The sequence below is a fragment of the Botrimarina mediterranea genome, from assembly GCF_007753265.1.
GTDB classification, from domain to species: Bacteria; Planctomycetota; Planctomycetia; order Pirellulales; family Lacipirellulaceae; genus Botrimarina; species Botrimarina mediterranea.
The window spans coordinates 4,537,203-4,594,873 of sequence record NZ_CP036349.1 but is presented as its reverse complement, the minus strand read 5'-3'; the positions used below and the strand labels follow the sequence as shown (position 1 = coordinate 4,594,873).

Annotated in this window: 43 protein-coding genes (2 of these 43 cut by a window edge); 9 read left to right on the top strand and 34 right to left on the bottom strand. The window is 64.2% G+C overall.

Annotated elements, in window-relative coordinates:
* The 6 genes from Spa11_RS17690 to Spa11_RS17665 form a co-directional block, all read right to left on the bottom strand.
* On the bottom strand, positions 1 to 513 hold the 5' portion of the coding sequence (locus Spa11_RS17690) for a hypothetical protein (protein ID WP_145114672.1). Its footprint begins 390 nt before the window's first position; 513 of the gene's 903 nt are visible here — the first part of the coding sequence; its start codon is at positions 511 to 513; the stop codon falls past the left edge of the window.
* On the bottom strand, positions 513 to 3,767 hold the full coding sequence (locus Spa11_RS17685; RefSeq protein ID WP_145114670.1) for a hypothetical protein: 3,255 nt from the start codon (positions 3,765 to 3,767) through the stop codon (positions 513 to 515). The genes Spa11_RS17690 and Spa11_RS17685 overlap by 1 nt, the downstream gene beginning before the upstream one ends.
* A 106-nt stretch (positions 3,768 to 3,873) precedes the next feature.
* Positions 3,874 to 6,069, bottom strand: coding sequence for a hypothetical protein (locus Spa11_RS17680; protein ID WP_145114668.1), 2,196 nt, complete (start codon positions 6,067 to 6,069; stop codon positions 3,874 to 3,876).
* Complete coding sequence (locus tag Spa11_RS17675; protein ID WP_145114666.1) at positions 6,066 to 8,132, bottom strand: BatA domain-containing protein; 2,067 nt, start codon at positions 8,130 to 8,132, stop codon at positions 6,066 to 6,068. Before Spa11_RS17675 ends, Spa11_RS17680 begins: the two co-directional genes overlap by 4 nt.
* Complete coding sequence (locus Spa11_RS17670) at positions 8,129 to 9,007, bottom strand: DUF58 domain-containing protein (RefSeq protein WP_231933020.1); 879 nt, start codon at positions 9,005 to 9,007, stop codon at positions 8,129 to 8,131. The genes Spa11_RS17675 and Spa11_RS17670 overlap by 4 nt, the downstream gene beginning before the upstream one ends.
* Before the next feature lie 71 nt (positions 9,008 to 9,078).
* Positions 9,079 to 10,125, bottom strand: a complete 1,047-nt coding sequence (locus Spa11_RS17665; RefSeq protein WP_145114662.1) for an AAA family ATPase — start codon at positions 10,123 to 10,125, stop codon at positions 9,079 to 9,081.
* 425 nt (positions 10,126 to 10,550) lie between these two features.
* On the opposite strand from Spa11_RS17665, the gene Spa11_RS23060 reads away from it, so the two are divergent.
* Positions 10,551 to 10,736 (top strand): hypothetical protein, encoded by a 186-nt coding sequence (locus Spa11_RS23060; protein WP_145383254.1) that lies wholly within the window; start codon positions 10,551 to 10,553, stop codon positions 10,734 to 10,736.
* Between the two features lie 611 nt (positions 10,737 to 11,347).
* Here Spa11_RS23060 and Spa11_RS17660 read toward each other — a convergent pair.
* The 5 genes from Spa11_RS17660 to Spa11_RS17640 form a co-directional block, all read right to left on the bottom strand.
* Positions 11,348 to 11,635, bottom strand: coding sequence for a hypothetical protein (locus tag Spa11_RS17660; protein ID WP_145114660.1), 288 nt, complete (start codon positions 11,633 to 11,635; stop codon positions 11,348 to 11,350).
* A gap of 817 nt (positions 11,636 to 12,452) precedes the next feature.
* Complete coding sequence (locus Spa11_RS17655; protein ID WP_145114658.1) at positions 12,453 to 12,713, bottom strand: hypothetical protein; 261 nt, start codon at positions 12,711 to 12,713, stop codon at positions 12,453 to 12,455.
* Positions 12,713 to 13,228 (bottom strand): hypothetical protein, encoded by a 516-nt coding sequence (locus tag Spa11_RS17650; RefSeq protein ID WP_145114655.1) that lies wholly within the window; start codon positions 13,226 to 13,228, stop codon positions 12,713 to 12,715. The genes Spa11_RS17655 and Spa11_RS17650 overlap by 1 nt, the downstream gene beginning before the upstream one ends.
* 142 nt (positions 13,229 to 13,370) lie before the next feature.
* Positions 13,371 to 14,012, bottom strand: coding sequence for a class I SAM-dependent methyltransferase (locus tag Spa11_RS17645; protein WP_145114652.1), 642 nt, complete (start codon positions 14,010 to 14,012; stop codon positions 13,371 to 13,373).
* A 1-nt stretch (position 14,013) separates the two neighbouring features.
* Complete coding sequence (locus Spa11_RS17640) at positions 14,014 to 15,636, bottom strand: DUF3560 domain-containing protein (RefSeq protein WP_145114650.1); 1,623 nt, start codon at positions 15,634 to 15,636, stop codon at positions 14,014 to 14,016.
* 189 nt (positions 15,637 to 15,825) lie between these two features.
* Here Spa11_RS17640 and Spa11_RS17635 point away from each other — a divergent pair, with 189 nt between their 5' ends.
* Complete coding sequence (locus tag Spa11_RS17635) at positions 15,826 to 16,041, top strand: hypothetical protein (protein WP_145114648.1); 216 nt, start codon at positions 15,826 to 15,828, stop codon at positions 16,039 to 16,041.
* Here the strand turns inward: Spa11_RS17635 and Spa11_RS17630 are convergent.
* The 5 genes from Spa11_RS17630 to Spa11_RS17610 form a co-directional block, all read right to left on the bottom strand.
* Positions 16,038 to 16,223, bottom strand: a complete 186-nt coding sequence (locus tag Spa11_RS17630) for a hypothetical protein (protein WP_145114647.1) — start codon at positions 16,221 to 16,223, stop codon at positions 16,038 to 16,040. The genes Spa11_RS17635 and Spa11_RS17630 overlap by 4 nt on opposite strands.
* 345 nt (positions 16,224 to 16,568) lie before the next feature.
* Positions 16,569 to 17,033: an ArdC-like ssDNA-binding domain-containing protein gene (locus Spa11_RS17625; RefSeq protein WP_145114645.1), complete on the bottom strand. Its 465-nt coding sequence runs from the start codon at positions 17,031 to 17,033 to the stop codon at positions 16,569 to 16,571.
* Between the two features lie 118 nt (positions 17,034 to 17,151).
* Positions 17,152 to 17,400, bottom strand: coding sequence for a hypothetical protein (locus Spa11_RS17620; protein ID WP_145114643.1), 249 nt, complete (start codon positions 17,398 to 17,400; stop codon positions 17,152 to 17,154).
* A gap of 48 nt (positions 17,401 to 17,448) precedes the next feature.
* Positions 17,449 to 17,664 carry a hypothetical protein gene (locus Spa11_RS17615; protein ID WP_145114641.1) on the bottom strand — a complete coding sequence of 72 codons (216 nt, stop codon included), beginning with the start codon at positions 17,662 to 17,664 and terminating at the stop codon, positions 17,449 to 17,451.
* Positions 17,665 to 17,693: 29 nt separating this feature from the next.
* Positions 17,694 to 18,482 carry a hypothetical protein gene (locus Spa11_RS17610; RefSeq protein ID WP_145114639.1) on the bottom strand — a complete coding sequence of 263 codons (789 nt, stop codon included), beginning with the start codon at positions 18,480 to 18,482 and terminating at the stop codon, positions 17,694 to 17,696.
* A 713-nt stretch (positions 18,483 to 19,195) separates the two neighbouring features.
* On the opposite strand from Spa11_RS17610, the gene Spa11_RS17605 reads away from it, so the two are divergent.
* Positions 19,196 to 21,151: an acyl-CoA dehydrogenase family protein gene (locus Spa11_RS17605; protein WP_197529487.1), complete on the top strand. Its 1,956-nt coding sequence runs from the start codon at positions 19,196 to 19,198 to the stop codon at positions 21,149 to 21,151.
* 559 nt (positions 21,152 to 21,710) lie between these two features.
* Here the strand turns inward: Spa11_RS17605 and Spa11_RS17600 are convergent.
* The 8 genes from Spa11_RS17600 to Spa11_RS17565 form a co-directional block, all read right to left on the bottom strand.
* Complete coding sequence (locus tag Spa11_RS17600) at positions 21,711 to 23,612, bottom strand: DUF7453 family protein (protein ID WP_145114635.1); 1,902 nt, start codon at positions 23,610 to 23,612, stop codon at positions 21,711 to 21,713.
* Positions 23,613 to 24,146: 534 nt separating this feature from the next.
* Positions 24,147 to 25,667 (bottom strand): multicopper oxidase family protein, encoded by a 1,521-nt coding sequence (locus Spa11_RS17595; RefSeq protein ID WP_231933018.1) that lies wholly within the window; start codon positions 25,665 to 25,667, stop codon positions 24,147 to 24,149.
* A gap of 37 nt (positions 25,668 to 25,704) precedes the next feature.
* Positions 25,705 to 27,132 (bottom strand): TolC family protein, encoded by a 1,428-nt coding sequence (locus tag Spa11_RS17590; protein ID WP_145114633.1) that lies wholly within the window; start codon positions 27,130 to 27,132, stop codon positions 25,705 to 25,707.
* Between the two features lie 169 nt (positions 27,133 to 27,301).
* On the bottom strand, positions 27,302 to 28,060 hold the full coding sequence (locus Spa11_RS17585) for a MauE/DoxX family redox-associated membrane protein (RefSeq protein ID WP_145114631.1): 759 nt from the start codon (positions 28,058 to 28,060) through the stop codon (positions 27,302 to 27,304).
* A gap of 4 nt (positions 28,061 to 28,064) precedes the next feature.
* Positions 28,065 to 28,481, bottom strand: a complete 417-nt coding sequence (locus tag Spa11_RS17580; RefSeq protein ID WP_145114629.1) for a MerR family transcriptional regulator — start codon at positions 28,479 to 28,481, stop codon at positions 28,065 to 28,067.
* Positions 28,482 to 28,701: 220 nt separating this feature from the next.
* Positions 28,702 to 29,868 carry a hypothetical protein gene (locus Spa11_RS23325; protein ID WP_231933016.1) on the bottom strand — a complete coding sequence of 389 codons (1,167 nt, stop codon included), beginning with the start codon at positions 29,866 to 29,868 and terminating at the stop codon, positions 28,702 to 28,704.
* Between the two features lie 44 nt (positions 29,869 to 29,912).
* Positions 29,913 to 33,392 (bottom strand): efflux RND transporter permease subunit, encoded by a 3,480-nt coding sequence (locus Spa11_RS17570; RefSeq protein WP_145114627.1) that lies wholly within the window; start codon positions 33,390 to 33,392, stop codon positions 29,913 to 29,915.
* Entirely contained in the window at positions 33,382 to 35,031 is a 1,650-nt protein-coding gene (locus Spa11_RS17565; RefSeq protein WP_145114625.1) for an efflux RND transporter periplasmic adaptor subunit, read from the bottom strand. Before Spa11_RS17565 ends, Spa11_RS17570 begins: the two co-directional genes overlap by 11 nt.
* A gap of 1,047 nt (positions 35,032 to 36,078) precedes the next feature.
* On the opposite strand from Spa11_RS17565, the gene Spa11_RS17560 reads away from it, so the two are divergent.
* A complete protein-coding gene (locus tag Spa11_RS17560; protein ID WP_145114623.1) occupies positions 36,079 to 37,368 on the top strand; it encodes a TolC family protein in 1,290 nt (429 codons plus the stop codon).
* Between the two features lie 355 nt (positions 37,369 to 37,723).
* On the opposite strand, the gene Spa11_RS17555 is transcribed toward Spa11_RS17560, so the two are convergent.
* On the bottom strand, positions 37,724 to 37,966 hold the full coding sequence (locus Spa11_RS17555; protein WP_145114621.1) for a hypothetical protein: 243 nt from the start codon (positions 37,964 to 37,966) through the stop codon (positions 37,724 to 37,726).
* A 389-nt stretch (positions 37,967 to 38,355) separates the two neighbouring features.
* Between Spa11_RS17555 and Spa11_RS17550 the strand changes: the two genes are divergently transcribed.
* The 5 genes from Spa11_RS17550 to Spa11_RS17530 all read left to right on the top strand — a co-directional run bounded on the left by Spa11_RS17550 (position 38,356) and on the right by Spa11_RS17530 (position 45,697).
* Positions 38,356 to 39,753: an efflux RND transporter periplasmic adaptor subunit gene (locus tag Spa11_RS17550; protein ID WP_145114619.1), complete on the top strand. Its 1,398-nt coding sequence runs from the start codon at positions 38,356 to 38,358 to the stop codon at positions 39,751 to 39,753.
* Between the two features lie 9 nt (positions 39,754 to 39,762).
* Positions 39,763 to 43,179 carry an efflux RND transporter permease subunit gene (locus tag Spa11_RS17545; protein ID WP_145114617.1) on the top strand — a complete coding sequence of 1,139 codons (3,417 nt, stop codon included), beginning with the start codon at positions 39,763 to 39,765 and terminating at the stop codon, positions 43,177 to 43,179.
* Positions 43,180 to 43,247: 68 nt separating this feature from the next.
* Positions 43,248 to 43,730 carry a hypothetical protein gene (locus tag Spa11_RS17540; protein ID WP_145114615.1) on the top strand — a complete coding sequence of 161 codons (483 nt, stop codon included), beginning with the start codon at positions 43,248 to 43,250 and terminating at the stop codon, positions 43,728 to 43,730.
* An 89-nt stretch (positions 43,731 to 43,819) separates the two neighbouring features.
* Positions 43,820 to 44,164, top strand: a complete 345-nt coding sequence (locus Spa11_RS17535; protein WP_145114613.1) for a DUF3147 family protein — start codon at positions 43,820 to 43,822, stop codon at positions 44,162 to 44,164.
* A 90-nt stretch (positions 44,165 to 44,254) separates the two neighbouring features.
* Positions 44,255 to 45,697, top strand: coding sequence for a TolC family protein (locus Spa11_RS17530; RefSeq protein ID WP_197529486.1), 1,443 nt, complete (start codon positions 44,255 to 44,257; stop codon positions 45,695 to 45,697).
* 589 nt (positions 45,698 to 46,286) lie between these two features.
* Here the strand turns inward: Spa11_RS17530 and Spa11_RS17525 are convergent.
* The 9 genes from Spa11_RS17525 to Spa11_RS17485 form a co-directional block, all read right to left on the bottom strand.
* Positions 46,287 to 49,352, bottom strand: a complete 3,066-nt coding sequence (locus Spa11_RS17525; protein WP_145114609.1) for a type I restriction endonuclease subunit R — start codon at positions 49,350 to 49,352, stop codon at positions 46,287 to 46,289.
* Positions 49,353 to 49,381: 29 nt separating this feature from the next.
* A complete protein-coding gene (locus Spa11_RS17520; RefSeq protein WP_145114608.1) occupies positions 49,382 to 50,521 on the bottom strand; it encodes a hypothetical protein in 1,140 nt (379 codons plus the stop codon).
* Complete coding sequence (locus Spa11_RS17515; RefSeq protein WP_145114605.1) at positions 50,521 to 51,021, bottom strand: DUF4365 domain-containing protein; 501 nt, start codon at positions 51,019 to 51,021, stop codon at positions 50,521 to 50,523. The genes Spa11_RS17520 and Spa11_RS17515 overlap by 1 nt, the downstream gene beginning before the upstream one ends.
* Complete coding sequence (locus Spa11_RS17510) at positions 51,021 to 52,247, bottom strand: restriction endonuclease subunit S (protein WP_197529485.1); 1,227 nt, start codon at positions 52,245 to 52,247, stop codon at positions 51,021 to 51,023. Before Spa11_RS17510 ends, Spa11_RS17515 begins: the two co-directional genes overlap by 1 nt.
* A 106-nt stretch (positions 52,248 to 52,353) precedes the next feature.
* Positions 52,354 to 54,039 (bottom strand): type I restriction-modification system subunit M, encoded by a 1,686-nt coding sequence (locus Spa11_RS17505; protein ID WP_231933014.1) that lies wholly within the window; start codon positions 54,037 to 54,039, stop codon positions 52,354 to 52,356.
* A gap of 89 nt (positions 54,040 to 54,128) precedes the next feature.
* Positions 54,129 to 55,244, bottom strand: coding sequence for a hypothetical protein (locus Spa11_RS17500; RefSeq protein ID WP_145114603.1), 1,116 nt, complete (start codon positions 55,242 to 55,244; stop codon positions 54,129 to 54,131).
* Positions 55,245 to 55,304: 60 nt separating this feature from the next.
* A complete protein-coding gene (locus Spa11_RS17495; protein WP_145114602.1) occupies positions 55,305 to 55,592 on the bottom strand; it encodes a DUF1580 domain-containing protein in 288 nt (95 codons plus the stop codon).
* A gap of 111 nt (positions 55,593 to 55,703) precedes the next feature.
* The gene (locus tag Spa11_RS17490) at positions 55,704 to 56,828 is read right to left on the bottom strand and encodes a hypothetical protein (protein ID WP_145114600.1); all 1,125 of its coding nucleotides are present in this window, start codon (positions 56,826 to 56,828) and stop codon (positions 55,704 to 55,706) included.
* A gap of 98 nt (positions 56,829 to 56,926) precedes the next feature.
* On the bottom strand, positions 56,927 to 57,671 hold the 3' portion of the coding sequence (locus tag Spa11_RS17485; RefSeq protein ID WP_145114598.1) for a tyrosine-type recombinase/integrase. Its footprint extends 437 nt past the window's final position; only the last 745 of its 1,182 coding nucleotides appear in the window; its start codon lies off the right edge, out of view — the gene reads right to left on this strand; its stop codon occupies positions 56,927 to 56,929.

The following is a 57,671-nucleotide window of genomic DNA, read 5'->3' as shown; positions in this document are numbered from 1 at the left end:
TTCGCGTAGGTCCTCCAAATAGAGCTTCGACTGTTCGGGAGAAAGATGATCTCTCACCGCCGCGTTCAAGGCGATTTGCACCGCGGTCCACGGGTTGCTACCGCGTGAACGTCCGACGTTGACGACGATATTGCCATTCTGTTGGTTCAATTTCAGCATCCGTTTGGCGTGGACTCGTAACGCCGCGTCGAGGGCGGCGTCGCCTGCTTCCAGAAGCTTCTCTTGTTGCTCGCGGCTGGGATGGCAGAGTTCCCGCAGCGTGTGGAGGCTGGCGTCGAGTTTGCCCTTGTAGGCCGGGCGATACTGCTGGATGAGGGCGTTGATTTGCGGGTTCTCGTCCTCTTCCTGGTCCTCGTTTGCGGGCTCAGCCTTCTTGGCGAGCAGCCTGTCGACGTCGATCCCGAGCACTTCCCGAATGATGGACTGCGCATCGGCAGCCGTCGCTCCGACAAACGTCGGAACGGACGCCATTGCGACGAAGAGACCCACTGCGGCGATTCGACGGTCATACATCACCGACTCCCTCCGGCGCCGTCTAGTCGGCTGAAGTACTCGTCGAGGCCGACGCGGAACTCTTCGGGCAGCACCCGGCCGGTCTCGCCGGTGACCTGGGTGACCTGGTGATCTTCTCGCACCTCGTTCTCGTTGACGCCCCTCCCAGCCAGCGCGATGGCGGGCGTTTCGGTGTCGCCGCCGCCACCGCCGCCGGGAGACGATCCGCCCCCGCCGCCCCCCTTCGGGTTGAGCTTCTTTGACTGCAGTAGAAGCTCGATCGCCTCGGTCTCGGCGGCGATCGCTCGGTCGCCCGTTTCCGGCTCGGCGAGGATGCCAGTCGCCTCGCCCATGACTTGAGAGACGGCCGCGAGCAGACTCAGCTCTTTGCCGAAGTGCTTCTCGGCGTCTTCGAGTTCGAGGATACGGTCGCTCAACTCGGCGACGCGCTCGTCCAGCGTGTTCTGTGACTTGCTCAGCCGATTGGCTTCCTCGACGTGCTGCTCGTATTCGACAGCCGATTCGGATTGCTCGGCGACCCGGGTCTCTTCGCGGAGCCCGACCTCCGCCTCGAGAATCCGCATCGCCTCCAACACGATTGACGGCGGCAAGCTCTCGGGCGACGCGCCGCCGGGGCATGAGCCCGAACAGGCAGGGTCGAACAGGTCGTCGGCCCAGCGGTCGAACGAGTCGGACCAGAACTCGCTCTGCGCGATCGCCAGGCCCTGCTTATCGGTGATGTCTACGCCGACGCGCCGAAGGCCTTGCAGGACCTGCATTTCGCGCATCTCGTCGAGCACCTGTTTGAAACGGACCATCCGGCGCCGTTCGTAGTACGAGTGGAGGTCGTCCATGATGTACGAGACGGCGACCCCGTTCTCGCCCTGCTGCTTGGCGGTCCCCCCGAGCGACTCCTGCGTCTCCTTGGAGAGGCTATTCTCGGATTTACCAAACGAGTCGGGGAGGTGAGTCCCCAGGCCCTCGGCGATCTGGTACTGCACACGCGACGCCGCCTTCAGCCGCTTGATCAGGGTGCTCCCCTCAAGGTTGGCGAGGACCTCGTTCAACTCGTCGGCGATCTTGCCGAACTCTTCCAGCAGGTCGCGTTGCTCGGTGACGGCCTGCTCCAATATCTGGCCTGCGGGGTTGTCGCCTCCACCCTTCTTCGCGGCGCCGACGACGGTCGTCACCGGCAGCGTCAGCTTGCCCGCGGAAGGCTTCTTCTTGGGCTGCTCGCCATCGTCGCCGCCCTCGTCGGGGCGGCGCTGGCTCGATTCGCCGTCGGCGATTGTTGGCACAGCCGGTTTGGGCTTGCCGCTAGGGTCCATGGCCGCCGGCTTGCCGGGCCGCGGGTCGCGGTTCTGGCCCGCCTGCGGCGCCGAGGGCTGTTGGCTTTGGGCGACATTGGGGGCGTCGGAGAACTCTGTAAGGAGGTCGGCTACCGAGGGCATGCGGTTGGCGGAAATCTCATCGAGCACCTTGAGCATACTGGCCCAGCGGTCGATGTGCCCCACGCCGATTTCCGAGTTTCGCGCGGCCTCACGCAGCAGATCGCCTCCCGCCGCGGTCAGTCGGCGGAGCTGACGCCCGTTCGACCGTTCGGCGGCGGCTTGTTTCTCGATACGCTGCCGAGTTTCCGCCAGGTCGAGTTGCTCGTTGGAAAGCTCGCGGATTGTGTGGTTCTCCTCGTACAGCTGCATCTCCCGGTCACGGACTTCGAGCGCCTGACGATGCCACTTGCTGAGCTCTTCGGTGATCCAGATTGCGTGCTGGTCGGGTGTCAGCACATAGAGCACATGCGGCGCTGAGTAGACGCGGCCCCTTTCGGGGAAGTAATCCTCAACGAAGACACGCACCTCAAGCGGCTGCGCTGAGACGCCCAGGGAGTTAGCGGAGAACACGCCCTTGGCGTCTAGCGTCTCGGAGTACGGGTCACCGGCCGCCAACATCTGCTCGTCGTTGACAGGGGGGCCGTACGCGAACGGCAGGCTACGCCACTCGAACCCGATTCGCTGGACGCCGTAGTCGTCGCGCGCCCGCACAGAGAACTGGATCACCTCCGAGTCGAGGACCACCTTTTGCGAAGGGAGGTTTTCTACGACCAGCGTGGGTGGCTCGTCGTCCATGGCGAGAATCGAAAGCTTCAGAGGGTCGGCGCCCGACAGCCCCAGCGTGTCTTGCCAAGCGAGTTCTTTCTGCGTTGAGTCGTCGACGAGCGTCTCGGGGATCTGGAACGATTCACCCCGCGGTGTCGCGTCGGCGCCATCGACTGTCGCCGATTTAAGAGGTCGGCTAGCGGTCGCCTCGATCACGGCGCGGCTCCCCTTTACGACCGCGACGGCTCCCCCGCGGACCTCTTTCTCAACGGTCTCGACGCGGCCTAAATACTCTGGCAGGCGCACCCGCGCAGAGAGACTCACGAGTTCGGACCGAACCGTCGGCAAGACCTGCACCTGGCGCGTTGCGTCACCTACCTTTATCTGCAGGCGGTCCTCGCCGATCTGGGCGGGGAGGGCGAACTTATACTGGTCGCCTTCCAGTGTTGCCTGGACGGGCCGCTGGCGGCCGATTCGGGCTTCGGCGTCGTCCGGGCGCCACTCGGACATCGCAGCGAGTCGGACGTCGAAGTCGAAAGGCTCGCCGTGAGCGACAACCAACTTCTTGGGGATCGGCTCAACAGCCGTGAAGGTGTATCGCTCGGTCGAACCCCAAGGGCGCAGAAACCTGGACCACGCGTTTTGCGCCGCGGCGGGAAAAACGATGCCGAGCCCCACCGCTAGACCAAGGAACGACGCCGCGAGCCCCCCCCACAACGGTCGACGTGAAGCGGGCGCCGCCGGGGCAAGATCGCTCCGCGCGGCGTCGTTCGCCGCCTGCTCGATCGCCGCCTGTACGAGCCTGCGGGAGCGTGTCTGTTCCGATTGGTTCTCCGCGAGCTCGATGACGCCCAGCAACTGATCGCCGAGCCGCGGCATGCGCTGAGCGACCAGTCGGGCCAGTTGCGAAGGCGTCCGGCGGCGCCACACCCAGCGGTGCAGGAACCATGGGAAGACGGCGCACCCCAACATGGCGGCGACGAGCGCGAGGGTCCGCACGGGCCTTGGGGTGTCGAACAACCGGTCGAGTACGAACACCGTCGCGTAGGCGATACCGATGCTGAACAGACAGATCGCGACAGCCTCGGTGACCTTGATCGCCCAAACCCGACGTCGGTAGCCGCGCAGCTGTACCCTTAGCGACTCCGGCACATGCAGCTTGCTATCGTCCGTGGTCATTATGGCGTCCTTCGAGAATGAACGGGTACTCTTTTCTTGGCCGATCGCATCCGCGTAGCCTTCGGAGGTTGTATTCGCCTGCTATGTGAGAGGGCGCCCGAGCGCCTCACAACAATCCGACCGCCTTTCTCAGAACCCAAAAGACGCCAAGCATCGTGACCATGCCCGTGGCGACCAGCGGGCTGCTCCAAAGCTGGAGCCGGCGCAGGGTCGGCGGCGGTTCGGCCAGCGACGACAGCTGGCGGATCGCTTCGTCGGCACGGTCGATCGTAATCGTATTGCCGCGACTTACGCGGGCGATTTCGTCGAGAACCTCAACCCGGGCGGGCTGCCCGGTTTTTTCCGATAGCTCGCCCTGGACGTAGAAGGAGGTCTCCAGCAGAGCCCCGGTCTGCTTCACCGAGAGGGTCACCGCATGCTTGCCGGGTTCGTTGCTGGTGAAACGCCCCGAGAAGGCGCCCCACTCTTGGCCGGCCGATTGGAAGCGTACGGTCTGGGCCTTCCCAGAAGGCGCAGTGATGCGGGCGACGACCTCCCCCTCCGCTAGGGGTTCCCCCGAGTTGTCCATCACGTTGGCGTTGATCGTCAGCGTCTGGTTGAGCTGGGGCTGGTCGGGCGCGTAGTACAGACGCATCGACTCGCCACGAGCCATGTTGCGCTGGTATGCCATCCAACGCACCACCTGCCCCCAGAACCGGTAGTGGTACTTGTCCTCGACACCCTTCCGCCAACGCCAGGCGCCGTCGGTCCCCATGAACAGGACCTTCCCCGCTCCGAAAGTCCGGGTGGCCAGCATCGGCAGTCGGCCGTATTGATTCGAGGCCGACTCGTGGACGCAAAGCACCTCGCTGCCGGCGCGAGCTTTGAGCACCGGGGCGTACCACTGGAAGCCGGGTAGGTTTACCCAGACCTCAACGTTTTCGTCGCGGGTGTCGGCCAGCTTCGTGAGCAGGCTTCGTCGGCCGGCCTCGGTCAGCTCGAAGTGACTGGGCGTTCGCGACCCCCAGCCCTCGGGCTGACTCGGATCGAGCTGCACCGGGTAGAGGATCGCCAGCTCCGTGTCGAGAAGGCTGATCTGCCGTCCCTGCCAGCCGGGCATCAGCACCAATCCGGACGCCTGATGCTCGACGAGCCCCTTCAACAGCCGGCACTGCTCGGCCGTCAGTTGTTCGGCTGAGCAGCCCACGTCGCCGAGGAAGACCACGTCGTAGGTAGAGAGCTGGTCGAGTCCTTCGGGGAAGTCTTTGATGTAGTCCGCGTTGCCGCCGCCGGGTTTTGACAGCCCCGGTTGGAACAGCAGGCATGACACCTGCACACCGGGGTCGCGGGAGAGCGCGTTTCGCAGGTAGCGGTACTCCCAGCGAGGGTAAGACTCGACAACCAGCACTCGCAGTTTTTCTTCGCGGACGGCGATCGGAACCGATCGCTCGTTGTTCGTAAGGATCAGTTCCTCGGCGTGCGTCGGGATGCTGACCGTCAGGGTGTAGTCGCCAGTCTGCGCTGGTATCCAGATGAAGGAGTTGGTCGAACGGCTCATCGCCTCGACGCGGACCTGCTTTTCGATGGTCTCTCCCGAGGAGGTCTTGAGCTGCGCCGTCGCCGCGAAGTCTCTCGGCAGCGAGCTGTCGATCGTTATTGGGACCTGCAGCGGCTTGCCGGCCACTCCGAAGGTGGGGGCGTCAACGCTCACCAACTCGACGTCGGGCAAACGAGTCGGACTTCCGACCGGGATTGCGAAGACCGGGATGTCGCGCAGACGCAAACGTGTCGCGGCGTCGACGGGCGGCTTGCCCGCGTTCCAGTCCCCGTCCGAGGCCAGCACCACGGCCCTCAGTTGGCTGTGCTGGGAGAGGGCGTCTGCTAGAGGGGAGTGCAGGTCGCTTGCGGATTCGCCTTCGGCCGAGGAGAAGGGGGTCAACACCACCTCGTACCGTTCGGCGAGCGAATCCCAATACTCAGGCTCGGTTAGCGGCAAGACCCCGTCGCTGCGTTTCACGGGGCCGTTGGGCAGGTCGGCCGAGATCACGTCGCGGGTCTGCATGCTGACGGAGTCGTCCCACAGCACCACCACGACCGGCTTGTCTTTCGGCCGGAACTCCTCAATCCACTCTGGCTGATTGAAGAGCAACGCCGCCAACGCCACGACGCCGAGTCGCAAGAGTTCGAGCAGCACCATGGAACGGCGCCACCCGCTGCGCCGGCACGTGATGAGGCTGAACGTCAGCGTGGCAATCACCGACAGCACCGACAGGGCGATAATGAATGGCCCGGTCTGGAAGATCAGGGTGTTGGTGGAGTTCATGCGACCTCCTCTAACGCCCGAGGCGGCGCGCCCCGCGGGCTGCCGACTCTCGGGGCGAACGCCTGGACCTGCTGCGGAACCCGCGGCAGGCTGATGCCGGCTTCTAATGCCATGGCGAGCATCATGGCGCCCAAGAAGATCCGCCAGACCTCTTGCACCAGGGTCGAGTCAGCGCCAGGGCTTGTATCGACCTGATCGAAGTCGAGGCCAGTGAACAGCTGCTGTACCTGTTCGCTCGGCGCCTGCAAGGTTTGGTCCTCCGCGACCGGCCGGTTGATCGCTAATAGCTTCTCGCCGCTGCTGTACACGCCCTGGCGGTAGGCATACGAGGTGGACAAGGCCTCTTCGTCATGGGGAGAAGGGTCCCCGGCACGGCGAAGCCAAGGCTCGCCCGTTGCTGGCAGCGGCGTGCCGGCCGACTGGCTGCGGGCGTCACCCAGAACGGCGAGCCCGGCTTCGATCGCCCGTTGCATGGCGACGTAGAGCACCACCCCGTCGGCGGCGAGAGTCGAGTCGCTAGGGGATACGGTCGTCGCAAGGAAGTAAACCCCACCGGCGTTGGTTGGGACACGGGCGAGCAGCGGCTTGCCCTCCGGCAGGCTCGCCAATGTGTTGAACTCACCCGCCAACGAGCAACTTCGACTCACTTCCCATCGGCCCACCGGCAGCGAAGCGCCGCTAGCGGTGTTCGCCAGCAGGTCCTGGTCGCCGCGCCAATTGTCTGGAGTAGCCGGTCGCGCTAGCGGTTGCCAAGCTTCCCAACCAACCCCTAAGAACTGCCGACTGGTCGGTTCCTTGGAGGGGAAGAACATGACCTGCCCGCCACGGTCAACGTAAGCCCTCAAGGCGTCGGCGGTTTTGCCGGTGGGGATGTCGGATGTCCACAGCACCAGAGCCAGCTCTTCCCAAGCCAGTGTCTGCAGCGCGTCGGGCGCGAAGGCATCCGACGGGCACGCCGCCGCGTCGGGCGCGATCGACGCCGCTAGGCTCAGAGGGCGGACCGTGTCGGCGTTGTCGGCGATCACCACGGTCCGTCGCGGCGCTGGCTTGTCGAATACGAAATAGGCGTTGTCGTCCGCCGGGTTGATGTCGGCCGGCAGGCTCACGCGGCCCCAACCACGAACTGCGCCTCCCGCCAGTGGGATGCGTTGGTCTTTGAGCTCAAAACGGACCCCCGACAGCTCGACACGCATCTGCGTCCGCGCGCCGTCGACCTCGAATTGAATCGGCAGACTGATTTTCTGGAGGTCGTCGGGGCCTTCAGCGTCACGCGTCACCAGGACCGACACGAGCAACTCCGCGTCGCTCCCAACCTCGACCCGTCGGGCTTCGGTCACGCGGACCGACAAGTTGGGAGGGGAGTTGGGGTTGGCGGCGTTATCGCCGTAGTTAAGCAGATGAAACCGGACCTCTTGAGGGAACTCCAGCAGCGCCTCACGCAGCGACGTCCAACGGCCGCTGTCACTCTGCCAGTCGCTCTCACGGAGGTCCGAAGCGATCCACACCTCGGTGTGGCCCGGGTTGTTGGCCTTGATGTAGTCGTATAGCGACTGCATCATCGCGGGCAGGTCGGCCGAGGCGCTGACGCCGGTCGCGTGGGGCGACTCGAGCAAGTCGGTTGACGCTTCTAGTTCGAGAGGCGTTTCCGAGGCGCTGTCGATCAGCACCCAGCGGTTGGAGCTTAGCGTCGAAAGGACGTCGGCCAGGTGCCGACGGGCCGTGTCAAGCTTCGAGACTCCGGCCTCCTGCCTCTGCATGCTGGGCGAACAATCCAGCAAGACCACGGTAGTGTCGGTCTTGCTGCCAGCCGCCAGACCAAGCCAACCGCTGGCCAGAGGGCGGCTGATCGCGAAGAGCAGCCCCGCGATCGCCAGCACACGCATCGCCAGGATCAGCCACTGGCGGACCCGAGCAAAGCCGCGAGACATCTGGTTAGCCGCCAGCAAGAACTGCATGGCGCCCCACTCGACGGTCCGGTAGCGTCGCTGGTTGATCAGGTGAATGAGGATCGGCAGCCCGGCGATCGGCAACGCCCAGAGCAGCCATGGCTGGAGGAAACTCATCGGACTCCGACCCTCTGAGTGCGTCCCACGAGGAACCGCATCAGCGCCTTGTCGTAAGGCTCGTCGACCTGCACAGCGTGGTAGTCGACGCCCGTCTCCAGGACGGCTTGTTTGATCGCCGTCAGGTAAGACTGGAGCGCTTTGTGGTACAGGCTAGCGATCTCGGTCGGCTCGGCGAGGATGCTCGTTCCCCCTTCCAGATCGACGAACCGCATCGGGCGTTTGAAATCAAACTCCAACTCCTGCTGGTCTAGCAGGTGGAATGCCGCCAGGTCGTGGTTCCGGAATCGGAAGTGCTCGAAGCACTCTCGCAGCTCGTCTGGCTGTACGAAAAAGTCCGAGACGATCACCACGAGCGCGCGCTGCCGAATCGTTTCGGCCAGTTCGTGCAGGACCGGCACAAGTCGGGTCCCCCCGGCCGGCTTCGCCTTCTCAAGCGTGTCGAAGACGTGCCGGAGGTGAGCGGGGTTCCGGCGTGCAGGGATGCTGGTGACGACCGTGTCCGAAACGCACGTCAGCCCGACGGCGTCGCCCTGCTGCACCGCCAGGTAACCGAGTGCGCCGGCTAAGCGGCGTGCGTAGTCGATCTTCGAGAGGCCCCCCTCGTAGCCCGAGCCGAAACGCATCGAACCACTGGTGTCCACGACGAAACAGCACCGCAGATTCGTGTCGGCCTCGAACTCCTTGACGTACTGCCGGCCCGTCCTCGCCAGCGCCCGCCAGTGCAATCGACGCAGGTCATCGCCGGGGACGTACTTCCGGTACTCGGCAAACTCAACGCTGGATCCCCGGTGGGGGCTGCGGTGCTTGCCCGAGACGTTTCCATGCATTGGGCGACGCGCGAACAGCGGCACGCTCGCAAGGCGAGCAAGCACCTCAGGTTCCAGGAACGATCGCGATGAATCATCGACAGCCATGAAACACAGGAGCCCTCCGCGTTGAGACTTTAACGATCGCTGTCGGCCTCTTCAACGAGCCGTCGTACGACCCCCTTCGCGTCGATCCCCTCTGCCTGGGCGGCGAACGTGGTGATGATGCGATGGGTGAGGACGGGATCCGTGACGGCTTCAAGGTCCTCCAGCCGCACCATATAACTCCCATGTAGCGCGGCCCGCGCTTTGGCGCCGAGGATCAGGTTCTGCACCGCCCGCGGTCCCGCGCCCCATGCCACCAACGGCCGCAGCCAGTCGGGGGCGTCGGCGTGGTTCGGCCGTGTTTTGCGGACCAGCCGCGCCGCGTAGGCGTAGATGTGGTCCGGCGTGGGAATCCGGCGAACGAGGTTTTGATGCCGGATGATCTCGTCGGCGTCCATCAACGGGTCGAGCGTTGGCAGCGGGTCGCCCGTCGTGCTGCGTGCGATCTCGATCTCTTCCTGCTCGGTCGTCGGGTAGTCCAGTTCAATCAGGAACATAAAGCGGTCGAGTTGCGCCTCGGGGAGCGGGTAGGTCCCCTCTTGCTCGACCGGGTTTTGCGTCGCGAGGACCAAGAACGGCGGGTCGAGCGGGAACGTATGGCCAACGGCGGTGACCCGACTCTCCTGCATCGCTTCGAGCATCGCCGCCTGCGTTTTCGGCGGGGCGCGGTTGATCTCGTCCGCCAGCACGACGTTTGCAAACACCGGCCCGTGGACGAACTCGAACGCCCGACGTCCGTCGCCGACGTCCTGCAGGATGTCGGTGCCGGTAATGTCCATCGGCATCAGGTCAGGCGTGAACTGGATGCGGCTGAAGCGGAGCGACATCGTCTCCGCCAGCTTGCTCACCAGGAGCGTCTTCGCCAGCCCGGGAACGCCCATGAGAAGTGAGTGGCCACGTGCGAAGAGGCAGATCGACAGCAATTCGATGACCTGCTGCTGACCGACAATCACGCGTCCCAGTTCGTCGCACAGACGGGAATAAGCGGCCCGAAGATGATCGACTGCCTGTACGTCGTCGTCACTAAGCGACTGGGGCGCCGAATCCGTCAACGAGTAATCATCAGACGTCTTAATCATAGGCTTGCGTCTCAAACCCCGAGGTCTAAGCGAGGAAGGCTGGCGCCACAGGCATGTCCCTACCGCGTCGGTTCGATAGGGGGCTCGTTGAAGTCGGGTGACTGTAGAAAGGCGTTGGCAAGCTCCGGTGAATTAGTCGCTTATTGTACGCAGTTTCAAATGGACGGCGTCAACAAAAAAGGAAGTTCTATTCCCTTGTTCATGCCCGGTAAGCGAACGATAGCCATCTCATCCCAGGGATATGATTGGCGTCGCAGTAGGCCTTTCGCACTAATTTGAAAAATCTTGGCCATTTTCGAGTGGCGGAACTCGACTTCGTCTAACAGAGCCGCTTCCCCCCCCTTGAATGACGGCGCCAATCGCTGTGCGAGGTCGGGATGTCTGAAGGTTTTCACCGCCGGGGGTGATAACTATGAAGCAGTCGAGTGGCTTTCGCTGAGCGGGAGACCAACGACCTTGGGATGGCCGCCGCCAGCGCGCGAGGAGAAGCCGCCACAGGCCGAGCCTTCGGCGTCGTGAACAGTGACGCTCTGGGTCTCGACTGGGCGCGCGTTGGCTACTTTGCGAACGTCGAGGCCGAACGTGGCTGCTGCTATTGGGTGTTCAGGTAGATTGGCTGCCGAACGTCACCGATGCCGCTGTTGCACATAGTCAGCACGCCAAAGACGGCTGGAGCGCCTGGGTGACCGCCATCACCTACCCACGGATCGCTATGAGACGATGGCGCGAACGCCGGGGAGCAACTTGCCGATGGCCATGGTCCATGAACTCGTCAAGTCAATCAGGATCCGCGCGCCGACCGCTTGTGCTGAATTGGAAGTCGCCCTGCACGCCGCTGGCTATCGTCGACGCTACGCCAGCGTTCGTGTTCTCGATCACGGTCGGCAATCTGCGAGTGTTGGCCGCTGAGAGAGCTGCGAGCCTCGCGCCAGACCGACGATCACTAGGGGACATGAGCTGTTCTCGCAGTCGGCCCTTCACCGCCGCTTACGCCCATGCTTTCCCGCCCCCGCACGGGTTCCCCCAGGGCTGCTTACCGTGATCGCTCGGGCCGTACGTCGCTACATTATGCCCGGGCGGTCGCAAAACTCGTTGCGGGTAAGCATTCTTGCCCAGATGTCGTTCATCTATGGGCCCCCAGGGCTCCTTCGTCTTCTACCTGGGTTGCCGCCTTCGAGGACGGAGCCGCCCTCGTCAACGGTTCTTCATGCTATCCGTACCTCTACACGGCTACACCGTCGCGGACGTAGTAGTCACGGGCGTCGGCAATAAGCCGGTCGGCCAACTGGCGGACGGTGACCATTGGCGCCGGTAAAGAGTTGGCGCCGCCAAGCGTCGGTGCTTCGGTAACCTCTATGCCAAGCAGGAGACGAAGCATGACTTCGACGTAACGCTCTTGGGCTTCGGCCGAGCGCCACTGCCCGAGGTAGATGCGCCGCTCTGGGATGATCCAGACGCAGGCCAGATTGCAGGGCTTGAAGTGGCAGAACTTCGGGACTTTGACGGGCATTGGAGGGCTGGGGCTAAGTCCAACCGTTACGGTGTAACGGTGCTTGGCTCGCCGACAGCAGCTCTGGCCATCAGAGGGTTGGGCCGTAAGGCGCCACGCCGAGAGGAGTTAAAAGCAGTGGGCGATACAGAACTCGAATCTGTGACCTCTGCCGTGTGAAAACCGCTGCCAAATCAATGAGTATCAACGTTTCCCGCTTGATTTCAGGGTATTCTAGCAAGCAGGCGTGCTGTCGCAAGAATAGGCGCCGTGAATTGAGTGGACGCACTGATTAGCGGTACGCGGGTAGATTTAGTCAGCAGCAAAACGGTAGTACCGTTCATCTTTGCGGGTTGCTCCCGAGGGTTTCTCTTACCCCCTGACCGCCCTCCTCGGCGATAAGTTGAGACGCACGGTCGAGGTCACCCGTAGTGAGCCGTGGGTCATGTGCAGTGAGTGGGCATCTAGGGTGACCGCCCATGCCGTGACGCCAGTCGCCTCTCCCGCGGCCACCGTCGTATCGACTTGCGCCACTACCACATCCGATTCGCAGTGCCCTGCATGGTCTCGATGGAGGTGTGCCTCTTCCCTCAAGGCGTCGCCAACCTCCGTAAGGCTGGCCGTCATCGCGAGTCCGCAGTCGAACTGGTCAATAACGGCTGCGGCTGGTGGCGAAGGGAGCGAGGCGCCGAGAATGGAGGTCAACGTCCAAGACGTCTGCGGTGTCGTCGCGGGTAACAGGATCCGATCGCTGCTCGATACTCTCGCCTACGCTGGCGCAAAAAGGTGGGCCATTCCGCCCATCTCTCAAACACCATTGGTCTCAAGTCTCAGCCTCTCATTCCTCCGCCAACCGCGCGAGAACCCAGTCTCCCGCCGCGTCACGGCATGCGGTGAGCAGGTCGAAGGTTTGGGCCCAGTCGTCCTTGGTGTCGCTGCCGCTAGCGATCCGTGAGTGGGCCGCCTTGGCCAGTTCGGCCCACGAGACCGCCGCTCTATCGGCCTCGGCGGCCGCCGTCTCTGCTAGATCGAGCGCTTGACGTCGTGCGGCCGGGTCGTACCAAGTGTTGATGTCGTTGATCAGTACGAGGGCCGCCATCAAATCGGCGCCCCCCGGCGCCTCTGCGCGAATCGCTCGCTGGAGCAGAGCGCGGGGCTTTTCCGATCCCTTGCCGTACTTTGCGTAGAGGGGTCCGAAACGGGAGGACGGGTCGATACGCATGGGGCAACGGGGCGGGGGAGAGTCTGGCGGGCACACTCCAAGACGGACGCCAGTATATGGCACCACAGAAAGGACGCCACCAAAGCGCACGCCACGCGGCCCAGGACCGGCCAGTTGGCGGCGGCGACCTCTTGGTGGAGCCGCTGGTGCGCCCGGCGGTTGGCGCTGGCCGCCTTCTGCCGGCGGACGACGTCCCGCTTGGCCCGATTGACGCGGCCCGGGTCGCCCTTGCCGGCCGCCTCCTTCCGCAACGCCGCCTCGTGCTCGGCCAGGGCAACGCGTAGCCGATCGTCGGGGATGCGGTCGTAGCGGTGCGCCTTGAAGTCCAGGAAGCAGTAGCACCAGAAGAGCCAGGCGAGCAGCGCCCAGAGGTTGGGGTCGGAAAAGTTCATGAAAGTGGGCAGGGGGCACGAGAAGAGGAAATGTGGTGGCGAGTCGATTCGATCCGATTTGCCGGCGGGGCAGGGCCGCGGTTCGGCCGTGATCGCCCGAGCCGGTCACCGGGAAGCCGCGTCGCAAGCGTTCCCAAGAGGCTCAGCCGATCGAAAAAAGCACAACATCGGCCCGCGTGCCCTCGCTGGCGAAGCTCGCCGCGGGGAGACGCCGCCAGGTGGCCGCCAGGGGCCGCAGAGCGGCCTCCTGCCGCGTCCCGCCGTAGCAGAGGCCCACCAGCCGCCCCCCGGGCTTGAGCATCGCCAGGGCGTGCCTGGTGTGCTTGATGTCGGCGCCGCGGCGGAAGGGGGGATTCATCAGCACCGCGTCGAACGCGGGCCAGCGGGTGACGGGGACGGTCAAGAAGTCTTCGCGGCAGACCGTCAGCCGGCCGGGAATCCAGCGCAGGTGCAAAACCTCATCGCAGCACTCTTGCGAAACATCGACGGCGGTCACCTCGACGTTGTAGCCGTGCAGCGCCGTCACCAGCCGGCCGAGCCCCACGGAGGGCTCTAGCACCCGCCAGCCGGCCCGCGGGGCCAGTAGCTTGACCATCAGCTCGGCGATCACCGGCGGCGTCTGGAACAGGTTGTCCGAGACGATCACGCGGGGCGCCGCCCCCGGCTCCGCCAGATGGCGGAACCGGGGGGCCTGGGCGGCCATGTCTTCGCGGGCGGCCTCGTTCTCGGCCCGCAGGGCGAGGAGGCGCCGGTGGGCTGGGTTGGTGGGATTTTGCGGCGTCATGCTAGGCGACCTCCTGAGCGGTCAAGGATTGCTTGACAGTTGGGGGTTGGGCGGCCCGCTCGAACACGGCGGCCGGTAGCGGCTTCTGCGGCTTGTCGGTGAGCACGATCACGGCCGGGGCGTTGCTCGTGCAGATGGCGCCCTGAGCGGCGCGGACGCGGGCCAGCACCTGCGCCCCGTTCTTCGTCCAGTTGCGCCAGCTCAGCGGCGCCGCGGTGGTGACGGACCACACGTTGTAAGGGCGATCCTCACCGCTAAAACGGGAGTATTCGGCCTGCGTCATCCGCTTGACCTCGGCGGGCTTGCCGGGGTATTTGGCCAGGGCCGCCGCCGCGTTCGCCAAGTCTTGCAGGCGCTGGGCGTCTTCGTCGGTGGGGTTGATGAGCGGCGGCGCCTTGGGCTTGCGCTTCTTCTCCGCGGCGAAGCGGGCGCGCTCCTCGTCGGTCGGCGGCCGGTAGGCGTCTTCCCCCAGCCGCTCGACCTTCATCACCGACACGAACTGCTTAGCGTCGCCGTTGCCCCAGCGATCGACGCAGAGCACGCCCACCGACGACACGAGGCCGTCGCGCCCCTTGTTGACCTTCTCAACGCGAATCCGCCCGTCGGCGTCGTGGTGGATCGCCCGGCCCTGATACCAAGAGCGGCCGGCGTGGATGTAGCCGCCCGGCTCGATCTCGACCTCCTTGGCGCTGCCGCCTTGAGCGGCGAGCATCTGCCGTTCGTAGGCGATGCGGTTGCGGAGGTGGTCGCGGTGGCGCCCGTAGCCGCCCGCCGCGGGATCGGCCCGGTTCTCCAGCCACAGCGCGGCCGCCTCGGCGGCGGTCAGCGGGTCGGGCGTCAGCTCGCTATCCAAGAGCCGCCACAGCGGGCCCGTCTCGCCCGTGCGGGGGTGGGTGTAGTCGCGCGAGCCGTAGCCGATGTTGGCCAGCTTGACGGCCCAGCGGTGGGCCTGCTCGGCCGTGCCCTCGACCAGAGCCCAGCCGGCGACCTTCCGCCAGGCGTCGATTCGCGTCTGCGCCTCCTCGATGCCCGCCTCGATCTTCCGCAGGTCGCTCTCTAGCTTGGCGATCCGGCCGCGGCGGACGTGCGCCGATGACTTGTAGAGCGCGTGGCCGATGACGCCTGCCGTGCGGCGGGTCCAGTACTCGGCTTTGCTCCACTGGGTGACGGCGCGGCCGCGGGTGCGGTCGTGCCGGCGGGCGATCCGCTCGGCCCGCGCCGCGGACTGACAGCCGATCGCCTGCGGCCCCTCGTCGAAGGCGTCGGCGTGGCCGATCGCCTCGCCGAGCCGCTTGTCGCGGTAGCCGCCGAAGCGCTCGGCGCGGTCGGCGGCCCGCTCCTCGGGGGGCGTGTCTTCGTCTTCGATGTCGAGCCCCTCGGGCAAGAGAGCGAGCGCCATGTCTTCGCGGTAGACGGTCCAGACCGCGGCGAAGTCGCAGTCTTGCTTGGGCGTGGCGGTCCAGCCGTGGGCCCGTAGGGCGTCGTACACGGGCCGGCTCACGTAGCCGACGTAGAGGCGGAGCTTGTCGTCTTCGGGGCAGTAGGTGGCGCTGGCGCCGTCGATGGGGCCGCTATCGGCGAGCGCGGCGGCGTGGCGGGCGCGGTCTTCGTCGATCAGGTACACGGGGAAACCTCGTGGGGTTGTCGGCCAGAGTTACGGCCGGAGTGAAGGCCGGCGCCCCAGTGGGCGCCGTGTGGCGGATCATTCGGCACAGTGCCGAAGTTAAGCAAGCGTTGCGAGATGAGCGTGTGTGGACGGGTTGCGTCGTATCGGCGATTGTCTGAAAGTCTTGCTGACGGTACTCTGCGAGTAATGGCCAAGAGCAAACCCGCCGCCGTCCCCCCTCTCAAGCACCTTTACCGGATTACCCCGGCGGCGGCGGCCGTCCAGGTAAGCCGGCAGACGCTCCATTCGGCCGTTGGGCTGGGTTACGTCGCGTCCTATACGCTGGGCGACGGGCTGCCGCTGGTCGATCTGCGCGAAGTGAAGCGATGGAAGGAGGAGACGCATCGCCCGCACAGTTGCTAGGGGCGGAGCCGTTTGGCGGACTCGGTGGCGATCTGCACGGTGCGGGCCGGCTCGACGATGCGGAAGCGGTGCCCGTCGAACCACAGGCACAGGCGGCAGGAATCGCCCGCCGCGGCCTCGACGTCGATGACGAAGTTTTCCAGCCATCCGCGGCGGTCTACGTCGCCGAACAGATACGGCACGCGCTCGCCCGGGGCGGGCAGGTCGTCGGCGGTAGGGAGTCAGCCAAAGGTGCGTCCCTGTCTCGCGGTCGTGCTTCGTAAGGTCTTTGCGGTAGTGCTTGACGATCGGCCCGGCCAGAACAGCAAATCGCTCGTAAACAGTGGGCGGCGTCGTCTGCGTGGGGGTGACGTCGAACAGGGCGGCAGGGGCATTCGTGCTCATGGCATGGCGGCCTCGGGATGAAGGTCGGCGCCCCTGTGGGCGCCGGAAAGCAGCGAAGCGGCCGGCGGGGATGCGACATCCCGCGATAACGCAACGGCCGGGGGTGTGGGGAAGCCGCGTCGCAAGCGGCGACCAGGAACGCGTCAGGCAGCGTCGTGTGTGCCGGGCTTCACCAGTCGCGGGTTGTTCCACGCGGAGGGGCGAGCGCCGGCGGGTGCGTCGGCTGGGACCGTCTGCGACTCGTGGAACAGGAAAGCCGTTTTAAGGCGCAGGCCGTCGCGGGCCGCCGCGCCGCCGATCGAAGCGTCGCTGCCGCGACTCGAATCGTCATCAGTCGACTTGCCGCGGGTCGGAATCCAGACCTCGACGCGGACGCTGGTGGCGCCCTTGGCGACGCGGCGCCCAAGCGCTTGCCACGCCCGGAACGTTAGGACGTTTTGCCGTGGCCGGACGTCGAACGGATCGATGCCACAGTCGGCGAACGCGAACACTGCGGCCAGGTCGTTGCGGCTGGCGCCAGAACGGATGCGGGCTAGCGCCTCAGCCGGACTCTCCGTTTGATAAGTTGCGGTGGAAGCGGTGCCCGGCGAACGGTGCGCGGTAGCCATGGGAAACCTCTTGGGGTTATGGCCATCAGGCCGTGAAGGTCGGCGCCCCAATGGGCGCCGCGTCGCTTGATTTTATCGGCACTGTGCCGATACGGCAAGCGAATTTCCGCGGAAGTTGTCAGACCTCCGCGGGGTGGCCGCCGGTCGTGGGGTACATACGCAATCGCTTCGCGCAGGCGGCCGCCTCGGGCGAGTGGGCGCGAAGATCGGCGCGAATCACCTCGAGCACCGCGGCGCCCTGTTCGCGCGTAAAGCGAGCCGCGCTCCTGCGCTCTCCCGTCCAGCGCAGAAGCTTGCGGGTTTGGTGGTGAACGGAGCCGACCCAGCAGTGCGGCTCGCCGATCATGTAGAGTGTCGACTTAGCCATTGCTTACCTCTTGGGGTTGTAGGTCGGCGCCCTAGTGGGCGCCGCGTATCAAAACAGATCATGTTGGCCGGGCAGGCAATCGAGCCCATCCAGTAGCTTGCGTTGCGTGGCGGGCGCCGAGCAGAACGCAGCCTGCTTGCGCTTTGGCTCGTGGTTCGTGAGCACGAACGCGGCCGCCGCGTCATGCTCGGCCATGTCGTGGTGGGCGTGGGGCTCGTAGGCGCCGCGCTGGGGTGCGTGGCGGGGCTGGTTGTCGTTGGCCATGGTGGGTGCTCGTGGTGCTCGTGGTGGGGTTAGAACGGAACGGCGTCCAAATCGTCGGCCGCCGCGGCAAGCGCGGCGTGCGCCTCAATCCAGCCCAGCGCCTCCGCCAGATAGTCGCAGGCGCTCGGGGGGGCGTTGTCGGACGTGGCCAGATCGAAGAGCGCGGCCGAATCGAGGCCCGCATACTGCGGGAACTCCTCGCGGAGCGTCGCGGCCGCACAGTCCCAGCCAGCCAGCGCGGCCGAGTCTAGGTCGGAGCGGTCGAGGCGCTGCGCCATTAGGCGGACGTTACGGCGCCAGGCGCTGCGCTGGCGCCCGAAAAGCTCGGCGACGCGGCGCCGCAGTGCGTCCAGTTCTGCGGCGCCGTCGCGCTCGGCAAGCTCGGCCGCCAGCGCGCGGACGTCCGACCAGCGGACGCCAAGGCGCCGCGCCTCGGCCTGCAGCGCCTGCAAGCGGCCGCGGGGGGGCTCGGCCGCGGCCGCGGCGTCGCAAGCGACCACAAGCCAAGCGTCGGCGCCGTGGGCGCTGAGTTGAACGGCGCCGGCCAGGCGCGCGACGCTGACCAGGTCGGCGCCGCGGCCGGCCAGCCACAGCGCCAGCGCCTGCGCCGCTGCATAGGGCAGGACAACGGCGCCGAACGCCAACGCGTCGGGCGCCTCGGCGACGTCGCGAGCGCCGATGCGGGCGCCACGCTCGGTAGCCTCAAGCGTCACCGGGGCGCCGTCTGCTGCGTGAGCGACGAGCGCCGCACGAACAGCGCAGAGTAGTGCCGATGCGGGCGCCTTGTAGGCGCCGAGCCATTCTCGGGAATTAGACATCTGGCCGAATCCGAAGTAGGTCGGCGCCCCAATGGGCGCCGCGTGCTTCTATTATATCGGCAGAGTGCCGATGTGGCAAGCGATATTCCCGCGTTGTTTACGGGATTCTCGCCCCTTAGTTCCCCGCGGTCCGCGCTCAGCACGGCGCGCGCATTCCGCCGCATGTGACCACGCGAGTAAGTGCTCTCGTTTGCGTGTGAGGGGTGGTCGCGACGGTGGGGGCCGTCCGATGGACGTGTACTGCCGCTCAGCGGTCAAACTAGGGTCCTCCGGCGGGGTTCGGCCGGGGTCCACGCCGCGAACGAGGGGCAGTTGAAGACACAGTTTATTTCGCCAGAAGGACCATTCGACGCTTTGGCGGATGTGTTGTGCTTGGGGCGCTTTCAGGCGGACATTCGCAGCTACCCCAGGCGTTTCGCGGGCCCCGCGCACGACCAGTTATTGCCCATCGCTGGTCATGCAATTCAGCGCCATCTGGACCCACGAGATTCGGCGCCTCACGCACGCCTTCTGTCCTGCATTCGCTGTGGGCTGTTGAGGATCAACACGCCGCGACCTTGCCTGCTTTTTCTTGGCTCCCATCCTGCCGTGCGCGGGACAAACCTGTGTTGTGATACAATTGCGTCTTTCTCCGCCGGCTTGCTTCACTTCACGATGGCAAGCCCACGAGCCGCATAGCCAGCAGACGAAAACGGAACCCTATGATGGCGTCGATGACCTCTTCACGCCGGGCACGCGCTCTGCGTCTAGTTGGCGGCGTACTCGTCGTTCTCGTCCTCCAGCCCGCGCGGCTCGCTGCGAAGGAACTTCCCAAGCCACAACTGCTTTCGGACCTCTGCCCGTCGGCGGCAATCGCAAGCCTGCAGCAGCAGCAAGCGGACGGCGATGGTGTGTTTGTGGTGCAAAGGGAGGTCGATCGGCTGGTGCTGTTCGTTAACCCGGATGGCGGCGGCGGCTGCGCCGTTGCGACCGGGATCAATGTGCTGCAGTGCTTGCGGGCCATCGCGGGCGAAGAGCCTCTGGCCAATCCCCACCAAGCCCTGCTCAAGTTGCTCAGCGACCAGCCGCAGTTGCTCGAGGGGCGGGTGACCAACGAGGGGCTCACCGAGCTGATTGGGCGCTGCCAGGAGTGGCTGCCAGATCGTGGCGTCGATGTATCGGTACTGGTTGGTTCACATTCACCGCTCGGCGCGGGCTACGAGAGATGGGACGCCGCCGGTCCCAAGTTGGCCGTCAAGCCGCGCGAGTTGACACTACTGACTTACGAGGTGCGGACGGAGGCGGGCAAGGTGTTGGGCCGCCACTTCGTCGTGCTACGTCGCGTCGTTGGCAACAAGATCGACGTACTCGACCCGTTCCGTCCTCACAAAGACTCAAGCTATGTGCTGGAGTACCAAGAAGACCCCAAGGGGGGGCCGACCCGGGTCTACCTGCTGAGACCGGTCGGCGTGCCGGTGACGACGGACATCTACGAGCTCGACACCCTCTTCCGCGTAACCGTCAACGCCGAGCAGAGCGGTAACGTTACGCTCCGACCCACGGCCGCGGCAATTGAGCACGTCAAGTCGCAGATCGACAAAACAGATCGTCTGCTTAAGGGTACGGACGACTTCCTCAACCCGAGGCGGTGGCGGAAGGAGACCGCGGCGTTTGGCTTGCCAGGGCTCGATCTGCCGCCAGCTTGCGGCGGCAGCGGCTGGTCGGCTAGGCAAGTGCTCGACATCTTCCGGCACGCGGGCCGATATAACCTCAACTTCCGCGACGTCGTCGGGGGCGCCCATTCGCGTCCTCTTCTCAACTCCGATGACCCGGCTGTCTTGGAGGTAGTGCGGCAGGTTGCGCGGGGCGATGGCTACGTAGCGATCCTTCTTACCGAGCCCTCCGCTGGCAGCGACCTCAAAGCGCTCGCCACCGAGGCGGTGAAAGTGGACGGCGGTTATCGCATCACCGGTGAGAAGCGGTACAACGCCCGGCTGGCGCAGGCAAGCCATATGCTCGTCTTCGCCCAGGTCCCCGAAGACCCGCCTGGTTGGCTGACGGCATTCTTGCTGCCGAGCGACGCCCAAGGCGTCGCTATCAAGACGCTCGAGGCGCACGGGCTGGCGGGCAACTCCTACGGCGGCGCCGTTTTTGATGGGGTGTTTGTTTCCGAAGCGATGCGTATCGGCGACCAGGGCGACGGCTCGAAGCTCTTCTTCGAGCACTTCCCGTACTGGCGATTGATGCAGGTCGCCGCCGCGATCGGTACGGGTGAAAAGGCGTTGGAAAAGATGGCGGCGCGGATCGCGACGCGAGAGGCATTTGGGGCGCCGATCGGACGGTTCACGCACCTACAGCAAGCCCTCGGCCAATCGACGACGGAACTGAGGATGGCGTACGCCCTCGCCTGCGACGCGGCCGACCAACTCGACCGTGGCGACTATCGCGGAGCGCGCGCAATGATCTCCGGGCTCAAAGCCGAGGGCGTCGAAGCGGCGCTCCGCGCAGCCGACGCCGCGATGCGTGCCCACGGCGGGATGGGATATTCCGACGAGGTCGATCTGGGCGACCGCGTCCGCGACTTGATGGGGCTGCGGATCGCCGACGGGACGACCGATGTGATGCGGATGGACGTGGTGCGGCAGGCTTACGGCGAAGAATTTTGGGAGATGGCGATAGAGAACGATTGAGATCGTTCGACGTGCGTTTTGCGCCAGCCTACTTGTCAGTTGGTCCCGTAACGGGAGGATTGGAGTCTTACCCGCCTCGCTCGGTCGTCCTTAAGGTCCGGCTGTCGCGCACCGCCGCGGCGGGTGGCTTGAGCGAATGACCCGTCTGCTCGTGGACCCGCTCGCGGAGACGCCAATGCTGTCTGGGCTTCATCGACCCGAGGGGACTTTGGCGCTACTGTCGCCACTGTCGCGACCATCCACCAAGGAGCGGTGCTGGCCCTTGGTTGCGACACTCGCTTCGTGCCTCTAGCGTTTCACTTGTCCGCAGACTTGGCCGCATCGACAACTCCCCTCGGCGTGTCGGACCTACACTGTGTTGGACGCCAAGGCCGTCGAAGGAACTCGATCCGGCGCTCGTTCTCGGCCAGTCTGCAGCTTCGAATCCACTACTGTCGGATTGGACCGATCTGTGGTAGGCGAAGATGACCTCAGCAGATTCGGCTTTGTCGTTCGGCACCTCGGGTGAGGCAACGGACCGCACGTTCCAAAGAAGCCGGACAGCGGCCTCTGATGGGGATCAGCGGCGGCGGACTCCCGTCACGATGCCGGCCATCAATATCGCCATAGTGGCGGGCTCTGGGACGACGGCTGAAGCGGGGACCATCATGCCGTAGTTGTCTCGCCACACGTCGTACTGTGCGGGCCCGACGACGCCGCCGGCGGCGTCGTTCGCCAGCGTGCCGGCCGGGGCACCCACGTTGTCTCGCCACACGGTGTAGTCGGCGGCGTTGACCACGCCGTCGTTGTTGTAGTCGCCGGCCAGACCGGCTGCCGCGACGCGGCTCGACACGAAGACGCCATCGAAACTGTCGAGATTCGCCCAGAACACCAACTCGCCGTTATCGCTAAAGGGGCTGCGGACGCCGTCGGCGTTGCCCGTGTTACTGAAGAAGCGGAATTCAGTGAAGGTGCGAAAATCGCCCGGGGCGACTTCGACCGAGTCTCCTTCGCGGGCGATGAGCTGCAACACGCCATTCGAGTCGGTCGCCCAGATGCCGTCGTTGTCGTTCTCGGTGACGCCACCGAAGCCAACACGCAAGGAACCGCTAAACGCCACTTGGTCGCGGTGGTTGAGTAATGGGAGGCCACTAATGCTGTCAAAGATCGCTCCCGACACACCCGGGGCTGGCGAACCTTCCCGAGCGACGAGTTGGAGGTCCTGGCCCTTCTCGACCCACAACGCTGAATCGTCATCCGCGGTGACGCCCCCTACGCCCTCCTGCAGACGACCGCGGATGGCGAGATTGCTCTGGTTGTTCAACACGTAGTCATCAAAGGCGCCAAAGTTGGCCCCCGGAGCCCCGGGAGCGAAGTCGCCAGTTTGGTAAATCAGTGAGAGTTGCCCCCCGCGATTGGAATAAAGCCCTTCGTCGCTGTCGTAGGTCACGCCGCCGAACCCGGGACGCATGAAACCTCGAAACAAGATGTGTCCTGAGTCGTTAAGCCGTGGCGGTTCGCCAAAGGAATCGAAGAAGGCGCCGTTCGGCAAGCCGGGCGCCTGGTCCCCTTCGCGCAGCAAGAGCGACACGGGCCCGTCGAGCGTCGTCCACAGAGCCGCATCGTTATAACTATTGACGCCCCCTTCCCCTTGACGGAGGAACGCGCGAAAAGCGACCTGCCCATTGTTGTTGAGCGTCCCGGTCACCCCGTTGGTGGAGAGGCTCTCAAACACGGCGCCGGCCACTAGCCCCGGGGCCTGCGTCCCTTCTCGCGCCAAGAGTTGCAACCCACTCGGGCCATCGAGCCAAAAGCCGCTGTTGTTGGTCGCATCGACCGACCCGCCGGCGTCGCGCACCGAGGCATAGAACGCCGTGTGCCCGGCGTCGTTGAAGATCAAGTTGTCGATCGCGCTCGATAAGCCGGAGAACACCACGCCCGGCGGCGAACTCGGAGCCTGGTCCCCTTCGCGCATCACCTGGCGGAGTCCTCCCGGGCCCGCCGTCCAAATACCTGACTGGTTGTCGACTGTCACGCCTCCCGAACCTATCCGCAGCCCTCCGCTAAACGCGACGCGGCCTTGATCGTTGATGACGACCGTTCCGCCAAAACTCCCAAACACGGCGCCACTGGCTGCCGCGGGGGCCTGGTTCCCTTCGCGAACGAGGATGTCGAGTGCGCCGCTCGCATCCGACCAGATCGCAGCGTTGTCGTCATTGGTGACGCCCCCATAAAAGGTAGACATCTCGCCTTGAAAGGCGGTCTGCCCCGCGGCGTTGATCGTCGTGTCGAGCGCCCGGAAAAAGGTTGAAAACCGCGAATACCGTGATCCCGCCGGTCCCCCCGATGCGGGCTGATTGGTGACGGCGATCGTCCGGAGGTCACTGGCGATGGCGGGCGCGACGAGGATGAGCGGCAAGGCGTAAAGGAGCGGAACGCAGAGCAGCAGGCGCGAGCCGTTGTAGTTCGTTAGCGAAGGCATATCGAGCTATAGGATGAAGAGGGTATGCAGCACAAACCCTCGCAATTGTTGGCACTAGCGATTCAAGATCGCAGCGTTGTCAGAGATCGATGGACATCACATGGGCGAGTCAGTGATTGCCCAAACCGATTCGCGGTTCGTGGATCTACGCAGACGATCGGAGCTCCTGCAAGTATACACGGAGTGACCTTCCTGGGAGGAGCGTCGCCCGGCTCACCCCCGCCGGGCGCCACTGCTGGACAAGCCGGCCAGGGGCACCCAGGCTTCGCTATTCCAAAATCCCGTTGGGTGGACCAGCTCCAGCGACTTAGCTTGCCAAGCTAAGTGCAGAGTTCTTGTCCGAGATTTGACACCTCAGCGGCTTCGCGAGACGGCTTCGTGCGGGCGGCTGACGCACCCTCGGCGAGTTCGCCCGAGCCTGAAGTCCGCGAGGTGGATGCAACCGCTGTAGCAAAAAAATGCCTAGACTGCTGTCGGTGGGCGGATCGACGTAGATATAATGACTCATCCCTCACGAAATGTCGTGGCGGCGCACTAGCCGTGCGACATTCTTATCGCCGGTGTGTAATCGGAAGGATCGCCGAAGCGACGGACGATCTCCTCGAAGACCGAGCCTGGCTCCACGTGCTCGTCGGTCTCCATCACGAGGTGGTACAGGTCCTCGGGCAGCACCCGCACGGCGAGCATCAGGCCCATTAGTGCCATCGGCCAGCCCTTGCGCATGCCGAGCGTCTCGCGGCGGCCGACGATCGCGTCGCTCATCATCATGCCCATGTTCATCCCCTGCATGTCTTGGGGGTAACCGGGCACCGCGAAGCCGGGATCGGTATTCCGTAGCGCTGCTTCGGGAACGCGGTCGAGGTCCTTCAGATAGGCGTCGACCGATTGCCCGGGACGGACGCGAGGACCGACCTGCTTGGTCATGTGGTTCATCATGTGATGCACCATATGGCAGTGCATCATCCAGTCGCCCGGGTTGTTAGCGATGAACTCCAGCTCGGCCGCCTGGGCGACCGCGATCAACTCGGTGTTCCGCGGAATCCAAGCGGACTTGGGCGTCCGCGCGCCTTCGTGGCCGGTGACCCAGAACGTATGCCCGTGGAGGTGGATCGGGTGGTGCTGCATCGGCGAGAAGTTGAGGATGCGGATCCGCACCCGCTCGCCGTGCTTGACCACCAGCGGCGAAATGTACGGCGCGCTGCGACCGTTGATGGTGTGCCAGTTCCAGTCCATCCTCCAGGAGTCGGCCACCGTCTGGGTCGGCTCGATGAAGAAGTTCTGGAAGATCAACCCAAAGTCGCGGTCGACCGGCGGGTCCCAGTCGCTCCTCGGATGGACGATGAACCAGCCCACCATGCCGAACGCCTCCTGCATCGCGACATGCGAGTGGTAGAAGAACGTCCCTTCTTCGTGGAAGGTGAACTCGTAGCGGAAGCTTTCACCCGGCTTGATCGGGTTCTGCACCAGTGAAGCAGCGCCGTCGTATTGAATGCCGCACTCGAAGCCGTGCCAGTGCATGAAGGTCTCTTCGGGCAAATCGTTGGTGACGATGACCCGCACCCGATCGCCTTGTGTGACCTCGATCGTCGGCCCCGGCAGGCTGCCGTTGTAGCCGTAGACGTTCATCTTGTAGCCGGGTAAGAAGTCGGCCTCGACGGGCGTCGCGTGGAGGTGAAACTCCTTGACGCCGTCCTTGATCTCGTAGGGGAGCGATGGCACGTCGGGCGCGACGAACGGCGCCCGGCCTGCTGCGGGATCGCGGAGGCCCGGCACGAGCTTGCCGAGATAGAAGTCGCTGTCGGGGCTGTTGCCGCGACTCGGCGCGAAGCGATGGAAGCCCTCGTACTCGTCCTGAGCGCCGGCGGGCCGGCCCGCCGAGGGGTCGCCTACAGGTTTCGGCAGCTCGTGCCGCCTCTCACCATCGTCCGGCATCCCATGACCGCTGTGCTGTGCCATCCCCGCCGAAGTGGCGGCCAAGGCGCCGCCCGCGGCCAGCGCCGACGTACGGAAGAACTCACGACGCGGCGGACGGTTCGAGTTCTGAGGCGTGCTCATGATCGACTGTCGAGTTAGCGGGTTGTCGGTGGGCGAATCAGCGCGGGCGGGGCGTTGCGTCGATGTGGCCGGGCGGTGTGGCGTCTTCGGCCGCCATCAGGCCGTCGTGGAGCAGGTAACCGGCGATCAGGACCTCGTGGGTGCGGGCTTCGAGCAAGTTCTCAACTTGCGTCAGCTTGGCGTCGAAATAGTCGTGCTGCGCCATCAGCACATCGGACCAATCGACCCGGTCTCGCTTGTAGCTCTCCAACAATTCAGCGTACGCCGCTTTTGACTCGGGCAGGATTACCCGCTCGTACTCGTGGGCGTGCTGCAGAGCCGTCAAGTACTGCTGGTAGGCCGTCGCCAACCGATTCTGCAACTGGAATTCGATCCGTCGGACCTCCTGCTGTTGGCGGGCGTAGTCGGCCTGCGCCTGGCGGATCGTTCCTTGGTTGCGATCGTAGATGGGCACTTCCAAGGCGACACCGGCAACGGCAACCGTTTCTCCACTTTCAAAATTGTACCCGGCGCCGCCGCGCGCGACGATGTCGGGGGTCCACTCCACCCGCTCGCGCTGGACCGTCATCCGGTCGACGGCCAGCTTGGCGCGGGCGGCGGCGACTTCGGGGCTGTTGGCAAGCAGGCGTCCCAACTCGGCGTCGAACGACGCTGGTTCACGCTCGGGCGTAAGGCTTCCTTTGACACGCCCCTCCGCCAGGGTGACGCCGACCAGTGAGGTAAGCGCGCGGAAGCTTTCACGCTGGGCGTTCTCGGCGCTCAACAGGTCGAGGCGGGCGCGCTGGAGCGTGATGTTCGCGCGGCGGACCTCGGGTCGGCGCGCTTGGCCCATGTTGTACGCCTCTTGCGACGTAACCGCAGCATCCTCGGCGCTCTTGAGCAACTCTCGGCGGACCGCCAAGGTTTCGCCGGCGGCCAAGGCTCGATAGAAATGCAGCCGCACGTCGTTGCAGACGCGGAACTGCTGCGCGGTAGCGAGGTGCTCGGAGACATGCGCACGTCGCAAATACTTCTCACGGCTCAGTCGCAACTTGCCGGCCGTCACGAACCGCTGTTCGAGGACGCCTCCATGGAACTCTCCTGGGGTGTCGGTGTCGGTCTCGGAATCGACACCGATCTGCTCGGCCTGGTACGTGAAGACGGGGTTGGGGTAGAGCCCGGCCTGCTGTGCTTTGGCTAGGTCGGCCGAGATGTGCAGCTGCGCCTGCCGGAGGGTTGGGTTGTTCTGCGCGGCGAGGGTAAGCAGCTCGTCTAGCGCGTAGACCGGCCCAACAGCATCCCCTTCTTGAGGCACGTCGATCTTCAGTTCCTCGCCGGGGGCAGGCGGAATGGCAGGCGGCGCAGTGAACGACTTTCCTGGCGCCGAAGGACGTAAGGCGGCCGGCGGCGCGAGCTGCTCTTGCGCCGCGGCGCCAGCAGCGGTGGCGAAAAGGGCGAGCTTCGCGACGTGGAGAAAGCGAGGCATTCCGTGTCCTACCCGCTGAGAGAGATATTTTGTCGACTCTCCTTACAGCGTCGGCGGTATGGCGGTCTCCAATGCGGCGAAACTCTTCCGCAGAGGTGCACCGACCGCACCAATCGTTAGAGTTTGTGGCTCAGGCAGACTTCACGCCGATAGAACGCGTACCGGGCAATCAAGTCGAGAGATGCATGGCTAGCATGACGATCGCCATCAACATCATGACGGTGTTCTCGACGATCGTGACCACGGACATCGGCAAGTTGAAGACGGTTCCGAGGCAGGCGCACTGGATCGTTTGCTTACGGAAGACGGCCCCGGCGACTCCGACGAGGCCAACCCCCATAATGACTGCCGTCACACCATTTGCGACGAAAGGTAGAGCGCCGCTGACGAAAAACACCCCCAGCGCCAGTTCGATCCAGGGATACGCCAGCGCGTAGCCGCGGGATCTTTTCGCGACGATATCGTAACTAGAAAACGAATCGGCAAACGCCGGGATATCGAGCAGCTTGAAGAACGCGAATCCCAAGAAGAAAAAGCCCATGAAGTAGTTCATCGCTCGCGGCCACTCGAACGAACCGTGGATCGATTCGGCGACGGCGGTCGCGCCGACGACGTAAGCGATCACCAGCATCAGCGGCTTGTAGTTGGACAGCTTGAAGTTCTCGGGGGCGTCGGTTGCCAGAGGTTGCGGCGCGCCGCTCGGCTGGCCATGCGGCCGATTGATGGGGGTCGCCTCGTAGCCAGCGCCCGCCAGTAGCTCGATGACGCGATCGCCGTCAGACGCAGCCGCCAGCTCGACGGTGAGCGGCTTCTTGGCGTCGTCCAGATCGACGGACCAGTTGAGCACTCGATCTTCGCCATCGAGGAGCGGCTTGATCGTGGCCAAGCACTTCTGGCAACGTAGATTGGTCTCGTAGGTCTGTTGCATCGCCTTACTCCTCTTGGGTTCCTTCGGGAACGTTCAATGCCTCAATAATCGGGCAGCCTCTCACGGGGCCTCGTCCTGAGCACGCGGTAGTCAGCTTCTTCAGCACCTCCTCCATGCGGAGGAGGTCGTTGATCTTCGCCCGCACAGTTCTGGCTCGCGCTTCAGCGAGCGCCTTGACCTCACTTCGCCCTCCGTGCGTTCCTTCGGCAAGGCTCAGAAGGTCGCGGATTTCCTCAAGCGTAAAGCCAAGCTCTTTCGCCCGGCGGATCGAACGGAGCCGCTCAACGTCCCGGTCGGAATACTTTCGGAAACCGTTGTCGGCGCTGGGACAATCGAAGAGCCCCCGCCGCTGGTAATACCGGACCGTCTCGACGTTAACGCCAGCCGCACTAGCCAGCTTTCCAATCGTTCGTTCGACCATAAGCTTCCTCCACTACGCATTATCGGCTCCGTACTACGGTACGGAGTCAAGGCGGTGTTGGTTGAATCCGCACATTCCAGAGTCCAAGCCCGCGTTGCCTGGCACGCAGGGGTCTGATTGGAAACTAAAGGGGCTGTGCAGTGATAAGTGCGCAGCAAGCCGAGCTACGGACCGTTCTGCGGGCGTAGTGGCGCCTCGGGCGCCGAGGCGGCGCCGTCTCTCAACGGGCCACTGGGGGCTCGACCCCCTGCGAAGCCAGCTTTTCAAGATACTTCGCCGGATCGGCATGAAGCCGCTTAGCGCATCCGGGGCAGCACAGGTAGACGACGCGTCCTTCGACGACGGTACGATACGGGCCCCCCATCGCGTCGAGCGGCTCATCCATGACGGGGCATAACTTCTGCGCCTCGACATGCGCGGCGTCCGCAGCGCTGGCCTTGGTTACTGCGGGCGCCGGAAGCGGAGGTAGTTTGGCCAAGTACTTCTCGGGTTCTGCTCGCAGGAACTTCAGGCACCCCTTGCAGCACAGGAAGACGTCACGCCCGAGGCCGGTCACCTTGAGGGGGGTCCCCATCGACCCAAGCGGCTCGTCCATCACCGGGCAAGTTTCTTGCTTGGCGATGGCGTCGCTGTCGGCTTCTGTGGCCGGGATTGCGATCAGCTCGGTCGTCTTGTGAAGCTTCTGGAAGTAGTGGGCAAAATCAGCCTTTACCTTCGCCACGCACCCATCGCAGCAGACATAGATCGTCTGATCGCCGACCGTCACCGGGACGGGGTCTCCCATCGAGCCGAGCGGCTCGCCACTGACGGGGCATATTTTCTGATCGGCGATGGCGGTGGCGCGCGACTGCTCTGCCGTTAGCGGAAACTGCACGTTCGCGACGAGATTCGGGAACGACTGTTTAGTCGATTTATACACGAGTCCCTCGATCTTCAGTTCTGCTGTCTGGCCGCCATATCGCGAGAGATCGTAGCGGGCGGCCAGCAGGCGTACTCCATCCTCTTCGGACGGTTGTGACAACAAATCGAACCGGCGCTGATTTGGGTCGTCGGCGATCTTCATCACCGCGGTGGCGCGCAGCCCCTTCGACTCAATCGGCTCGATGTCGAGCAAATAGAGCTTGATCCCCGTTTCCTCAACGAGGATTTCTGCTCGCAGCCCGTCCTGCTCGACCATCACGCCGCCGTGCGGTCCGAGCGCGGAGGTTTTCTTTTCCGCAGTCGCCGCCGGTGATTCCGAAGCAGACCCTTGGTTCGCTGGGTCCTGAATGGCCTGCGCAGCATCGGTATCCTTTGGGCCATGCCCTGCGTGCTGAGCGAATCCTGCAGCCGGTGCGGCCGAGAGCACCAGGGATAGAAGCCGCGTTAAAATGGGTGACATCTTCATCGACGTATTCCTTGAGTTTGAGAATGGATTGCGTTCTTGAGAAATCATGGAGGGGCCGCCATCTCCGGGTGGGCCTGCCAACGCGTGTCGGCGAAGCCGCCTCGCAGCTTCATTTCCATGAAGCCGCAGTAGAAGACGGGGACAACGAACAGCGAGATCATCTCGATGAACATGCCGGCAAACACCGGCAACGCCATCGCTTGGGCGACATCCGCCCCTCGTCCATCGGCGAGCATCACCGGCGTCAGGGCCGCGAAGGTGGTGAAGGCTGTCATCAGGCAGGGACGGATGCGGCGCTTGCCTGCCTCAACGGTCGCCTCGCGGAGGTCAGCAACGGATTCGATTTTACGGCGCATGAAGAGTTGCTCCATGTAGGTCGCTATCACCACGCCGTCGTCCACGGAAATCCCGAACAACGCAATGAACCCGATCCAGACGGCCGTGTTGATCTCGACATCGGCGATCGCCACCCCGATCATCCCTCCGGCGAAGGCGACCGGGATCTGAGAGAAGATGATCAGCGCCAGCGGCAGGCTGCGGAATTGCAGGTAGATCAGCAGCAGGTTCGCGACGACCACTAGCGGGATGATGACTAGGAGGCGACGGTTCGCCTCGATCTGGTTCTGGAACGAACCCACCATCTCCCACGTGTAGCCGGCGGGAAGCGTTAGCTCGTCGGAGCGGAGCGCCGCGGCAAGTGATTCTTCGACGGCTCTCACCGTCTCTAGGTCTCCTGTCTGCCCCCCGGGTGAGAAGGCGACGTGCGCGACGAGCCTAGCGTTCTCACTACTAATCGCTCCCGGGCCCCAAGAAGTGCCGATGGTCGCTAGTTCTTCTAGAGGTACCACCTCTCCCGTCGGCGCTACGACCGGCAGGCGACCTAACTCGTCGATTCCCTCGCGGATGTCGCGTCGATAGCGGAGTCGCACGGGATAACGTTCCCGACCTTCGACAGTGGTGATAAGATTCTTGCCCCCGAGGGCGACCTCAACCACAGTGTTGACTTCTTCCACCGACATCCCGTATCGCGCTGCCGCTTCGCGATCGACCTCGAACTCCACGTACGGCTTGCCCAGCACAATGTCGGGATTCACCGTGGTGGGATTGACGTACGGCGTCTTTCGCAGCTGATCAGCTACCGCTAGCGCGGCGTCGGCAAGGTCCGAGAGGCGATCCCCATAGATGCGGACCGCCATCGGGGCCTTGATGCCGGCCTGCAACATCACCACTCGCCCCTCGATGGGTTGCAGCGGGCTGGCGGGGGTCACACCGGGGAGCGTCGCTGCGGCGTTGATCTCGTCCCAAACGTCGCGGGCTGTTACGCCCTCTCGCCACTCGTCAACCGGCTTCAGCATCACGTAGGTCTCGATCATCTCCGCCGGTGCCGGGTCGAGCGCGGACTCGGCGCGACCGATCTTGCCGAGCACTTCAGCCACCTCAGGGATCTGACGGATCAAGACGTCTTGCGTCTGCAACACCTGCATCGCCTGCCCGAACCCCGCCGCGGGGTAGAGGGTTGGCATGTAGAACCAGCTCCCCTCGTCTAGGGCGATCCAGTCGTCGCTCCGAAGGCCCGTGAAGGTGTGCTTCAAGTCCACATACCCGGGCAGTTCGTTGGGGCGAACCCCGAGCCACTCCGCGACGGTCTCTGCCGGTCGCAGCACGGTCGGCAAACCGATCCAAGCGCCGAGGCCCAACACCATCAGCGTGGCGGGCGCTAGGGCGAATAGCCCTTTGTGGCTCAGCAGGAAACGCAGCAGGGGTTCGTAAATGAAGAGGATCGCTCGGCTGGTGGGGTTCTCATCGACCGAACGCAGTTGCTCGCGCGAGCCGATGTAGGTGATCGCCCCTCCGGCAAAGCCGAGGGCAATCGGACCCCACACGGGACCCCACGGGAGCAGGTGCTCGAAGCCAGCCCGCCAGAAAGCTGCCGCAACTATCGCCGAAATAGCGCCCACCGCGGTGGCGACGAAAAGGCTTCGCCGCCGGGACCACCGCCCGGAGTCGAGCAGCAGTCGGCACAACGCCGGGGTCAAGAGGACGGCCGCCACCAGCGCGGCGAGCATCGCAAAGGTCTTGGTATAGGCCAGCGGTGCGAAGAGCTTGTAGTCGCGGCCCGTCAGAAAGAAAACCGGCATGAAGCTGATGACGGTCGTCGAGACGGCGGTTACGACCGCGGGTGCGACCTCGGCGGCGGCGGCGATGATGACTTCCGCACGCGTTTGGTTAGCGTCGTCGCCCTTCTTTTTGCGCCAATCCACCAAGTGTTGATAGATATTCTCCGAAACGATGATCGCGAGGTCCGCCACCTCACCGATCGCAATCGCGATCCCAGCGAGCGACATGATGTTGGCATCGATCCCGAAGCCCCACATGCCGATGAACGACATCACGACCGCCAAGGGCAACGTGATGGCAACGACGAAGCTGGCCCGCACATGCAAGAGGAAGAGCACGATCACCACCACGGTGATCAGCGTCTCGTCGCGTAGTGACTCGCTGAGGGTGGCGACTGTCTCATCGATCAGGCCGGTACGGTCGTAGACGGGAGTGACTCTGACGCCGTCGAGGGATGGCGCCAACTCGCTGATCCTCTGCTTGACCGCGTCGATAACCGCGCGGGGGTTGGCCCCGAAACGCATCACCACAATCCCGCCGACCGCTTCGGAACCGTTGTAGTCGAGGGCGCCCCGGCGGAAGTCGGGGCCGATCTGGACCTGGGCCACGTCCCGGAGCCTCACGGGTACGCCATCTCGCTGGATAACGACCGTTTGTTCCAAGTCGATCAGCGCGTCACCTTGGGCGCCGCCGCCTATAAAACCCTTGCTGCGGACGATGTACTCCATCCCCGACGCTTCGGCTGTCTTCGCTCCGACATCGAGGTTGGACCCTCGGACCGCCATCAGCAGCTGGTCGAGCGTGACGCCATAGAAGCGAAGGCGGTCGGGATCGACCTCGATCTGATACTGCTGCACATAACCGCCGATCGACGCGACCTCGCTCACCCCTTCCACGGCTTGGAGCTCGTACTTCAGGACGTAGTCCTGTAGGGATCGCAGCTCGGCAAGGCTGCGGCCTTCCGGTGGGGGTTCAAGAACGTAGTAGAGGATTTGGCCGAGCCCGGTGGCGTCCGGCCCCAGCTGAGGCGTTACGCCCTCGGGGAGGCGTGCTCGGGCCGCGTCGAGCTGCTCAGAGACACGGCTCCTCGCCCAGTAGAAATCGACGCCGTCCTCGAACGTCACTTGGACGAACGAGTAGCCAAACATGCTCTTGCCGCGGACGCTCTCGGCGCCGGGTGTCGCCAGCAGGACGCCGCTGAGCGGGTAGGTGATCTGATCCTCGACATCCTTGGGCGATCGCCCCGGCCAGTTCGTCAGGACGATGACCTGGTTCTCGCCGACGTTTGGGATCGCGTCGATCGGAACCGAAAGGAAGCACCACCAACCGAACGCCGATACGGCGCAGGCCACGGCGACCACCAGCCACGCCTCGCTCACACAGAATCGAATCGCCCTAGTGAGCATGTTGCGTCTCCCCAGCAGATGGCGTGGCCGGTTGGTCACTTCGCTGCGGATCTATCAGCGACGGCTTCCCAGCCAATTGCATCTGCGAGTCGATGAGGAAAGCGCCGTCGGTGGCGACCACCTCGCCCTCGGCGATACCTCCGGCGAGGGCCGCTTCGGTCGGGGTCAACGCGGCGACGACGACGTTGCGAAGCTCAAACTCCCCCTCGTTGACTTCCACGTAAGCGACAGAGTTATCGCCCGCCAGCAGGATCGTCGAGCGGGGTACCGTGACCGAACCTGAGTTTGCGGTGGGTTTCGCTGCGTAGCCAAAATCGCTGGCGGGAACGAGCGGCGTGTCGCACAGGGGGCACTCTCCCGGTTCGTCTCGCACTATCTGCGGGTGGCGCGGGCTGATCCAGGCGCCCGCTAGCGCGGCGTCATAGACGGTGTCGCCCTGTACCGCGGGGAGGCGTAGCTTCGCGGTTGCGTAGTCTCCCGGCTTGAAGCGCCCGTCCGAGTTGAACAGCTCAACCCGTACCTGGATGGTCCGCGTCGTTGCGCTCACGACCGGATCGATAAACGCGACGCGCCCCGGGAAGATTACGCCGGGCTCCGACGACAACTCGACATCGACTTCTTGAGCGTACCGTACTTGAGCGGCGTCGCTCGGGTAGAGTTCGAGCATCAGCCAGACGGTCGATAGGTCGGCGATGCGGTAGATCGGGTCTCCCGTCTTCACGTAGTCGCCTTCGACCTTCAGCCGGGAGATGACCGTGCCGCTTTGGGGCGAAGTGATGGTCGATCGTTTTCTCGCCTTCTCCGTTGTCAGCAGCTCGTCGATCTGCTGCGCCGTCATGCCTAGCTCGCGGAGATTGTCCTCGGCGACACGCCGCAGCCCGTCGGTGTCTCCTAGTACGCCCCCGAGGGCCGGCGAGCGCTGCGCGGCGAGGTACTCGACTTGGGCCGAGTAGAGTTGGGGGCTGTAGACGACGGCGAGCTCGTCCCCTGCATCAACGACGGCGCCTTCATAGTCGATGAACATCTGTTCGATGCGCCCATCGACGTAAGCGGAGATCGTCGATACCCGCTGCTGGTCGTACGCGATTTCGCCGACCGCCCGCACCGATCGGAAGACCGTTTTTCGCGTCGCCACGGCGGTGCGGATGCCGGCAATACGGCGTGTCGCCGCGTCGATCACCACGCTGCGCTCATTCCCGCTACCGGGCCCGCTCGGCGCTTTCACGAGTTCCATCGCGCACACAGGGCATCTCCCAGGCGATCCCTGCGGCGGCGTGCACATCATCGGGCAGATGTAGCGATCCGCCTCGCCCGCGGCCACTGGCTCCGCCGCCGCCGTCTTGCGCCCGGCGACCTCTACCAGCGTCATCCCGCAGATGGGGCACTTGCCCGGCGCGTCTTGGCGTATCTCGGGGTGCATCGGACAGGTGAACTGGGGCTGTACGGCGGATTCGGGGCCTGCTGAGCGGTCCCCTGTTCCGGATGTGGCGGCGAGCCATCCGGTCCGCTGCGCGACGCCGACGAGGGCGACGGCGAGGGCCAAAGTCGCCAGCAAAGCGGCGCATTGAACAGCGACTCGCAGCAGCCACTGTCGGCCGCTGACCGATCGCTCTCTTTCCACAGGTTCTTCTGAAGTCATGGCTCATGCTCGCACGAGACGCAGGGGCGCGCCGGCCTCAGGCCAAGGGGACGTATCGATACGCCCAGGCGCGGCTACGAGGAATTACCACCGGTTTGAGACGCGCAGCGGTATTTAGTAACCGTGGGCGCGCATCGGTGGCGCGAGCATCAGATGAGCCAGATGCAGAGAAGGCGCTGAACGGGATGCCGGATGGACTCCAGCGGCGCCGAACGCGAAGAAAGTCGGTGACCTGTTAGTGGCTGAAGCGAGACGACTCCTAGAGTGGGCGCGCTTCCTGGCAGCGTGATGAGCAGTTCGGCGGCGGTCCGGGAATCGGGTGCTGGCGGCGCCGGCGTTGGGCCCTTGCCGCACAGACAAACGCCTGCTTCTAACTCCTTGACGGGTGAGGCTCCCCTCACGGCCGAGCGACTCGATTGCTGCACTGCCTTGGGGCCGCAGCAGCCGCGAGTGGCGACGGGTCGCTCATGGTCGTGTGACTTGGAAGTCGTTGAACAACAGCAACGACAGCGGGCGCCCGATTCCGAAACCCGACAGCTCCCACAACAAGCACAGGTGGAGACGCCAACCGCCGACTGCTGGCAGGCCGAGGCGCGTGCCGCTAGCGGCAGTGCGTGCGGGAGCAAGAGTGCTCCGATCGCGCAAAGGCTAACGGCCAATCGGGAAGAGCGGGACAGCAGCATTGGGAGGGTCGATAGGACGATTCGGGGAACCCCATGGATAAAGGTTACGTCGCGCCCAGGACGGCAGCAAGCGAAATCGGGCCCTTGAGAAGGGGTCCTGCGACCGGAAGGGAGCGAAGAAATAGCCAGTACGGAAGGAGCCGGCCGAGTGATAATCTCCAGAGCAAGCCGCCGCTTTTTCGTAACGGTGTGCTTGATTCTAGGGTCCGCTGGCTGTCGCAGTGTTCGGGATCGTCTGGCGTCGGTGACGAGCGACCCTCATCCGCAGGCGCCTCAATTCGCCTCCGGTGTGTCGGGTGGGGGGCCCACGGTCCAGGCCGCTTATTCTGAAGCGTCGGAAGAGGGACTACTCCCGCCGGATAGAGTGCAGTCAGCCGCGACCATCCTCCCGGAGCCAATCGAGGCGGAGGCGCCGCTGGGCGAGGTCCTTCGCCAGCCCGAGTCGTACTTTGTTGAGACCGCGCTGGCGGGACATCCGCGGGTACTCGCCGCCCGGGCGAGAGTGGCGGCGGCGACCAATCGGCCACTTCAAGCTAGTTCGCTCGCAGACCCGACGATCACCAACACCTTCTTCCCGATCTCGGACCAAGCTCTCCAAACGGCGGGAGGTCGCGTGGGTAACGGCCTCATGGTGTCACAGATGTATCCTTGGCCGGAAAAGCGCTGGACAAAGGAGGCGATTGCCTGTCGCGAGGTCCAGATCGCCGCAGCAAAACTGGCGCAGGTTGAACTAGAGATTGAAGAGCTCACCCGACTTGCGTACTACGAGCTCTGGTTCGCCGATCGGTCGATCGCGATTACGGAGAAGAATCGTCAAATCGCCGCCGAGCTTGTTCAGCTCGCCGAAGCCCGCAACGCGACGGGCGGCAGTCAGCAAGACGTGCTGCGTGCGCAACTCCAGGTGGACGGCATCGACGATCGACTGGTGGACCTGCGTCGCCGTCGCGAGTTGGCCGAGGCCGATTTGGCGGCCCTGATCCAACGCCCCAGCGACGAGGGATTCGCGACGACTGAGAATCTCGTGCCCCAAGACACTGAGACAGCATTAGGAGCTCTCGTCGCCGCGGCGGAACGGTGTAATCCGCGGCTGCGGGAGCGGCAGTGGGCCGTGTCGCGAGACCGTCAGAAAGTGAAGCTCGCCGAACTACAGAAATACCCCGATTTCACGCTAGGGGCTGGCTGGCAAACGGTCACCGAGACCGACGCCATCTCACCCGTCGCGAACGGCCACGACAACGTGAGCTTCATGGTGGGCCTCACCTTGCCGATTTGGCGCGACCGCATCCGCGCGGGGGTCAATGAGGCACGATGGGAAGCCGTCGCCTCGAACCGTGACTACAACGACGCCCACGACGATTCACTGCGACAGATCCGCCGAGCGGTGCAGACGGCTGAAGCCGCCGAAGAGCAACGACGCCTCTACGCCGAGAGGATGCTGCCCCGAGCCAAGCGCCAGATCGAGCTTTCAGCAGCCGATTACCGCGGCGGTCGAGTCGATTTCCGCGAAGTGACCGACGGCTTCACCGAAATGTTCACGCTAGAACTGCAGGCCGTACGAGCGGAGGCAATGCTCGCCGGATCGCTCGCCCAGCTCAAGAGGACCGTTGGCTGCGAAGTGGCGACGGCGCCCCAAGCTACGGATTCCAGCTCGTGAACTTCTCGGGAGGGGTGTGGCCAACCTTCGACAGTGTCGTTCGCGTTACTAGCTAAGGTGCCTGCGGTCGAAGGCTCCGAGCGGATGGGTCTAAGGTCAATCTGCTTCGGACGGATCGACCTACGGACCTAGCCGTCTTCTCATTCTCGGAGCCGGGCGGGTTGGACCGACCTACGTGCACAACTATTCGGAACCGGTACAGTAGCTTTGGGACTCGGCAGATTGGCCCATTCCTCACACATCCCGAACGGGGTTCTCTCCAACAAGAATCGGGGCGTCGCCGAAATAGTTAGCTGCCATTGCCCCCACACATTTGCACAGCTACGCTTGCCTGATATGCCCTGGGCGATGCTCCTCAACTCTGGCGGCCATGTACCGGCGATTTGTCTCCACTCTTCTGCTCGCGGCGTTCGCCCTTACCCATTGGGTTGCGGTGCCGCACGTGCATGGTGATAGGGACTACGGTGCGGGCCGACACGCGGCAGGTGCTCACGTTCATCTGAGCCACCATCACGTCGACGACAACGTGGACGATCACTGTGGACACTCGCACGGTCGCCACAATTCCCTGGGTCGCCATCGGTCGTTTCGTGAGCACGATCAGGCGCCGAAGACGCCGGCATTCCACAGTACACCAACGGATCACGACGACAACGCTGTCTTTCTGTCGGAGCTGACAACCGGCGCGACGCGTGGGACCGACTTGGTTCAGAGCCGGAGTTTCTACAGCGACGCGACGGCATGGCCGCCGATCATCATCGTCGCGGATTTGGCGCCATGGCCCGCGACTTTCGATACGAGTCCACCCCACGGGGGTCGCGGCTGCGCACTCTTCATAGCTCTACGCAATCTGCGTATCTGAGCTGGCATCCAACGCCATTTGTTATGTCGTCTCGCGCCTAGGCCGGGGCGGTGTTGGTTCTGCCTTTCTTACTCGTGGCCGCGCGATGGCCATCCGCCCCTGAGGCGGTACTCTCGGAGATAGCGATGCTCCGTCGCATCCTGGTCACCTTTGCTGCGCTGTGCGCGCTTGGCGCTGCCGGTTTTGCCGCTTGGCTCGGTTACCGGCATCTGCGGCCGGAACCGGCAGCGACTTCCTCGGCAGCAGAAGAGCAGCTCACCGCGGCGGCAACGCCGGACGGCAAGATCATCGTTGGTGACCGCGCCCAGCATAACCTGGGGATCGTCTCCAAGGCGATCGAGACGGGCGAGTTCTGGCGGGCGGTGACGGTTCCCGGAATGATCGTCGACCGGCCGGGAATGAGCGACCGGGAAGTGGTCGCCAGCGTCGAGGGGGTAATCAACCGCATCTTGCATGTGCCCGGCGACCTCGTCGAGCCGGGAGAATCGCTCTTCACGTTGCGGCTCGCCAGTGAGTCGCTCCAGCAGTCCCAGGCTGAGCTCTTCAAGACGGGCGAAAACCTCAAGATTGCCGAGGCGCGTCGCGAACGACTTGCCCAGGCCGGCGAAGGAATCCCGCAGGCCCGCCTTATTGAGGCGGAGAGTGAGATCGCCCGTCTGAAAGTGGCGGCCCAGGGCTACCGGCAGGAGCTACGCAACCGCGGGCTGTCCGATGAGGAAATCGGCGGCATCGAGAGGGGCAAGCTCCTGAGTGAGTTGCAGGTCACGGCGCCGCCGCTCGTCTTCGCCGGTGAGGAGTCGCCGACCGGAGAAATGCTCGGGTTCGAACTGCAGGAGCTGCTCGTGGATCTTGGGCAGCAGGTCCGTGCTGGAGAGCCGCTTTGCCGACTGGCCAACCACCAACTGCTCGCGATCGAGGGCCGTGCGTTTCGCGACGAGACGTCGAAACTGCAGCAGAGCCTCGAGAAAGGGTGGCCCGTCGAGGTGGATTTCCAGGAGGGGGAGAGCAGCGGCTGGCCCACTGCCGAGAACGAGCTGCCGATCCGCTACATCGACAACACGATCGACCCAGAAACCCGGACTTTCGGCTTCCGGCTGCCGCTTGAGAACCAGCATCGAGTCGTCGTGCAGGGGGGGCGCGCGCGTCTGCTGTGGCGTTTCCGCCCCGGTCAGAAGGTCCTGCTGCGAGTGCGCGTCGAGCGGATGGACGGCGTCTTCACCCTCCCGGCCGATGCGGTCGTCGCCGAAGGCGCCGAGAACTACGTCTTCACCCAGAACGTGAACACGTTTCAGAGAGTGAGCGTCCGCGTGCTGCATCGCGACCGGGATCGTGTGGTGCTGGCGAACGACGGGGCACTGGAGACGTACGAGCGTGATGGCAAGCAGCGGACCATCGCGGCGGTGACACTCACAGCGGCGGCGCAGCTCAACCGGATGACCAAGACGAAGTCCGACGGGCTCCCTCCCGGCTACCACATCCACGCGGACGGAAGCCTGCACAAGAACGAAGACGAGGGACGGTAAGGAAACCGCATGCTCAACGCCATTATCCGCGCCGCCCTCCGCCAGAGGACCCTCGTGTTGGTCCTCTCGCTCGTCGTCCTCGTGTACGGCGGCTACCTGACGACAACGATCCCGATCGATGTCTTCCCGGACCTCGACCGGCCCCGCGTGGTGATCCTCACCGAGTGCCCGGGTCTGTCTCCCGAAGAGGTGGAGACGCTTGTCACGCACCCGATCGAGACCGCCATCCTAGGCGCCTCGGGCGTCGAAGCGGTGCGGAGCCAATCGAGCCAGGGGATGAACGTCATCTACGTCGAATTCGGTTGGCGTACCGAAGTGCGCTACGCCCGCCAAGTCGTCATGGAGCGGCTGGCGAACGTGCCGATGCCCGAGGGCATCCGCCCGATCATGACGCCCCCCGCCTCGATCATGGGGCAGATCCTGCACATCGGCGTGCACCACCGCGCAGGCCCGCGCGGTGGACGCTTGGCGCCGGTCGATGGGACCGACCTTGTCGCCGAGCTGCCCGAGGGGGGCGACCTCGTCGTTTGGAATCCGATGAGGCGAGATGACTTTGAGTATTGGATGCCCACCGCCATCGAAAGCCTTCGGTGGGAGGGAACGCAAGAGCGGCCAACCGCCACGTTCAAGACCGGCGCCACGCCACACTCGGTGACGTTCCGCACGCCGCTCGAAGCGCAGATGGACCTGCGGACGATGACCGACTGGGTCATCCGGCCGCGGCTGCTGAAGCTCCCGGGGATCGCCGAGGTGATCATCATGGGGGGCGAGGTGAAGCAGTACCAAGTGCTGATCGACCCTCGCCGTCTGCAGGAATACGACGTCACGCTACAAGAGGTAGAGCGGGCGATCCAGGACAACAACCTCAACACGAGCGGCGGCTTTCTCAAAGAAGATCAGAGCGAGCGGCCCGTACGGGTCATCGGGCGACTGGGGCCGCTGCCACGCCAGGTCATCAACGAGCTACTGATCGTCCCGGTGAAGGTCAACGCCGACCGGGCGGTGCTGTTGCGGCACGTCGCGGAGGTGGTCGAGGGACCCGCGCCCAAGCGGGGCGACGCCAGCATCGACGGTCACTCGGGCGTTGTGGTCACGATCGTCAAGCAGCCGCACGCCGACACGCGGCTGCTCACCGATCAAGTGAAAGCGGCGTTGCGCGAGACCAAGGCGACCTTGCCGGCGGACGTGGTCTTCAACACCAACCTCTTTCAACTGAAGAGCTTTATCGACCGCGGTGTCTACTACGTCGAAGAAGCGCTGGTGATTGGGGCGGCGTTGGTTGTTGTCGTCTTGTTTTTGTTCCTGCTCAACCTGCGCACGACTTTCATCACCCTCACCGCGATTCCCCTTTCGCTGGTGGTGACGGCGCTGGTGTTTCGGTTGATCAGTTTCCTCTCGAGCGTGGAGCTGTCAATCAACGTGATGACGCTCGGCGGCATCGCGGTGGCGATGGGCGAGCTGGTCGATGACGCGATCGTCGATGTAGAGAACATCTTCCGCCGGCTCACCGAGAACAACGCCCGACCGACCCCAAGACCCGCCCTCGTCGTGGTCTACGAAGCGAGCCGGGAGATCCGCTCGGCGATCGTCTTCGGCACGGCGGTCGTGATCCTCGCCTTCTTGCCGCTGTTCGCCCTCTCGGGTGTCGAAGGCCGGCTCTTTATCCCGTTGGGCTTGGCGTACATCGTCTCAATCCTCGCCTCGCTCTTGGTGTCGCTGACCGTGACACCAGTGCTCTCTTACTACTTGCTGCCCAAGTCCCAGGCGACGCACCGACAACACGACGGAGCCATGTTGCGGGCGCTGAAGTGGGGCGCCTGCTACCTCATCCGCTTCAGCATGCGGTTCGCCGGTCCGCTCCTCGCGATCACGTGGCTGCTCGTCGGCTTCAGCGTCTGGCAACTGACCCAGCTTGGCGCGGACTTCCTCCCAAAGTTTGACGAGGGGAGCGTCCAGATCAATGTCGCCCTGCCGGGCGGTTCGTCGCTGAAGGCGTCCAACGACGTGGCGGCGGTGATCGACCGACGACTCATCGCCATGCAGAAGTCGCCCGACAACCCCGAAGGCCCCGTGCTCCACTTCGCCCGTCGGACCGGCCGGGCAGAACTCGACGAGCACGCCCAGCCCGTGAACGTCGGCGAGTACATCCTCACAATGAACCCCGAATCAGGCGTCGGCCGCGACGAGTTCCTCCGTCAGGTGATCGTCGATCTCCGCAGCGAGGCGCCGGGTGTCGAGATCGACGCCGAGCAGCCCCTCTCGCACCTGATCAGCCACATGCTCTCGGGCGTCAACGCGCAAGTAGCGATAAAGATCTTTGGGGCCGACCTCGACAAGCTGCGGATGCTGGCCGAAGAGGCCCGCGACGAGTTGTCCCTGATCGAGGGCGTCACCCCGCCGATCGTCGATCCCCAGCAACGAGTGGACGAATTGCACGTCGTGCTCCGGCCCGCCGACCTGTCCGTCTACGGCCTCAGCCGCGCGTACGTCGCCGAGTTCGTACAGACGGCTCTGAAAGGCGAAGCGGTCTCGCGCGTGCTTGAAGGGCAACGCCGATTCGACTTGGTGGTGCGTCTGCAAGAGCCGTATCACTCCGACCCCGAGTTCCTCAAGGAGCTGCGTCTCGACCTGCCGAGTGGGCAAGGCCAGGTCCGGCTGAAGGACGTGGCCGATTTCCCAGCCGCCGCGAGCGGTCCCAACCTGATCAACCGCGAGAACGTGCAGCGCAAACAGGTCGTGCGCTGCAACGTCAGCGGCCGTGACCTGGCGAGCGCCATCGAAGAGATCGAACGCCGCGTCCGTGCGAAACTGAACCTGCCGGAAGGCTACTTCGTCGAGTTCGGCGGGCAATTCGAGGCGCAGCGATCGGCCACGCTGATGATCACGGGGCTGGCAGGCATCTCGATCGTCGGCATTTTTGTCGTGCTGATGATGCTCTTCCCCTCGACGCGCGTGACGCTGCAAATCCTGAACGCGATCCCCACCGCTTTCATCGGCGGCGTGCTGGCGCTTGTCTTGACGGGGCAAACGCTAACGGTCGCCAGCCTCGTCGGCTTCGTGTCGCTGGGCGGGATCGCCGTCCGCAACGGCATCCTCCTGGTTACCCACTACTTCCACCTGATGAACGAGGAGGGCCAGCCCTTCTCACGCGAGACGATCCTCCGCGGCAGCCTCGAACGGCTCTCCCCGGTGCTGATGACGGCGCTCACCGCTGGCATCGGCCTGGCGCCGATCGTCGCCGGGGGCGCCAAGCCGGGCCTGGAGATTCTCTACCCTGTCGCCACGGTGATCCTCGGCGGCCTTACCACGTCGACTTTCTGTGAGTTCTTCCTGCACCCCGGGCTGTTCTGGCGCTTCAGCGGCAAGGACGCCCAACGGCTGGTGCTCAGCGACGGTGCCGAGTCCGACTTGCTCGACGAGCTCTAGATACGCCGGCTATCCAGCTGGCTACGCAACCAATCTTCAACCTTACCTCTGAACCCTAGGAGCTTGTGATGAACCGCTCACCTTGGAACCTGACAGCGATCGCAGTTGTGGGGGCGATCTCACTCGGATGCGGCCAGAGCGAGCCGACGACGAAATCACCCCTCGCCGCATCGACTTCGACGGCGACGGAAGAGCACGCGCACGGCGCCGGACCCAGCGGTGGCGTTGTCTTCGATCTCGGCAGTCATCACGCGGAGTTCACGGTCGATCACGGCGCCAAGCTGTGCATGATCCTCTTCCTCGGCGATGACGAGAAGACCCCGGCGCCCATCGCCGCCACTGAGTTCGTGCTCCGCATCAAGGAGACGAAGACCGCCGACGGCACGGTGGTGGCGCCGATGACGGTCACGATGCAGCCCGTGGACCCGGTTGACGGCAAGGCCGCGAAGTTTGTCGGGACCGACCCCGGGATCGGGAATGTCGCCGACTTCGCCGGCACGGTCTCCGGGGAGATCGACGGCAAGCCCGCGATGGGCGAGTTTGCGGAATAGCGGCTCCGGCGTACGCCTTAACACAGTGCCTCCCCCGCGACGACTCGTCGCGGGGGAGGCTTTTTCTAGGACCAAGGCCCATGAACCTGATGGCGTATCTCCTCCGGGTGGTTGTGGCGGCAGGGATCATCGTCGCTGTGTCGGAGCTGTCAAAACGCTCACCCCGTTACGGCGCACTGCTGCTATCGCTCCCGCTAACCAGCATCCTCGCCTTCGCTTTCAGCTGGCGACAGCACCAGGACCTCGCGTCAATCTCAACACTCGCGAAAGACACGCTCGTATTGGTGCCTTTGGGCCTGCCGTTCTTTGTCCCGCTTGCACTGGCGTCGCACTACGGATGGAACTTTTACGCCGCGTTCGCCGCAGGGCTACTGCTCGCATCGGCGACGATCGGGACATGGTTAATAAGTGCTAGCAAGTGCAGTGACGCATAACTCGGCGATTTGCATAGGCGCCGGTAGATGGCGTTGTCGATCGAACCTGTAGTAACCCGCCAGCTGAGGCATGGGGAAGGAGTCCCTCGCATGAAAACAACCCATCGCACGGGCCACTCGCTCGCGGGGGTCGCTATCGTTGGGATGATGGCTATCGCCGCGATGGCGCCGCCAATCGTCTCCGCACAGGAGTCGGCGGGGACATTGAGGAACCCACTCGATCCCTCGCCGCCGATCGAGCGACTGCCGCCTCCCGCCGCGCTGACATCCGCCGAGGCGTCGGAGGGAGGACTGTCGCTCAAGGACTTAGAAGCGATCGCGCTCTCGCAGAACCCTTCGATCGCCCGCGTCTACGCCCTCGTCGGGGCCGCCAAAGGCGCCTGGGTCCAAGCGGGCCTGCCCCCGAACCCGTCTCTTGGCTACGACGGGCAGCAGCTGGGCAGCGGCGGCTTGGCCGAACAGCACGGCGTAGCGTTCGGCCAAGAGATCGTCACCGGCGGCAAGTTGCGGCTCAGCCGTTCCGTTGCTCAGAAACGCATCGAAGTCGCCGAACAACAGTTCGCCGCCCAGCGACAACGCGTGCTCACCGATGTCCGCGTCGCGTTCTATCAAGTCCTCATCGCGCAGCGCCAGATCGAGCTGGCGGAGGAGTTGATCCGGGTGAGCGGCGAGGGGACGAAAACCGTCGACGCCTTGTTCCGATCGAAGGAAGTGGGCCGCGTCGACATGCTTCAGGCGCAACTCGAATCCGAGCAGGCCCAGATTGCCCTGCAGAGCGCGAGGAACCGGCACGAGGCGGCGTGGCGTTCCCTCGCCGCTGTGATTGGTGACCCGACGTTCTCGATCCGGCCGCTAAGCGGCGACCCGGCCGCGCCCGCCAAGGAGATCGAGTTCGACATCGCCCTTTCCAGGCTGCGACGCAGCAGCCCCGAGGTCAGCGCCGCGGTCGCTGAGTTAGACCGAGCCCGCTTCGCCGTCGACCGGGCGCGGGTCGAGCCGATCCCCAACATCAACTTCATGGGCCTGGTGAACTGGCAGGACAACGGCATTGGCGGCAAGGCCGACGGGGGCGTGGCGGTCACCGTGCCGATCCCGCTCTGGAACCGCAACCAAGGCGCCATCGCTCAAGCCGAGCGAGAGGTGGCAGCCGCTCGCCAAGCCATCGATCAAGTCGAGCTGAGCCTGCAGCAACGGCTCGCGCCCGTCTATGAAACCTACGCCGACGCCCGCAACCAAGTAGAACGTTACCGGGAGACGATCCTCCCCGCCGCCGACGAGGCCCTTACCCTCTCAAGAAAGATGTACGGGGCGGGTGAAGCGAACTACCTTAACGTGCTGACGGCGCAACGGACCTATGCCCAGACCAAGAGCAACTACCTCGACGCCGCTCTCCGCCTGCGAATCTCTGAAGTGGTGATCGAGGGCATGCTGCTATCGGGCAGTCTCGACACTGGCCAAGGCGTTGATCAGGCGTACGCGCCATCGACGGCTGGACGAGAGATGCAAACGACGCCGTTGTTCTTCAACCGTTAGCGAATCGACTCCATCAGCCAGCATCGATACGCCGTGCGGAGATCGCGAGAAAGACGCGAAAGCATTCGAGAACTTGCCTGTCCTCTTGCACGACGTCGGCCGAACCGCTCGATGCAGATCTGATCCCGTTTGAACTGCGGGTGGACCATTCGTCGGTAATTTCGCATTGGCCGAACTGCGAGAGGTGGGGAAAACCTCTGCGACTGAGCGGTTGAATCGATAGCGAGAAGCTTGCCCCCGTCGTCGCGCTACTGCTGGGGATGTTACAAGAACAACGCGGTCGCAGCCCTATATTTCGCAGGTGCTAAAACGCCTGCGCGGCTTTCGACATCCGCAAAAGCCACTTCGGTTACATCATTCGACGCAGTTTGCGGGGCTCTCCCTGACGTCGCCCCAGTTTGGTTGTCGTCGCCAGGGTCGGGGCGGCGGGATGCTCGTAGGCCGGCCCCCCTGGCGTTGCTAGACGCCGCTCCTGGCTTGAGACGCGGATAGGGCGGGTCCGAGACGCCCTTCACCGCCCCTGCCTCGTCTGCTGCTCCTGCTTGGCCGATCTTGCCAGGGAGGACCCATCGACGCCGCTGGCGGCCCCCTACGTCCCCTCCGTCGATAGCTCCGCCTGCCTCAGCACAAGCTGCGTCGCGTCCTCGGAGAGGTCGGGGGGATAGCCGTACTTGGCCAGCAGCCGCCTTACGTTGCGGCGGAGCGTCGCCCGGACGGCCTCCCGTTCGGTCCAGTCGAGCTTGGGCATTTTCTTGACCATCTCCGTTAACTCGCGCGCCATAAATCGAAGGTCGTCCGACTTCATTGCCTCGCGGGCCGAGCCGTTCTCGGCGAGGGCGTCGTAGAAGGCGACCTCCTCGGACGAGAGCCCCAGGTCCTGCCCCTCGGCCTTGGCGTCGCGAATCGTCACCGCCAGGTCGATCAGCTTGGCGATCATCTCCGCCGTATCGATCGCCCGGTTGGTGTACTTGGTGATCGCGTCCTCAAGAGCCTCGCGGAACTGGCGGCTGCGGACCAAGTTCGTGCGCTCGGTCGTGCGGATCTCGTCGGCCAGGAGTTTCTTGAGCGTCTCGAGGGCGAGGTTCTTTTGCTCGAGCGCCGAGATGCGCTTCAGGAAGTCGTCCGAGAGGATGTCGAGCCGGGCGTCCTCGAGCCCCGCGACGGCGAAGAGGTCGATCACCTCGTCGGCGTCTACCGCGCCCCCCACCACCTGCCGTACGGCCGCGTCGATGTCGCGCTGCTTCGAGCGGTCGCCGCCGCGGTCATCGCCGAGTCGCTTGCGGATCATCGCCGCGACTTGCTGGAAGAACCGCAGGTGATCGACGATCGCCTCCGCCTCCTCGCGCGGAACGACCAGCGCATAGGCGGTCGAGAGCTTCTTTAGCTCGCGCTGGTATCGCTTCCAGCCGTCGTCGGCGCCGAAGATATGGTCGATCACCCGCAGAGCGATCGGCAGGAACTGCGAACCCGGGTTGAGGGCCTCCTCGTAACGGCTACCATGCAGGAACTTTTGCAACGTCTCGAAGGCGTCCTTCATCACCGGGACGGCGCGGTCTTGAACCTTCTGGACGGCGTCGCCGGTGCCCCCTTCGCGCGTGTAGGTCTCCAGCGCGTCGGCGAGCTGGTCCACGAGCCCGAGCATATCGACGATCAGGCCGCCCGGCTTGTCGCCGAAGACGCGGTTCACTCGCGCGATCGCTTGCATCAGGTTGTGGCCGGCGAGCGTCTTGTCAAGGTACATCGTATGCGCCGGCGGGCAGTCAAAACCCGTCAGCCACATATCGCAGACGATCGCCAACCGGAACTCGTCGGCCGGGTCCTTGAACCGCGCCGCCAGCGCCTTCCGCGCCGCCTTGGTGCGGCCGTGCTGCGCGAGGGGCGCCTCGTCGCTGGCCATGCCGGTGACGATCACCTTCATCGCGCCGAGCTTGTCGTCGTCGCTGTGCCACTCGGGCCGCAGCTCGCGGATCGCCTCGTAGAGTCGCGCGGCGATCATACGGCTCATCGTCACGAGCATCGCCTTGCCTTCCATCGCGGAGCGGCGGGCCTCCCAGTGCTCGACGACGAACTTCGCCACGTCCTTGATCCGGTCGGGCGCGCCGACCAACTGCTCGAGACGCACCCGCACCGTCCCCGCGGGCTCCGCGCCGCTGGCGTCAGCTTCGGCGAGGTCATCGACGAGCTTCTCGGCGGCGTCCGCCTCGGCGTCGTCAATCTTGAGCTTCACCAGCCGCGATTCGTAATAGAGCGGCTTGGTGGCGCCGTCGAGCACCGCTTGGCGGATGTCGTAAACGTCGGCGTACTCGCCGAAGACGTGGATCGTGTTCTTGTCGTCGCGCTCGAGCGGCGTGCCGGTGAAGCCGACGAACGTCGCGTTCGGCAGCGCGTCGCGCATCCAGCGGGCGCCCCCCTCGACGAATCCGTACTGGCTGCGGTGGGCCTCGTCCGCCATGACGACGATATTCGGCCGCTCGCTGATGGGGTCCTTCCGTTCGGTGAACTTGTGGACCGTCGTAAAGATCACGCCGCCGCTGGCGCGGTCCAGCAGCTCCGCCAGGTGCTCGCGGCTCTCGGCTTGGATGGGCGCCTGCCGCAACAGGTCACGCCCCATCGCGAACGTGCTGAAGAGCTGGTCGTCGAGGTCGTTGCGGTCCGTCACGATGACGACGGTCGGGTTCGCCATCTCCGGCTGACGCACCAGCGCCCCAGCGAGCATCAGCATCGAGAGCGACTTGCCCGAGCCCTGCGTATGCCAGACGACGCCGCCGCGGCCGTCGGCTTGGCCTAGTGGGTTGTCGTCCACCGGCGCGCCGGGCGTCCGCTGCGCGGTGAGCACGCGCTCGCGGGCCTTCCGCACGGCGCGGAACTGGTGATAGCCGGCGATCTTCTTGACGATGTCGCCGCGTTCGTCCTCCTCGAACGTGACGCAACTTGTCAGGTAGTCGAGCAGCCGGTCGGGCGCGAGCAGCTCGCGGCACATCGCGTCGAGAGACGGCTCGCCCCCCGCCTCGGGCCGCCACGGCATGTAACGCGAGGCATTCGCCGTCAACGAGCCGACCCGCGTCAGTAGCCCATCCGACGCGACGCACAGCAGGTTCGCGGCGTAGAGGTCGGGGACCAGCCGCTGGTACTTGCGGAGGCGATCGTCGATCGCCCGGTCGAGCGTCGCTACCGTGTCGGTCGGGTCCTTGAGTTCGACGACGCCGATCGGCAGGCCGTTGAGATAGACCACGAGGTCGGGGCGGACGGATTTGCCGCCGGCGCCGGCGATCGTCAGTTGGCGGACGACAAGCCAGTCGTTAGCCGCTGGGTTGTCGAAATCGATTAGCTGGGCTTTGTCGCCACGGCGTTCGCCGGTCGTCGGGTCGGCGTACTCGACATCGACGCCCCCCGTCAGCAGACCGTGCAGCCAGCGGTTGTTCTCGACGAGCGTCGGGTGCGGTGGCGCGGCGACTACCCGCACGACGCCCTCGACATCGTCGGCGGAGAGCTGCGGGTTGAGCCGCCCGATCGCCGCCACCAGCCGCGGTCGCAGGAGCCAGTCCGTTTGCTGCGTCCGGTCGCCCGCTTCGGATAGATCGACGCCCCTAGCGGCTGAATAGCCGAGGCCGGCGAGGAGTTCGAGCGTATCGTCTTCGACGGCGAATTCGTGCAACGCGGCGACCTATGCACCAGGTTGGGAGTTTACTGCTCGCTCTCTACCGTGATGCTGTGAGGCAGTTCAAGCGAATAGGTCCGTCCAGCTTTGGAGAGAAGACCGGTCGCGCGGAACAGATTGGTGTCGCGGTGAGCATCGATTGCCGCCCTATAGTTATTCCCCGACAGGACCATACTTATACGACGCGTCGCGCCGTCTATGTCGCAGGCGACAACGACCGATCCGGACTCGTTATCAGGTGCTCTGTCTAGCTTCACGACATACCCGCCTACCTGGAAATCTTCTTCCGGCGCTCTCTCACGCAATAGTCTTCCTGCTTCACGGATCACTCTCGCGCGATCGGAACCGAAACCAACGCGACGGATTGGTGTCGCGCCAACAGGACGAGTTGGCGACCAGCTGAACATGAACTCGAGCTGCCGCTGCGAATCGTCCCCCCCCCAAAGGCCAGAGACGGCATCGCAAAGATTCGCACTTACTCCGGACTGCACTGCGCGGTTGAAAGCGTCCATCTCTGAGTAGACGGCTGCCCGCTCAGACGCATTGTCCAACGCAACGAGAGCGGAGGCCAACGTCGTGGTGACACGACGATCAAACGGCTCTTCGGTCTCTTGACTGTCTGGCTCTAGGCTTGGAGTAATTCTGTTGATTACTTTGACGATGTAACTTCCGATTTCGCTTTGCCCAATTCTGATACCTCGGACTTGCTCAACAGCCTCAGCCGGCCGGCGCGAACGCCAAACGGGCTTAGGACTAACTGCCGCGCATGCGGCGGCGAGCACGATATCGCTGGTCCTCTGCGCGACGATTGCATGCTCTTCTATAGGTAGGGAGCCGTCCTCAAAGTCTGGATCAGAAATCCGTACTCGAATTACGTCCGAGCCGACATGTAGCAAGTCAAAAAAGACTTGTTCGCGCTCGCGGCCTTCGCTTACCGCGATTGTCTCGATTAACTCCGCGACTCGGAGCGCATAATCCGCACGATCCGTCGCGCGGGGAACTATCGCTTCGAATTCGTCGTCGCCAATAGTTCGTTGCCAGGCTCGCCACTGTGAATCGGAGCTGGCAGGGCGGGGCGTCTCCTCCCAGCCAGAGAACCGGAGGTATTGCGCAACGTCGAGGGGCCGAACAGTTCGGATTGCGGCTTTTGAGAAGGTGTCGAGCATTACGGAGTACCTCCATTTCCCACGACATCCATGATGGCCAATAGCGAATCCACCGTAAAGGATTGACCGAAGGGAATCGTAACGGATTGCGCCGTCTTATTCGTACTTGTCGGCATTCCGGCGAGATTTAGCCAGTACGCCCCGTGCTTGAGCGGGAGGTGGGCGGTGGCGTATCTCGCCCAGTCGGCAGGGTCGTCCGGAACCAGTACCACTACCAGTATTCGATGAACGGCCAATTGGCCTGAGGGTACCCGAAGGTCGTCGTAATTTTTGAGCTTCAGAGAGAAGCCGAAATCAGTCGTCGGCAACGCCTGCGCAGAACACTTCAGCTGCGCATCGAACCTTGGAGACCGTATCGTCCCTTTACCGCCGGTCCTATGGAAGGTGAGGTCGATACTATCATCATCGACGCTCGGTTCCGAGACCGAGAAACCAGCCGCAGCCGCTAACGATTGGACGTATCCCCGGCTGAACTCTTCTTTTTGCTTATTTGGGTCCATTACGCTGCCTCCTCGTCCGCCGTGGGATTCACCCGCACCTCGCCGCTCAGCAGTTTGGGCAGCAGGTAGTCCCGCAGCTCCGCAAGCTTTCGCGACTCGTCGATTCCCGCTCGCACGCGCGCGAAGAGTGGCTCGACGATCTTGCCGAAAGCCTCGGCGCAACTTCTCGATGGGTTCGCTAGCCGGTAGTGGTCCATTGCTTCCGCCGGTACGCGTTGCCGTCCACTTGTTCCGCTCATATTTTGAACCGCGAAGTCGCGGAACTCATCCGTACGCGCGAGGCAGTAAGCAAAGATCGGAGGGTTTGGATCGAGAGGCCGCAGGACAATGTACTCGGTAGAACCCCACGCTACTTGATCCGGTTCGAGGAAATCGACGTACGCGGTCTTGCCATTCTCTAGGCAAGGCGTGATCCGCGCCACCAGCGTATCGCCGTTGATGAACCGCATTCCTGAACCGAAGGGCCGATCGATCCAATCCGAAGGCGCGTGTCCAGAAGTCGGCATGCCCTTCATGTCGAGATAGGGTGCGACATCCCCCTTGCGTATCGCTCGTTTCGGATTGACCTCGCAAATCGTCGAGAGACGCTCCACTCCCCATCCCTCCGGGATGGGCCCCAGCTCCGAGTCCACCAGCCGGGTCGGCAGCGAGTCGAAGACGGCGGGCGGCATGCCGGGGAAGGACGTGGCGCCGGCCGCCTTGGCGTGGACCGGCTCGAAGTCCACGAACCACGCCCGGAAGATCGCCCGCGCCAACTTCTCCAATCCCTCCGCCGTCCGCCGGTTCTGCTCGATCTTGTCGTCGAGCGCGCCGAGCACGCCAACTATCGCCAGTTGCTCAAAGAAAGGAGGGAGGTTGAGAGGAAGCGTCCGGGCTGCACCAACATTGAAGTGTTGCTGGACTGCCCCTACTAGATGCGACGCAACGTGGTGTTGTGCCGCTGCGTTCACATAGTAGGAAAGAAAGCGAGCATCCAACTCGGAGCCCGGCCGCACGATAACGAGGTCTGAACAATTTGAGTCCGGCAAAGTATCCGGGATGACCGCGCAGGAGCCCGGTTCTCCCGTTCGCACGATTACTACGTCTCCAGGACGCAGCCGAGACTTCTGCAATTCTGCGTGGAAGGATTCAGGAATGAACTTGGTCTCCGATAAGTCAAGCTGAAGTCTCTTTACGTTCTGCGACCTAAGAAATGGAATGCCGATTTCGACATAGCGCGAGGCCATCGAACCAACGTGGCCTACCGTTATTTGATCGGAGACTTCTTCCAGCGTGACTTGACGCCAATCTCTATTCATACCAACGACCTCAGTCGCTCGCGGATCACCACCGTTAGCCGCTCCCCCTCCGCAAAGTGCGTCTCCAACTCCGCCACCAGCCGCGGGTACTTCTCCGCGAACGGCTCGCCGTCGTCCTCGACATCCTCGGCGCCGACGTAACGGCCCGGCGTGAGGACGTGGGCGTGCTTGGCGATGTCGGCGATCGTCGCCGCCTTGCAGAAGCCGGGACGGTCGGCGTACTTCCACTCGCCGTGTTGCTTCTCATCCCACCACTTCGGCGCCGGCTCGCCGCGCCACTGGCGGAATGCGTAGGCGATGCGGCCAATATCGGAGTCGGGCCCCGGGTCGTGCGATCCCTCGAACAGCTCGGCGTCCTCCGCGCCCGATAAGACGCGCAGCGTCCGCGTCTGCATCGCGCCGAGCTTGCGGGCGTCGATGAACAGCGTCTCGCCCTTACGGCCCTTGGCCGGTTCGGGCAGCCGTTGCGCAGGTTGCGGCCCGTCTTGTCGCGTGTCAGGAACCAGAGGCAGACCGGGATGCCGGTCGTGTAGAAGAGCTGTGCGGGAAGGGCGACGATGCAATCGACGAGGTCGGCCTCGACGATGCTGCGGCGGATGTCCCCCTCGCCCCCCGAGTTGCTCGATAGCGAGCCGTTCGCCATCACGAACCCGGCGACGCCCCCGCCTTTCCCGTTAGGGACCGCCAGGTGGTGGACGAAGTGCTGGATCCACGCGTAGTTGGCGTTGCCCACGGGCGGGGCGCCGTACTTCCAGCGGACATCGTCGCGCAAGAGCTGGCCCGACCAGTCGCTGACGTTGAACGGCGGGTTGGCGAGCAGGTAGTCGCACCGCAGGTCGGGGTGCAGGTTGGCGAGGAACGTGTCGGCCGGCTTCTCGCCGAGGTTCGCCTCGATGCCACGCAGCGCGACGTTCATATGGGCGAGGCGCCACGTCGTCGGGTTCGACTCTTGGCCGAAGATCGAGATGTCGGTGCGGCGGCCGCCGTGGGCCTCGACGAACCGCTCGGACTGGACGAACATGCCGCCCGAACCACAGCACGGGTCGTAGACGCGGCCCTCATAGGGCTCGAGCATCTCGACGAGCAGGCGCACCACACAGCGGGGCGTATAGAACTCGCCGCCGAGCTTGCCTTCGGCCTGGGCGAACTTGCCGAGGAAATACTCGTAGACGCGGCCGAGCGTGTCGCGGGCCTTGTCGCGGCCCCCCTTGAAGCCGATGTCGGCGACGAGGTCCACGAGCGACTTGAGCTTGATCGGCTCGATGCCGCGGCGAGCGTAGTCGCGCGGCAGCTTGTTTTTCAGCGAGGGGTTGTCGGCTTCGACGGCGAGCACGGCGTCGTCGATCAGCGTGGCGATCTTGGGGCTGGTGGCTTGCGCTTGCAGCTCTTCCCAACGGGCCGCCTTGGGGACCCAGAAGACATTCTCGGCCGCGTACTCGTCGCGGCTCTCGAGGAGCCCGGCGTGCTGCGCCGCGGGGATGCCGTCGGCGGTGAGCTCGGCGGCCAGCTCGTCACGCCGCGCGGCGAAGGCGTCGCTAATGTACTTGAGGAACAAGAGTCCGAGCACGACGTGCTTGTACTCGGCCGCATCGACCTGCCCGCGGAGCGTATCGGCCGCTTTCCAGAGCTTGTCGGCGTAATCGAGGTCGGTGGGCGTGGCAGGAGCGGCGGCCGCAGCGTTGTCGCCCTTCGCCTTGCGTGTCGTCTTCTTCTTCGCCATCGATTCGGGGTCGGTCCGAGGAGAGGGGCGTCGTGCCGGGCCCGATGATAGCCGCGATCGGGCGCATTTTGGAGCAGGGAGAATCGACCCTACCAGGGCAGCTTCAGCGGCCGCGCCATGTGGGCGATCGCGTAGCGTTCGGCTGCGGCAGGGTTCCAGTCGTAAAGCTGCTCGGCCTTGGTCGGAGAGAATCCCGCCTCCTGCAGAATCTCAAGATGTTTGGCCCGATCGTAGCTCTCCCATTGCTTTTTCGCCTGCTTCTTGCGGTCGTAGTTGAGACCCTCGATCCGGACTTTCCGCGCTTTCAACTTCGAGTCGTTGGGTTCGGGCCACCCTTTGTCGAACGCCTGACCAGGACGCAGCGAGAAGAGCCGGCTGTATAACACGCCTTCGGGACTGTCCCAAAGATCGGAGTGCTCGTGCCAGAACTCGCGATGAGGGCGCCAGTCGTCGATCGTGCAGTCGGCAGCGATCGCGGCCTGCACGGCAGGCTGTGCCTGACGTACCCCAAGTTTCAAAAGAACTTCGACCTCCTCCTCCCAGCCGTTTGCGGGGGAAAGAGGAGGGGATTCTTCAAGGGGTAATGAAGAGGTTAATCCTTTATTAGCTGTCGCATTGTGCGACTCACCTTGTTGCAAACTGCGACGAGGTGAGTCGCATACTGAGAGCCACCCTGATGCATCGTGCGACTCACTTTGCTGCAGATTGCGATCAGGTGGGTCGCAATGTGCGACCCCCACTGTTGCATCCTGCGACTGACTGCCTTGGCCAGACGCCTCCGCCAACTCTTCGACGACATCCCAGCAGACGATCCACCGATTCGCCGTGCGACCGCCGTGCGAGTACCGCGGCTCGATGATGAGCAATCCGAGTTCCTGGGCCAGCTTCGATGCCCGGTGGACCGTCGACCGATCGACGCCAACCCTCTCGCTCATCCACTGGGCGATAGTGCTGACGTAAGCCTCGCAGGGCCCATCCTTCGAGAAAATCGCGATGGCCTTTAGCAGGTTGACCACGGTTGCCCAAGCGCGACGTCCGATTGGTGTGTCGAGGCTCTGCGGATCGATCGCCTCGAGCAGCTTGAACCGCTTACCCTTTAGTTGTTTGCCACCAATATCTCCCGGGTCCGAACGGCGATTCGATTTCTTGTCGAGTGTGTTACAATTCTGGAGCAATGGATTCTCCGCCTCGCCGAAGCGCGCCAACGCTCGGCGGGGCCTTTTTTTTAGGGCGCACCGCCGGCGGCGAGGTCTTGGCTGGGGGGACTAGATGCCGGCGGCCTTTAGGCAGCGCTCGGCGGCGGCGATTTCCGATTCGCGGCGGGGGCTATCAGAGGCGCGGGGCGCGCCAGCATCCTCGGCCGTGGTCGCCTCGATGAACTCGCGGAGCCACTCGCGCGTCGTGTACCGCCGGCCGCCGATCAGGCAGGTCCGTAGGCGGACCCCACGCACACCACGGGTGCGCCAGCGGTGGAGGGTCGCGACGTGAGGCCGGCCGGGGAGCGTGGCCGACGCGGCGGGGAGAGTCAGGTAACCGGAGTTATCCTTCAGCATTGGTTCCTCGCAGGGATGAACGGTTGGATGCGTTCAGTAGTGCGAGGAAGTTTGGCGACGCAGTGTCGTGGGAAACTCTTAGGGAAGTCTTAGGACAGACTTATCTGGCACTTATTCGCCATCAGTGACGCCGGCTTGCTGAGCGGGCCTGATTGATACGTATGGCTGGCGGACTGTGACCGTAAGCGGGATGCGATGCTTCTTGAAGAAGTTGCGAACGGGTGTCGCCCAATTCTGGACGTCCTTGGAATCAACTGGGGCGGCATGATCCCCAAGGACCGGCTCCGCCAGTTGTTCAAACCGGACTCCGTAAGGCATGGCTTCGTACAAGGTCGAGGCGAGCTGGAAGGGCACTCCTTTAAGGTCGTAGAGCAATTGCCCGTTGTGTCGCCAACAGTCTGGCGTGATCGGCCCATCCGCAATCTCGACACAGTCCCGTGCATGAGAATCCATCGCCGGCGGCTGGCCCGATGGCCCAGCCTCCGCGCTGCGGCACGCACGGGCGTCATCGGCAAAATGCTCTGCGTGATAGGCAGCGGAGGCCCAAGCTTTCTGCGTTTCTCCCGGCCAAAGCTCGGTCAAAAAATCGATCGCAGTAGTGGGCGGATCCGACTTCTTGACGCCCCGAAGCGTGAGGAATACCGGCAGATGGTCGAGCAACTGACGCCGCACTTGCGGAATCCATGGGCGCCCGTTCAAGCCATCGAGTTGCAACACAGTGGATTTCGAGAGGCCGTCGAGCGACTGGTCCGCCGCCACCACCAACGAGGGGAGCCGTGCCAGATCCTCCAGTACGGCTGACAGGCATTCGTTGGCCTTGGCAGCCGCGATCGCACCGCGGGACGGCATAACATCATCGGTGAGCTCTGCTGCGTCGGCGGAGAACGGAAAAGCGCGCGGGAGGCAACCATAGGGCAAGGCGTCGTCGAATTCGGTGCGCGCGTATTCCTCGCCGGCGACCGAGTCGTCATCGACGCCTTCCGCTAGGTTGACCGTCGCGAGCAACTCCCGACGGCGGAGCAAGTAATCATGGATATGGACTTCGGGGATCGAGGCGCCTTTGGACCGCCACCACCCGACCAGCCCGCAAATGCGATTCTCCTCGTCGTAGAGAAATGCGTAGCGCTCCGCGATCCGCTCAATCCACGCGGTGTTCTCGGACAGCCCGAGCAGGCATTGTTGCAGCTCATCCAGCTTTTCCGCGACGATCATCGCCGTGCAACTCTCAATAACCATCCCTGCCTCCTGCGTCTTCGTGCTATTCACTCGTCCCCAGTGCGAGGGACTGCGAACGATTAGACAGAAACGCAGTCGCAAAAAAGAAGGCGCCCGGGCTAGCCAATTTTTGCGGCTACCTCGAGCCCCTTGGCGAGGTCCCGCTCGGCGTAAATCTGGGTGACATCGGCCCCAGCATGGCCGAGAACGACCTGGGCGGCCTCGAGGCCGAATTTCGCGCGGACTTCTGTCGCGGCGGCGTGCCGGAGGCGGTTCGGACTCCAACGGGCAACGCCGGCCTTATCGCAAGCGCGATGGATTGCCCGCCGGTAACTTGCGACATGGTAAGTGCTTCCCGGCGACCGTTTGGGCCGAGGCGCCCGGTTGGCGCCCGGCGCGTCCCCTTGATTTGGTGGGGTTACCCGAGCCGCATGTGCCGCCAGCCGGCGCCGTGCCTCGCTGTCTCGAGGCTGGAAACAGCGGCTGTCGGGGTCACGATCGAGGTAACGGTCGAGCAGCTCTTGACCCTGCGGGCCCACGAAAACCCACCGATCCCGGCCGTGATGCTCTGTCTTGTGGCTTTCGGGTCGGTAGATCCAAACCGGTCTCGATCGGTCCAGGTCACAGGGCCGGAGCAGACAGACCTCCGCTGGCCGCATGCCTGTTAAGCGTTGCAGTCTGACCATGTCGGCGACCGTTTCGGGAAGAAATGTCAACGTCTGCTGAACAATCGCGTCGTCAATCGGGAGGACACGTGCTGTCTCACGCGCCGTTGTCCGTCCTCGCTTCAAACCTTCCACGACAGCGAGCGCGTGGTAGGTCGATTCCGTGACCAGTTCCTCGCTGACCGCCCACTTGAACATC

Excerpts from the sequence above, each read along its gene's own strand:
- Spa11_RS17515 (WP_145114605.1), bottom strand. The coding sequence starts at position 51,021 with ATGGACCCAAATAAGCAAAAAGAAGAGTTCAGCCGGGGATACGTCCAA.
- Spa11_RS17650 (WP_145114655.1), bottom strand. The coding sequence starts at position 13,228 with ATGAACTTTTCCGACCCCAACCTCTGGGCGCTGCTCGCCTGGCTCTTC.
- Spa11_RS17635 (WP_145114648.1), top strand. The coding sequence starts at position 15,826 with ATGGCCAAGAGCAAACCCGCCGCCGTCCCCCCTCTCAAGCACCTTTAC.
- Spa11_RS17605 (WP_197529487.1), top strand. The coding sequence starts at position 19,196 with ATGACCTCTTCACGCCGGGCACGCGCTCTGCGTCTAGTTGGCGGCGTA.
- Spa11_RS17520 (WP_145114608.1), bottom strand. The coding sequence starts at position 50,521 with ATGCTCGACACCTTCTCAAAAGCCGCAATCCGAACTGTTCGGCCCCTC.
- Spa11_RS17645 (WP_145114652.1), bottom strand. The coding sequence starts at position 14,012 with ATGACGCCGCAAAATCCCACCAACCCAGCCCACCGGCGCCTCCTCGCC.
- Spa11_RS17680 (WP_145114668.1), bottom strand. The coding sequence starts at position 6,069 with ATGAACTCCACCAACACCCTGATCTTCCAGACCGGGCCATTCATTATC.
- Spa11_RS17665 (WP_145114662.1), bottom strand. The coding sequence starts at position 10,125 with ATGATTAAGACGTCTGATGATTACTCGTTGACGGATTCGGCGCCCCAG.
- Spa11_RS17675 (WP_145114666.1), bottom strand. The coding sequence starts at position 8,132 with ATGAGTTTCCTCCAGCCATGGCTGCTCTGGGCGTTGCCGATCGCCGGG.
- Spa11_RS17580 (WP_145114629.1), bottom strand. The coding sequence starts at position 28,481 with ATGGTCGAACGAACGATTGGAAAGCTGGCTAGTGCGGCTGGCGTTAAC.
- Spa11_RS17540 (WP_145114615.1), top strand. The coding sequence starts at position 43,248 with ATGAACCGCTCACCTTGGAACCTGACAGCGATCGCAGTTGTGGGGGCG.
- Spa11_RS17660 (WP_145114660.1), bottom strand. The coding sequence starts at position 11,635 with ATGCCCGTCAAAGTCCCGAAGTTCTGCCACTTCAAGCCCTGCAATCTG.
- Spa11_RS17590 (WP_145114633.1), bottom strand. The coding sequence starts at position 27,132 with ATGCCTCGCTTTCTCCACGTCGCGAAGCTCGCCCTTTTCGCCACCGCT.
- Spa11_RS17530 (WP_197529486.1), top strand. The coding sequence starts at position 44,255 with ATGAAAACAACCCATCGCACGGGCCACTCGCTCGCGGGGGTCGCTATC.
- Spa11_RS17490 (WP_145114600.1), bottom strand. The coding sequence starts at position 56,828 with ATGGTTATTGAGAGTTGCACGGCGATGATCGTCGCGGAAAAGCTGGAT.
- Spa11_RS17510 (WP_197529485.1), bottom strand. The coding sequence starts at position 52,247 with ATGGCCTCGCGCTATGTCGAAATCGGCATTCCATTTCTTAGGTCGCAG.
- Spa11_RS17655 (WP_145114658.1), bottom strand. The coding sequence starts at position 12,713 with ATGGCGGCCCTCGTACTGATCAACGACATCAACACTTGGTACGACCCG.
- Spa11_RS17550 (WP_145114619.1), top strand. The coding sequence starts at position 38,356 with ATGCTCCGTCGCATCCTGGTCACCTTTGCTGCGCTGTGCGCGCTTGGC.
- Spa11_RS17585 (WP_145114631.1), bottom strand. The coding sequence starts at position 28,060 with ATGCAACAGACCTACGAGACCAATCTACGTTGCCAGAAGTGCTTGGCC.
- Spa11_RS17610 (WP_145114639.1), bottom strand. The coding sequence starts at position 18,482 with ATGTCTAATTCCCGAGAATGGCTCGGCGCCTACAAGGCGCCCGCATCG.
- Spa11_RS17495 (WP_145114602.1), bottom strand. The coding sequence starts at position 55,592 with ATGCTGAAGGATAACTCCGGTTACCTGACTCTCCCCGCCGCGTCGGCC.
- Spa11_RS17625 (WP_145114645.1), bottom strand. The coding sequence starts at position 17,033 with ATGGCTACCGCGCACCGTTCGCCGGGCACCGCTTCCACCGCAACTTAT.
- Spa11_RS17505 (WP_231933014.1), bottom strand. The coding sequence starts at position 54,039 with ATGGCGAAGAAGAAGACGACACGCAAGGCGAAGGGCGACAACGCTGCG.
- Spa11_RS17600 (WP_145114635.1), bottom strand. The coding sequence starts at position 23,612 with ATGCCTTCGCTAACGAACTACAACGGCTCGCGCCTGCTGCTCTGCGTT.
- Spa11_RS17545 (WP_145114617.1), top strand. The coding sequence starts at position 39,763 with ATGCTCAACGCCATTATCCGCGCCGCCCTCCGCCAGAGGACCCTCGTG.
- Spa11_RS23325 (WP_231933016.1), bottom strand. The coding sequence starts at position 29,868 with ATGAAGATGTCACCCATTTTAACGCGGCTTCTATCCCTGGTGCTCTCG.
- Spa11_RS17685 (WP_145114670.1), bottom strand. The coding sequence starts at position 3,767 with ATGACCACGGACGATAGCAAGCTGCATGTGCCGGAGTCGCTAAGGGTA.
- Spa11_RS17595 (WP_231933018.1), bottom strand. The coding sequence starts at position 25,667 with ATGAGCACGCCTCAGAACTCGAACCGTCCGCCGCGTCGTGAGTTCTTC.
- Spa11_RS17615 (WP_145114641.1), bottom strand. The coding sequence starts at position 17,664 with ATGGCCAACGACAACCAGCCCCGCCACGCACCCCAGCGCGGCGCCTAC.
- Spa11_RS17535 (WP_145114613.1), top strand. The coding sequence starts at position 43,820 with ATGGCGTATCTCCTCCGGGTGGTTGTGGCGGCAGGGATCATCGTCGCT.
- Spa11_RS17620 (WP_145114643.1), bottom strand. The coding sequence starts at position 17,400 with ATGGCTAAGTCGACACTCTACATGATCGGCGAGCCGCACTGCTGGGTC.
- Spa11_RS17565 (WP_145114625.1), bottom strand. The coding sequence starts at position 35,031 with ATGACTTCAGAAGAACCTGTGGAAAGAGAGCGATCGGTCAGCGGCCGA.
- Spa11_RS17570 (WP_145114627.1), bottom strand. The coding sequence starts at position 33,392 with ATGCTCACTAGGGCGATTCGATTCTGTGTGAGCGAGGCGTGGCTGGTG.